This is a genomic window from Vibrio harveyi (assembly GCF_030060435.1).
Classification (GTDB): Bacteria; Pseudomonadota; Gammaproteobacteria; order Enterobacterales; family Vibrionaceae; genus Vibrio; species Vibrio harveyi.
The window spans coordinates 172454-228761 of sequence record NZ_CP125876.1 but is presented as its reverse complement, the minus strand read 5'-3'; the positions used below and the strand labels follow the sequence as shown (position 1 = coordinate 228761).

At 45.4% G+C, this 56308-nt stretch carries 60 protein-coding genes (2 of these 60 cut by a window edge); 34 read left to right on the top strand and 26 right to left on the bottom strand.

Going from position 1 to position 56308, the window contains the following annotated elements; translation table 11 throughout:
- The 5 genes in view from QMY49_RS17520 to QMY49_RS17500 are tightly spaced (at most 54 nt apart) and all read left to right on the top strand, a layout consistent with a single transcriptional unit that may run on beyond the window.
- Positions 1 to 84, top strand: the 3' end of a protein-coding gene (locus QMY49_RS17520; protein ID WP_017188592.1) for an ABC transporter ATP-binding protein. It extends 591 nt beyond the left edge of the window; only the last 84 of its 675 coding nucleotides appear in the window; the start codon falls outside the window, past its left edge; the stop codon is at positions 82 to 84.
- Positions 74 to 556 carry a TlpA family protein disulfide reductase gene (locus QMY49_RS17515; protein ID WP_009696931.1) on the top strand — a complete coding sequence of 161 codons (483 nt, stop codon included), beginning with the start codon at positions 74 to 76 and terminating at the stop codon, positions 554 to 556. Before QMY49_RS17520 ends, QMY49_RS17515 begins: the two co-directional genes overlap by 11 nt.
- Before the next feature lie 20 nt (positions 557 to 576).
- A complete protein-coding gene (locus QMY49_RS17510) occupies positions 577 to 1035 on the top strand; it encodes a copper chaperone PCu(A)C (protein WP_017188593.1) in 459 nt (152 codons plus the stop codon).
- A 9-nt stretch (positions 1036 to 1044) separates the two neighbouring features.
- Entirely contained in the window at positions 1045 to 1788 is a 744-nt protein-coding gene (gene nqrC / locus QMY49_RS17505) for an NADH:ubiquinone reductase (Na(+)-transporting) subunit C (RefSeq protein WP_009696933.1), read from the top strand.
- Positions 1789 to 1842: 54 nt separating this feature from the next.
- Positions 1843 to 2073, top strand: coding sequence for a PapB/FocB family fimbrial expression transcriptional regulator (locus QMY49_RS17500; RefSeq protein ID WP_009699420.1), 231 nt, complete (start codon positions 1843 to 1845; stop codon positions 2071 to 2073).
- A 413-nt stretch (positions 2074 to 2486) separates the two neighbouring features.
- Here the strand turns inward: QMY49_RS17500 and QMY49_RS17495 are convergent, their stop codons facing one another.
- Both QMY49_RS17495 and QMY49_RS17490 read right to left on the bottom strand, forming a co-directional pair.
- Positions 2487 to 3284, bottom strand: a complete 798-nt coding sequence (locus QMY49_RS17495) for an aminoglycoside 6-adenylyltransferase (protein ID WP_101960123.1) — start codon at positions 3282 to 3284, stop codon at positions 2487 to 2489.
- 136 nt (positions 3285 to 3420) lie between these two features.
- Positions 3421 to 4185 (bottom strand): transporter substrate-binding domain-containing protein, encoded by a 765-nt coding sequence (locus QMY49_RS17490; protein WP_005448650.1) that lies wholly within the window; start codon positions 4183 to 4185, stop codon positions 3421 to 3423.
- Positions 4186 to 4368: 183 nt separating this feature from the next.
- Here QMY49_RS17490 and QMY49_RS17485 point away from each other — a divergent pair, with 183 nt between their 5' ends.
- The 5 genes from QMY49_RS17485 to QMY49_RS17465 all read left to right on the top strand — a co-directional run bounded on the left by QMY49_RS17485 (position 4369) and on the right by QMY49_RS17465 (position 8592).
- Positions 4369 to 4584 carry a TIGR02450 family Trp-rich protein gene (locus QMY49_RS17485; protein ID WP_005448652.1) on the top strand — a complete coding sequence of 72 codons (216 nt, stop codon included), beginning with the start codon at positions 4369 to 4371 and terminating at the stop codon, positions 4582 to 4584.
- A 120-nt stretch (positions 4585 to 4704) separates the two neighbouring features.
- The gene (locus QMY49_RS17480; protein WP_005448655.1) at positions 4705 to 5082 is read left to right on the top strand and encodes a PH domain-containing protein; all 378 of its coding nucleotides are present in this window, start codon (positions 4705 to 4707) and stop codon (positions 5080 to 5082) included.
- Between the two features lie 128 nt (positions 5083 to 5210).
- The gene (locus QMY49_RS17475; RefSeq protein ID WP_283315733.1) at positions 5211 to 6278 is read left to right on the top strand and encodes a helix-turn-helix domain-containing protein; all 1068 of its coding nucleotides are present in this window, start codon (positions 5211 to 5213) and stop codon (positions 6276 to 6278) included.
- A 131-nt stretch (positions 6279 to 6409) separates the two neighbouring features.
- The gene (locus tag QMY49_RS17470; protein WP_283315731.1) at positions 6410 to 7849 is read left to right on the top strand and encodes a pyridoxal phosphate-dependent decarboxylase family protein; all 1440 of its coding nucleotides are present in this window, start codon (positions 6410 to 6412) and stop codon (positions 7847 to 7849) included.
- Between the two features lie 152 nt (positions 7850 to 8001).
- Positions 8002 to 8592 carry a hypothetical protein gene (locus tag QMY49_RS17465; protein ID WP_283315729.1) on the top strand — a complete coding sequence of 197 codons (591 nt, stop codon included), beginning with the start codon at positions 8002 to 8004 and terminating at the stop codon, positions 8590 to 8592.
- 60 nt (positions 8593 to 8652) lie between these two features.
- Here the strand turns inward: QMY49_RS17465 and QMY49_RS17460 are convergent, their stop codons facing one another.
- The 9 genes from QMY49_RS17460 to fliD form a co-directional block, all read right to left on the bottom strand.
- Positions 8653 to 8940, bottom strand: coding sequence for a hypothetical protein (locus tag QMY49_RS17460; RefSeq protein WP_005448663.1), 288 nt, complete (start codon positions 8938 to 8940; stop codon positions 8653 to 8655).
- A 90-nt stretch (positions 8941 to 9030) separates the two neighbouring features.
- Positions 9031 to 10023 (bottom strand): flagellar motor protein MotB, encoded by a 993-nt coding sequence (locus QMY49_RS17455; RefSeq protein WP_005448665.1) that lies wholly within the window; start codon positions 10021 to 10023, stop codon positions 9031 to 9033.
- Positions 10023 to 10880, bottom strand: coding sequence for a flagellar motor stator protein MotA (gene motA / locus QMY49_RS17450; RefSeq protein WP_005448668.1), 858 nt, complete (start codon positions 10878 to 10880; stop codon positions 10023 to 10025). Before motA ends, QMY49_RS17455 begins: the two co-directional genes overlap by 1 nt.
- Before the next feature lie 10 nt (positions 10881 to 10890).
- The gene (locus QMY49_RS17445) at positions 10891 to 11619 is read right to left on the bottom strand and encodes a FliA/WhiG family RNA polymerase sigma factor (RefSeq protein ID WP_005448669.1); all 729 of its coding nucleotides are present in this window, start codon (positions 11617 to 11619) and stop codon (positions 10891 to 10893) included.
- A gap of 12 nt (positions 11620 to 11631) precedes the next feature.
- Complete coding sequence (locus tag QMY49_RS17440; protein WP_005448671.1) at positions 11632 to 12141, bottom strand: flagellar basal body-associated FliL family protein; 510 nt, start codon at positions 12139 to 12141, stop codon at positions 11632 to 11634.
- Positions 12142 to 12163: 22 nt separating this feature from the next.
- The gene (locus QMY49_RS17435) at positions 12164 to 13231 is read right to left on the bottom strand and encodes a flagellar hook-length control protein FliK (RefSeq protein WP_283315724.1); all 1068 of its coding nucleotides are present in this window, start codon (positions 13229 to 13231) and stop codon (positions 12164 to 12166) included.
- Complete coding sequence (locus tag QMY49_RS17430; protein WP_005448673.1) at positions 13228 to 13548, bottom strand: hypothetical protein; 321 nt, start codon at positions 13546 to 13548, stop codon at positions 13228 to 13230. Before QMY49_RS17430 ends, QMY49_RS17435 begins: the two co-directional genes overlap by 4 nt.
- Positions 13532 to 13918, bottom strand: coding sequence for a flagellar export chaperone FliS (gene fliS, locus QMY49_RS17425; protein ID WP_005448674.1), 387 nt, complete (start codon positions 13916 to 13918; stop codon positions 13532 to 13534). The genes QMY49_RS17430 and fliS overlap by 17 nt, the downstream gene beginning before the upstream one ends.
- Positions 13919 to 13937: 19 nt before the next feature.
- On the bottom strand, positions 13938 to 15275 hold the full coding sequence (gene fliD, locus QMY49_RS17420) for a flagellar filament capping protein FliD (protein WP_152164078.1): 1338 nt from the start codon (positions 15273 to 15275) through the stop codon (positions 13938 to 13940).
- A 737-nt stretch (positions 15276 to 16012) separates the two neighbouring features.
- On the opposite strand from fliD, the gene QMY49_RS17415 reads away from it, so the two are divergent.
- Positions 16013 to 16300 (top strand): hypothetical protein, encoded by a 288-nt coding sequence (locus QMY49_RS17415; protein ID WP_005448676.1) that lies wholly within the window; start codon positions 16013 to 16015, stop codon positions 16298 to 16300.
- Positions 16301 to 16734: 434 nt separating this feature from the next.
- On the opposite strand, the gene lafA is transcribed toward QMY49_RS17415, so the two are convergent.
- The 9 genes from lafA to QMY49_RS17370 form a co-directional block, all read right to left on the bottom strand.
- Complete coding sequence (lafA, locus tag QMY49_RS17410; protein WP_005448677.1) at positions 16735 to 17586, bottom strand: lateral flagellin LafA; 852 nt, start codon at positions 17584 to 17586, stop codon at positions 16735 to 16737.
- Positions 17587 to 17918: 332 nt separating this feature from the next.
- Positions 17919 to 18689, bottom strand: a complete 771-nt coding sequence (locus QMY49_RS17405; protein WP_029790758.1) for an EAL domain-containing protein — start codon at positions 18687 to 18689, stop codon at positions 17919 to 17921.
- 19 nt (positions 18690 to 18708) lie between these two features.
- The gene (gene flhA, locus QMY49_RS17400) at positions 18709 to 20799 is read right to left on the bottom strand and encodes a flagellar biosynthesis protein FlhA (RefSeq protein ID WP_005448679.1); all 2091 of its coding nucleotides are present in this window, start codon (positions 20797 to 20799) and stop codon (positions 18709 to 18711) included.
- 31 nt (positions 20800 to 20830) lie between these two features.
- The gene (gene flhB / locus QMY49_RS17395; RefSeq protein WP_005448680.1) at positions 20831 to 21958 is read right to left on the bottom strand and encodes a flagellar biosynthesis protein FlhB; all 1128 of its coding nucleotides are present in this window, start codon (positions 21956 to 21958) and stop codon (positions 20831 to 20833) included.
- Complete coding sequence (fliR, locus tag QMY49_RS17390; protein WP_005448682.1) at positions 21955 to 22731, bottom strand: flagellar biosynthetic protein FliR; 777 nt, start codon at positions 22729 to 22731, stop codon at positions 21955 to 21957. The genes flhB and fliR overlap by 4 nt, the downstream gene beginning before the upstream one ends.
- On the bottom strand, positions 22731 to 23000 hold the full coding sequence (gene fliQ / locus QMY49_RS17385; protein ID WP_005448684.1) for a flagellar biosynthesis protein FliQ: 270 nt from the start codon (positions 22998 to 23000) through the stop codon (positions 22731 to 22733). The genes fliR and fliQ overlap by 1 nt, the downstream gene beginning before the upstream one ends.
- Positions 23001 to 23012: 12 nt before the next feature.
- Positions 23013 to 23780: a flagellar type III secretion system pore protein FliP gene (gene fliP, locus QMY49_RS17380; RefSeq protein ID WP_005448685.1), complete on the bottom strand. Its 768-nt coding sequence runs from the start codon at positions 23778 to 23780 to the stop codon at positions 23013 to 23015.
- Between the two features lie 18 nt (positions 23781 to 23798).
- Entirely contained in the window at positions 23799 to 24167 is a 369-nt protein-coding gene (gene fliN, locus QMY49_RS17375) for a flagellar motor switch protein FliN (RefSeq protein WP_005448686.1), read from the bottom strand.
- Positions 24164 to 24982: a FliM/FliN family flagellar motor switch protein gene (locus QMY49_RS17370; protein ID WP_017817315.1), complete on the bottom strand. Its 819-nt coding sequence runs from the start codon at positions 24980 to 24982 to the stop codon at positions 24164 to 24166. The genes fliN and QMY49_RS17370 overlap by 4 nt, the downstream gene beginning before the upstream one ends.
- A gap of 381 nt (positions 24983 to 25363) precedes the next feature.
- Here QMY49_RS17370 and QMY49_RS17365 point away from each other — a divergent pair, with 381 nt between their 5' ends.
- From QMY49_RS17365 to fliJ, 8 genes are read left to right on the top strand one after another with little or no spacing between them, the layout of a single operon-like run.
- Positions 25364 to 26383: a MotY family protein gene (locus QMY49_RS17365; RefSeq protein WP_283315713.1), complete on the top strand. Its 1020-nt coding sequence runs from the start codon at positions 25364 to 25366 to the stop codon at positions 26381 to 26383.
- Positions 26383 to 27714 carry a sigma-54-dependent transcriptional regulator gene (locus tag QMY49_RS17360; RefSeq protein WP_009696357.1) on the top strand — a complete coding sequence of 444 codons (1332 nt, stop codon included), beginning with the start codon at positions 26383 to 26385 and terminating at the stop codon, positions 27712 to 27714. Before QMY49_RS17365 ends, QMY49_RS17360 begins: the two co-directional genes overlap by 1 nt.
- Before the next feature lie 15 nt (positions 27715 to 27729).
- Positions 27730 to 28086 carry a flagellar hook-basal body complex protein FliE gene (fliE, locus tag QMY49_RS17355; protein ID WP_005448690.1) on the top strand — a complete coding sequence of 119 codons (357 nt, stop codon included), beginning with the start codon at positions 27730 to 27732 and terminating at the stop codon, positions 28084 to 28086.
- Between the two features lie 3 nt (positions 28087 to 28089).
- Positions 28090 to 29841 carry a flagellar basal-body MS-ring/collar protein FliF gene (gene fliF / locus QMY49_RS17350; RefSeq protein ID WP_005448691.1) on the top strand — a complete coding sequence of 584 codons (1752 nt, stop codon included), beginning with the start codon at positions 28090 to 28092 and terminating at the stop codon, positions 29839 to 29841.
- Positions 29804 to 30823 carry a flagellar motor switch protein FliG gene (locus QMY49_RS17345; protein ID WP_005448694.1) on the top strand — a complete coding sequence of 340 codons (1020 nt, stop codon included), beginning with the start codon at positions 29804 to 29806 and terminating at the stop codon, positions 30821 to 30823. The genes fliF and QMY49_RS17345 overlap by 38 nt, the downstream gene beginning before the upstream one ends.
- A 4-nt stretch (positions 30824 to 30827) precedes the next feature.
- Positions 30828 to 31583 (top strand): flagellar assembly protein FliH, encoded by a 756-nt coding sequence (gene fliH, locus QMY49_RS17340; RefSeq protein WP_005448696.1) that lies wholly within the window; start codon positions 30828 to 30830, stop codon positions 31581 to 31583.
- A complete protein-coding gene (fliI, locus tag QMY49_RS17335; RefSeq protein WP_283315707.1) occupies positions 31576 to 32928 on the top strand; it encodes a flagellar protein export ATPase FliI in 1353 nt (450 codons plus the stop codon). The genes fliH and fliI overlap by 8 nt, the downstream gene beginning before the upstream one ends.
- A gap of 9 nt (positions 32929 to 32937) precedes the next feature.
- The gene (gene fliJ / locus QMY49_RS17330; RefSeq protein WP_005448699.1) at positions 32938 to 33378 is read left to right on the top strand and encodes a flagellar export protein FliJ; all 441 of its coding nucleotides are present in this window, start codon (positions 32938 to 32940) and stop codon (positions 33376 to 33378) included.
- Here the strand turns inward: fliJ and QMY49_RS17325 are convergent.
- The 3 genes from QMY49_RS17325 to QMY49_RS17315 all read right to left on the bottom strand — a co-directional run bounded on the left by QMY49_RS17325 (position 33373) and on the right by QMY49_RS17315 (position 38162).
- Positions 33373 to 35598 carry a sensor domain-containing phosphodiesterase gene (locus tag QMY49_RS17325; protein ID WP_009699559.1) on the bottom strand — a complete coding sequence of 742 codons (2226 nt, stop codon included), beginning with the start codon at positions 35596 to 35598 and terminating at the stop codon, positions 33373 to 33375. The two genes, fliJ and QMY49_RS17325, sit on opposite strands and share 6 nt — an antisense overlap.
- Before the next feature lie 123 nt (positions 35599 to 35721).
- Positions 35722 to 36750: a S1 family peptidase gene (locus QMY49_RS17320; RefSeq protein WP_050933140.1), complete on the bottom strand. Its 1029-nt coding sequence runs from the start codon at positions 36748 to 36750 to the stop codon at positions 35722 to 35724.
- A gap of 521 nt (positions 36751 to 37271) precedes the next feature.
- Positions 37272 to 38162 carry a LysR substrate-binding domain-containing protein gene (locus QMY49_RS17315; protein WP_050937467.1) on the bottom strand — a complete coding sequence of 297 codons (891 nt, stop codon included), beginning with the start codon at positions 38160 to 38162 and terminating at the stop codon, positions 37272 to 37274.
- 131 nt (positions 38163 to 38293) lie between these two features.
- Here QMY49_RS17315 and QMY49_RS17310 point away from each other — a divergent pair, with 131 nt between their 5' ends.
- The 6 genes from QMY49_RS17310 to QMY49_RS17285 all read left to right on the top strand — a co-directional run bounded on the left by QMY49_RS17310 (position 38294) and on the right by QMY49_RS17285 (position 43221).
- Positions 38294 to 39217 carry a DMT family transporter gene (locus QMY49_RS17310; protein ID WP_017188606.1) on the top strand — a complete coding sequence of 308 codons (924 nt, stop codon included), beginning with the start codon at positions 38294 to 38296 and terminating at the stop codon, positions 39215 to 39217.
- A gap of 108 nt (positions 39218 to 39325) precedes the next feature.
- Positions 39326 to 39766 carry an SRPBCC family protein gene (locus tag QMY49_RS17305; protein WP_005448715.1) on the top strand — a complete coding sequence of 147 codons (441 nt, stop codon included), beginning with the start codon at positions 39326 to 39328 and terminating at the stop codon, positions 39764 to 39766.
- Positions 39767 to 39853: 87 nt separating this feature from the next.
- Positions 39854 to 40606, top strand: coding sequence for a phosphatase (locus QMY49_RS17300; RefSeq protein WP_283316807.1), 753 nt, complete (start codon positions 39854 to 39856; stop codon positions 40604 to 40606).
- Positions 40607 to 40706: 100 nt separating this feature from the next.
- The gene (locus QMY49_RS17295; protein ID WP_009697233.1) at positions 40707 to 41096 is read left to right on the top strand and encodes a cytochrome b562; all 390 of its coding nucleotides are present in this window, start codon (positions 40707 to 40709) and stop codon (positions 41094 to 41096) included.
- Between the two features lie 173 nt (positions 41097 to 41269).
- Positions 41270 to 41629, top strand: coding sequence for a hypothetical protein (locus tag QMY49_RS17290; RefSeq protein ID WP_074051782.1), 360 nt, complete (start codon positions 41270 to 41272; stop codon positions 41627 to 41629).
- Between the two features lie 152 nt (positions 41630 to 41781).
- A complete protein-coding gene (locus tag QMY49_RS17285) occupies positions 41782 to 43221 on the top strand; it encodes a PepSY-associated TM helix domain-containing protein (protein WP_283315694.1) in 1440 nt (479 codons plus the stop codon).
- 48 nt (positions 43222 to 43269) lie between these two features.
- On the opposite strand, the gene gloA2 is transcribed toward QMY49_RS17285, so the two are convergent.
- The 3 genes from gloA2 to QMY49_RS17270 form a co-directional block, all read right to left on the bottom strand.
- On the bottom strand, positions 43270 to 43653 hold the full coding sequence (gloA2, locus tag QMY49_RS17280; protein WP_283315692.1) for an SMU1112c/YaeR family gloxylase I-like metalloprotein: 384 nt from the start codon (positions 43651 to 43653) through the stop codon (positions 43270 to 43272).
- 11 nt (positions 43654 to 43664) lie between these two features.
- Positions 43665 to 44594 carry a LysR family transcriptional regulator gene (locus tag QMY49_RS17275; protein WP_005448730.1) on the bottom strand — a complete coding sequence of 310 codons (930 nt, stop codon included), beginning with the start codon at positions 44592 to 44594 and terminating at the stop codon, positions 43665 to 43667.
- A 77-nt stretch (positions 44595 to 44671) separates the two neighbouring features.
- Positions 44672 to 45145 carry a hypothetical protein gene (locus tag QMY49_RS17270; protein WP_222325346.1) on the bottom strand — a complete coding sequence of 158 codons (474 nt, stop codon included), beginning with the start codon at positions 45143 to 45145 and terminating at the stop codon, positions 44672 to 44674.
- A 287-nt stretch (positions 45146 to 45432) separates the two neighbouring features.
- Between QMY49_RS17270 and QMY49_RS17265 the strand changes: the two genes are divergently transcribed.
- The 9 genes from QMY49_RS17265 to tdh form a co-directional block, all read left to right on the top strand.
- Positions 45433 to 46116, top strand: a complete 684-nt coding sequence (locus QMY49_RS17265) for a spondin domain-containing protein (RefSeq protein WP_005448735.1) — start codon at positions 45433 to 45435, stop codon at positions 46114 to 46116.
- A gap of 9 nt (positions 46117 to 46125) precedes the next feature.
- Entirely contained in the window at positions 46126 to 46821 is a 696-nt protein-coding gene (locus QMY49_RS17260) for a spondin domain-containing protein (protein ID WP_029790774.1), read from the top strand.
- A 146-nt stretch (positions 46822 to 46967) separates the two neighbouring features.
- Positions 46968 to 47699 (top strand): response regulator transcription factor, encoded by a 732-nt coding sequence (locus QMY49_RS17255; RefSeq protein WP_005448739.1) that lies wholly within the window; start codon positions 46968 to 46970, stop codon positions 47697 to 47699.
- A 40-nt stretch (positions 47700 to 47739) separates the two neighbouring features.
- Positions 47740 to 49113, top strand: coding sequence for a sensor histidine kinase (locus QMY49_RS17250; protein ID WP_005448741.1), 1374 nt, complete (start codon positions 47740 to 47742; stop codon positions 49111 to 49113).
- A gap of 547 nt (positions 49114 to 49660) precedes the next feature.
- Entirely contained in the window at positions 49661 to 51061 is a 1401-nt protein-coding gene (locus QMY49_RS17245) for an aminotransferase class V-fold PLP-dependent enzyme (RefSeq protein ID WP_017817305.1), read from the top strand.
- Positions 51062 to 51121: 60 nt separating this feature from the next.
- Positions 51122 to 52054: a transporter substrate-binding domain-containing protein gene (locus QMY49_RS17240; protein ID WP_009697226.1), complete on the top strand. Its 933-nt coding sequence runs from the start codon at positions 51122 to 51124 to the stop codon at positions 52052 to 52054.
- A complete protein-coding gene (locus QMY49_RS17235; protein WP_009697225.1) occupies positions 52051 to 54378 on the top strand; it encodes a putative bifunctional diguanylate cyclase/phosphodiesterase in 2328 nt (775 codons plus the stop codon). Before QMY49_RS17240 ends, QMY49_RS17235 begins: the two co-directional genes overlap by 4 nt.
- 212 nt (positions 54379 to 54590) lie before the next feature.
- A complete protein-coding gene (locus tag QMY49_RS17230) occupies positions 54591 to 55784 on the top strand; it encodes a glycine C-acetyltransferase (RefSeq protein WP_005448754.1) in 1194 nt (397 codons plus the stop codon).
- Between the two features lie 141 nt (positions 55785 to 55925).
- A protein-coding gene (tdh, locus tag QMY49_RS17225) for an L-threonine 3-dehydrogenase (protein ID WP_005448756.1) crosses the window boundary here: on the top strand, positions 55926 to 56308 show its start. It continues 649 nt past the right edge of the window; the window shows 383 of its 1032 coding nt (coding positions 1-383); the start codon lies at positions 55926 to 55928; its stop codon lies beyond the right edge, outside the window.

Here is a 56308-nt window from a genome sequence, read left to right as displayed (position 1 = left end):
CCAAGCTTAGGTCAGTACACGGACCGAATCATCCGCCTCCAACACGGCAAGTACATCGGAGAGGAGGTGTTAGATGTGGCATAAACGCCGCTACGTGATCGCGCTGTTAGCCATGCTTGCGCTATTTGGTTGTAAAGACCAAAAAGCACAAATCGGGCAACCGAGTCCTGATATTGCTGCAATGAATGCGGCGCAACAAACGGTAAGCCTTGAAAGCTATCAAGGTAAGAAAATTGTTCTGGAATTTTGGTCTTCCACCTGCGGAGCGTGCATTGCCATGATGAAGAAATGGCAAGACGTATATGCACGTCGAAGCGATGAAGTCGCAGTGATAGCGATTAACATTGATGACTACGAGGTCGACTTAAATGAATACGCCACCAAGTATGGGTTTTCATTTCCTATGGTGAAAGATCAATTGGGCATCACTAAAGAACGTTTCTCTATTGGGGTGACACCCACAACTTACCTCATTAATCGCGATGGAAAGCTGGTGGACATGCACATCGGCTATTCAGCGAGTATGGATCTGGACAAGGTCATCTCTCAACTTTAATCATTTTAGGAATCAACCAAATGTCACTTACAAAATTTCGCCCGTTTTTGACCGCTCTGATTACTGTCTTTGCCATGATGTCTTCTGCTTGGGCGACTGAAAACTTACAAGAAAAAGTACAAATTGAATCACCAGTCATCTTTCAGTTAGCCAGTGGTGCAAAAGGAACGGGTTCGAAAATGACCATTCACAATAACTCAGATGAAGCTTTAGTCATCAATGGCTTCAAAGTGGATGAATTCGACAAGACCATGCTACACGGGACGAAGTATGAAGCGGGTAAGCGCAAAATGTTTATGGTGAAAAGCATCACTATTCCTGCACATAAAAAACTCGCGCTTACGCCAAATACACACCATTTCATGATGTTTGGCCCAAAGCGTGAATTAGAACTTGGTGAGTACCTGACGATGGCAGTAAACACCAATCAAGGTGACTTCAAAGTGATCGCGCAAGTGGTGCCTCGTAAGCTGAAATAAGGTGGCTCAATGAAAGTACGAATAGGTTTGGCGCTGGTCGCAGCAGCGTTGTTTAGTTTGAGTGGTTGTTCTGAACCCGAGCAAGCAAAGAAAGAGCCACCTAAATTGACGCAGTTGGATCAGCGTCTTACCCTCGCGGAATCGGCAGGGTTAATGGACAAGCGTATGCCGATGAAGAAATTGATGGAGCAATATGTATCGGTTGAAGCCGTCGATCTTGATAGCGGTGAATATCGCGATGCCTCCATGAGTGTAGACGAGTCATTCTCTGCATTTCCCATCGACCCAAGTAATGCAGTAAAGCTTTCTTCTCGTGATGATCTTGCTGGGATTAAAATGCGTGAAAATAGGTTGCCTGTGTATTTGATTAAAGATGATAACGGGCAAGTCTCTCGAATTGTTTTGCCAATCCGTGGTGAAGGTAAGTTTGGTTTGATTTATGGCTACTTAGCCCTCTATAGCGACAACTACCACATTGCGAGTCTGTCGTTTTACAAACATGGGGAGAGCGCAGGATTAGGGGCGGAGATTACCGATAACGCTAACTGGACAAAGCAGTTCAAAGACAAGCCTTTATTCGACCATGGTCATCCATCGATTCGTATCGTACAGGAAGGGCGCAATACACAAGACGCTTACTCTGTCGATGGAATCAGTGGGGCAACCTACACCAGCCAAGGCGTTGAACACGCGATTAATTTTTGGACCGGGGATCTTGGTTTTGGCGAGTTCTTACGCCAATACCGAAATTAAAAAGTTTGACTATTCATAAGGCAATTTAAACTCTGCGCTCAAGGAGAAAAGGTGATGGCACTTAGAAGAGGTCAAGTTTCAGAAGAACAACTGATGTTATTGATTCAGCTTACTAAAATTCGCTCAACAGTATTAATAAAAGCACTTCGAATGCACTTAGTCGAAGGAAAAAGCCAGCGCTTAGCCACTGAAACGGTGGGTATCAATCAGAGCTTTCTCAGCGTTCGTTTACGTAAGCTTCGAGATGTTGAGTCGACGGTTCTCAAGTTAAGGAAGTTTTATTAAGTGCCCACCACTTTTTAGTGACGCCTCTGCATTCAGCGACCATGCTACTTTTATTCACTATAAGGCTTTGAACAACAACGGTGGCGTGAGTATACCCAAGTAACGTCGAGATGCTAGGTTCAGCGAGAATGACTTGGTTTGTAGACGCGGCGGCGATTTAAAGATCTAGTCATTCTAAATCAAGAATCGGCAACAAAGTATACAAGCCAAGGCAGCTCGCCCTTTGGGAGCGTGTCATTGACCCGATTGCTGCGTCAAACAACTTGGAAAGAGCTAGCTATTACACTGCGTTGTTTTCCTTACTCTCGAATCAATGACAGCGCTCTGAATCCTGCATCTTGAAGTCACTTGGGTATAACAGCACAGCGTGAGGGTACAACAAAAAGGGGATATGACTATCCCCTTTACTGTCTCTACTTACCCATTAGCTCTTGGGTAAAATAATCCATACAAAGCTGTTGGGCTTGTGGTTTGATACTGACCTGCTCGTTTTCTCGCAATGCTAAGTAGAGTTCAATGATCTTTTGGAATGCGGGAATAAGGGCGTCGCGTTCTGGCATCGCAACGGTCTGCTTTAACTGTTCACTAAACTCAGGCAAACGGGATTCAATCTTCCTTACACCTGAAGGGGTTAATCCTTGTTGCTGTAAAGCCAGTGGTGATATGGCAACCGAACGAAGGAAAGACAAGAACTCAGCTGCTTCAAAATACTCACCACGCGCAATTTTGGTCGCGCCATAATGGACCCAAATCCAAAAGCGGTCTTCAATCCATTGCGGATCTGGTTGAGGGTAATGGGGCTGCGAAGTGGTGAAGACTTGCGATAATTGACCATCGCGCTCCCAAAGTACTTTTGTATGATCCACGCGTGCTGCTGCATCCTGCAGTGCGACAAATTTGAAATCAACGTGAATGGCATCAGGTGCGTAAATCGCGATGACCAACCTTGGTTCTCCCACGTGCTCACCAGTGAACGCCGCGACTTGTCCTTCTACCTTGTCGATAAGTGCAAAGCGTTCTGTCATCACCGATTCCACATCATCAGGGTTGATGGCGATAACCAAGTCCAAATCACTGTATTTATCCATTGAATCAGAAGCATAAGAGCCACTCGCTCCAATGCCGAGGATGCGTTGGTCGGCAGTAAATACCGCAAGAATCTTTTTTAGAAGCTGCTCATGAGCTTGAGGGAGCGTGCTTGAGAATTTCATATTTTACCTATTAATCATGGTTGATATTAGAGCCATCAGGAGATGGTTAGTGCGGTAAAATTAGCGCAGCACTACAATATGGCGTTAAGTGCTAAAAGAAGCAAGAAAAACCGGCTTGGAAAAGCCGGCTAATAAATTACTTCAGTGAGTTGTGGTGCATAAATTGATCATCAATGCCTTTGAGCTTCATGTCGTCCATGATGAAATTCACCGTATTCAATAAGCGCTGTTCGCCTTTCGGGATAAGGTAACCAAATTGACCTTTGGTGAACGGGTCTTCACAGCGTGCGGCTTCTAAACGCTCATCGGTGACTTGATAGAATAGACCTTCAGGTGTCTCGGTAACCATCACATCCACTTTGCCCGTAGCGACAGCTTTCGGCACATCTAAGTTATTTTCGAAACGAGTAAAGCTGGCATCTTGCAGATTTGCATCGGCGAATTTCTCGTTGGTGCCACCGATGTTAACGCCTACACGAACGGATGCTTGGTTTACTTTATCCAACGTGTTGTATTGCTCGGCTTTGCCTTTTGCGACCAAGAAACACTTGCCAAACGTCATATAACCCTGAGTTTGTTCTGCATTCAATTGACGTTGCATCTTACGTGTAATACCGCCCATCGCGATGTCATATTTGTCTTGGTTAAGGTCTGTCAGCAGGTCTTTCCAAGTAGTACGAACCAGCTTTAGCTCTACGCCTAACTGCTCGGCGATGTGTTTCGCGACATCAATATCGTAACCAGAGTAACTTTTGCCGTCATAGTAAGAAAAGGGTTTGTAATCGCCAGTTGTACCGACACGCAATGTTCCTGATTTTTGAATGTCTTCTAGCTTGTCGGCTTGAGCGACGCCAGAAACTGCAAGTGCTACGGAAGCAAGTAATAATGTTGTTTTTTTCATTGTTGTTGTCTGATTTGTTGTGTTTGAACGAATTTTCAAACTAACAGGAACCGCAGCAAAAACAGATCAAACCAATCGAAAAAAGCGTAATTTTTCAAAAATAATTTCTTGCCTTGAAAGTGATTGCATTTGTCTCTTTATACGTAAGAAGAGCAAAGTTTTTTGTATGAATGGCAGGGCGTTATGAATCGGATTCATCCTAAGAAATTGCTTCGTAGTAAATGGACGGCGGCACAACCCGTAAATAAAGAAAAGCACTTTATCATTTCAGAAATGGAGTTTGATGAAGAGGGCAATGTCGTGAGGTGTGTGATTGAGGCGGTTATGACCAAGCGAGAGCGTGAATTAGATTGGCATGATCTAAAAGATACACAGCAGTGGCGACAAGGATGGAAATAGGCCGTTGGAAACCCAAAAACGAGATGGAGTTAGAAAAGTGATGAATATGAGTAGGTTCGTTGTAGAGACTTTGTTATTAATGGAGTCGTCACCCTACTTATTCAAACACAAGGTAATGCCATGATCGATTTTGACAGTTCCTCGGTATTCAAGCTTAAGCCAATAGAAGTCTCTAAAGTTCGCGACGATTTTCACAAGTTCTTAATTGACGGTGAGACCGTTTTTGCTGGCTTTAAAACCGTCCGTGACCAAGTGGTGTTCACCAACAAGCGTGTTATCGCTGCTAACGTTCAGGGCATCACTGGCTCAAAAGTGGATTACACGTCGCTTCCTTATAGCAAGATAAATGCTTTCTCGATTGAGACATCAGGCACGTTCGATTTAGACTGTGAAATTGAGTTCTTTCTCAGTGAGGTTGGGCGAGTGCGCTTTGAGATAAAAGGCTCGTTCGACCTAATCTCATTCAACAAGATGATAAGCGAGTATGTGCTGGCTTAATGTGCCTCAATGCCGTATCTACAGATAAACAACAAGGAAGCAAATATGCTTCCTTTTTTGTTCTTGTACTTGGGTATATTAAGAACGGGTAGATAAGTTTGCTGTTTGAATCACTGCGTTGTCGCCAAATGACAAGACAAGCGATGGTGTTTTCTTTACCTTTCGGCTTTTTGAATGATTGCAAAGGGAAGAAAATGACGGTTGTATTTGAGGGCGTTCCTCTTGTTCGAACAGAGTGGGTTCACGATCTGGCAGCGCTTTTCGACAACAGTAATATCGATGTGCATCAGCTTATTAAAGTAAGCAAAGCCCCTGAAGACATTCAAATGTCAGACGTTGAGTTTCTGCCCGAAACCATACTTAGAAATCTGCTTTTAGCGTTCGGAGAGTCTTGCCCCACCGACGAATTTATTCACACCATTTGGACCTTGTGTCGCGATTTGTATGTGCCCAAAGTGTTAGCACAGTTAGCCCTTACGCCGACAATGACGGTCGCTGAAGCCATTGAGGTATTCTGTCATTCGATGCACCGATATTCGAACAATACACGTCTTGGCTTGGAGCAATACCACGATCGTATATGGTTTGCGAGGTACAAAGATGGGGAAAACCAACCTTGGTATCAATATGCTGAGATGTTTAGTCTCATTTTTATGGATGAACTGGTTGCTGTACTTGCAAACTATCGGCAGCAAACCGTAAGTGTGAGCGTGAAGAGCACCAAAATGGAACGCTTCTTTGATTGCCGGCAATTAAAGCATGTGCAGTTTTACACCAACCGAGCGGCAACGGGTATCCAGCTTGATGATGCCGTGTTAAACAAAACGATTTGTATGCCGAATAAAGGGCGATTTGATGGGAGTACCGATCTCAGTGAAGTGCCAACCTCGTTTGTTTCCTCGTTTGGTTTTGCGATTCTTCCCTATATTTCTTTTGGGCGATTTTCCATTTTGGAAGCGGCTCAAATTTTGGGTATTCATAAACGAACGTTACAGCGACGCCTGCATGATTGTGAGGTGACGTACAGCCAAGTGATGGAATCATTGCTGTTGGAGCGCAGTTTATCTCTGCTCAAAAACTCCACTCTTTCTATCACGACCATTGCAGCATCCTTGGGCTATGCCGATACCGCCAATTTCACTCGTTTTATTCGTCGGAAAATAGGCATGACGCCTTCTGCTTACCGCAAAACTTGAGGTTTGGGATGTGGCGCAAATGTGCTTTTCAGTTAGGGTCATCAATTCCACCTTGTGGCACAGGATGACAATTTATATTTCTCTCAATCAATAAGATGAAGGGCATCGAAACTAAAGAGAGAGAAACGAAAATGTCCCATCGATTCCATGAGTACCGTTCACCGCTTACCCAATCCTTCGAGCACGCCGTCGAGTACTTAGAGTCATTAAATGAACGACCTGTCGACAAATGTGTGACATCCCAGGAACTGAGAAAAGCGATTGGTGGTGCGCTGCCAACTACGCCAACGGATCCATCTGCGGTGATTGATGAGATGGTTAAGAACGTCGATGCCGGTCTGATTGCAACAGGTGGTCCTCGTTTCTTTGGTTATGCAATTGGTAGTTCTTTCCCTGCATCATTAGCGGCAGATTGGCTAGTAAGCGCGTGGGACCAAAACGTACCATATTACGTTGCTAGCCCTGCGTTGTCAGTGGTTGAAGAGACGGCCGCTGAATGGATGACTCAACTACTCGGTTTGGCGCCTAACTCTGGCATTGGCTTTACTTCTGGCGCGCAAGAGGCAATTTACACCAGCCTTATCACTGCTCGTAATGCACTATTACAACGTGCAGGTTGGGATGTGGCTGTTCAAGGTATGTATGGTGCGCCGTGCATTAATGTGGTTGTAAGTGATCAAATTCACTCAACGATTAAGCGTGCTCTTTCAATGATCGGTATTGGTTTGGAAAATATTGTTAAGGTGCCGACAGACAACAACTTACGCATTATTCCAGACAACTTAATGGAAACGATCACCGCACTTGAAGGACCAACTTTAGTTTGTGCGCAAGCGGGCTGTATCGACTCTGGCGCTTTCGATCCTTTCCACGCGCTTGCTGACGCTGTCGCTGCGCATGGCAATGCATGGCTACACGTTGATGGTGCGATTGGTTTGTGGGCGGCTGCAAGTGCAACACATCGTTACCTTCTTGATGGTATTGAAAGAGTCGATTCCATCGATACAGATGGTCATAAGTGGTTCAACATGCCTTATGACTCGGGCATGGTCATTGTGAAGGATGCAGGTTTGCTGGCTCAAGCGATGGGAGGCAGTAATATGGGGGATTACCTGAACGATGCGATGGATAAACCCGATCGTAATGCCATTAATTTTGGCATTGGTGCTTCGCGTCGTGCACGCGGTGTACCTGTCTACGCTGCGTTTAAATCGCTTGGCAAACAGGGCATTGAAGAGCATGTTGATCGTTGTACTTCGCTTGCACAACATATGGCAGAAAGGCTTTCAACGGTAGATGGCATTACTATTTTGAATGATGTTGTGTCCAACCGTTTCTCCGCACAGTTTGGTGAAGGGGATGAGGTGTATCGTAACGAGCTGACAGCACGCGTGGTCCATCGACTACAGCAAGAAGGGACGCTTTACCCTTCTACTTCGGGTTACAAAGGGCTGAAAACTATGTTGTTCTCAGTGCTAAGTTGTCACACTTCTCTTGAAGATATCGACTTATCCGCAGAGAAGATCGTAAAAGCATATGTGCAAGAGAAGCATCGCATGGATGCTGAGTAACGTCTTCGAGCGCAAAAATTGAATATAAGCCCAGTTTTATACTGGGCTTTTTTATGTCTGCTCAATGTACTTAGGCATGCAATGACAATTAATCCTTTATGGGTTTACTTATTCTTTTTGTATCACTTATCCCATTCAATAAGGATTCAGATATGAAATCAAAACTACTTACTCTTCCCTTTGGACTCACTCTTCTCTTTGGACTAGCTATTCTCAATGGATGCTCGAGCGCTAAGCCCGTCGACAGTCATCTTGTTAGTGCCTCAGGGGTTGATACGGCATTCTTAGTCAGTAAAAAATCCAGCTTGGTCGGACAGATTGAATATTCAAAAGCCGACACAAAAAGTAGTGCTGCTCTTAATCAAACCCAAACCAATATCAAAGTTTTCAAGGATGAAGAAAATACGTTAACTCTCGCTCAGGTGAAGAGCTGCAACAACTGCAATTACCATTTAGAGCGTGGACATAAAGGCGTGTTATTCCCAATCGGAGACGCAAATCAACATACGTATATTGGTAGAAAAAAGCTCGCGAGCTTGTACTCAGAACATCCCATTTATGTGGACAAAATTCGTGATTTTATCCGTGCTAATCCTTCGCAAGTAGAACATGAAGAAGCTTGTATTGACGTGCTTGCGGTCTATTCGAAAACAAGTCGGATTGAGGTTGGAACGATCACTGATTGTGCGACTCCGCTAAAAAGCCACGTGATTAAAAACGTACAAATGGTGCCACTCGGTTGATATTCCGTTGGCGATGTTGCGATTAAGAGGGCGAAAACTCGTGAGACAATAGCCCCGAGTTCATACCAAAAAGAAAAAATACAGGAAGAAGACAAACGCCAACAAGGTTGCAGATAACACTGGATAGATGATGTAGGAGTCATGATTGCTGGTGCGCTGGTAACAGAATGAGACCAGCAAGACGTTGTAAACAACGAGCAGCAAACTGATCATGGTACCGCTATTCAGGCTTAAACTTGATAACTGAGTAAGAAAGAATCCCAGCAATAGATAATCAAAAACGATTAGCCAAAGGAACGCTTTCTTTAGCGAATCATTGTTAGGCTTATTGGCCGCGGGTAATGGCATATCGAACTCAACTAAACAATTACTGCAATCATGATATTGGGGGAAAAAAAAGGTCACGCAGAAGGAATGAAACTGGTGACCTTTTTGGGTTTAGAGGTCTTGAATCTTGGCTTTTTGATTGTCAGATTCAACAGAATAACGAATCACTTCTTGTCTTATCACTGGCTGGTTAAACTCCGCTTTCTGTTTTGCTTTTTCTAGTTCACTGTCTTGCTGGTCTCCGAAGAAGGTTTCTAAAACCTGAGCAGCGGGCGTAGTGAGAATAAACAACTCTATACGGCGGTTTTCGCTTGAATCTGGTTCATCCGGGTTAAGCAGCGCACGATCGGACATCCCCGTGACTTGCATGACTCGCTCATCAGGCATGCCACCCTCAACAAGTGTTTTTCTCGCAACGTCGGCACGAGACGCGGACAATGCCCAGTTTGATTGTCGACCAAAGTGCTTTTTGAAAGGTGTAGAGTCAGTATGACCACTGATGATCAATGGGTTGCTGATGCGTTCAAACACAGGTGCAAGCGCAAGCAGTAAATCTTCAAAGAAAGGGGTCAACTCCGCGCCACCACGACTGAACATGTGCTGCTTGTAATCATCTTGCAGTGCGATACGTAGACCTTGTGGCGTAATGGTTACGTTGACGTTACCTTGCGCGCTGATTTGACCTACCACTTCATCGATGACTTTCGCCAGTAGAGCAAGTTGCTCTTGTGTATCGAAGTTACCAGGGATCAGCGAGTCGATTTCTGGACCATCGCCATCACCTTGGAAGTACGAGCTCACGACATGATTCGAGTTGTGTTTACTTGGCACAGAAGAGTCCTGTGCCAAGTCGATTGGAGAGATACTTTGCGAGGTATCGAAAGGGTTACCGTAACTCTTATCGAAGACACTCGAGCTATGAAGGTGAGCCATAATGGCTTTTCGCTCTTCCTTGTCGACCACCTGCATGACCCAAAGTACAAGAAACAGCGCCATCAAAGCGATCATAAAGTCGGCAAACGCGACCTTCCACGCGCCACCATGAAACTCATCATGGTTGTGTGCTTTGACGCGTTTGAACACCACATGCTCTTGTTTTTGCATTATCCCTCCTGTTCAGATAGCCACTTCTCCATTTGGTTGAAAGTAGGTTTGATGTCTAACTGAATGTGTTTACGACCAGCATCGATAGCGAGCAATGTTGGCTTTTTCGCAACGTAAGCGACCAAAGTGGCGCGCACACATTCGAAAGCCGTCATGTTTCGTTTCACTCGCTGAGCCATGGCGTTACTGAGTGGATCTAAACAACAGTAACAACCAAAAATACCAATGAATGTACCGACGAGGGCAGCAGCAACGTGATAACCGATTAGGGCAATCGAACCGTCAATGGCTTGCATAGTAATGATGATGCCACCAACTGCAGCAAGAATACCGAACCCAGGAAGTGCTTCTGCCGTGCGTTGCATAGAGCGCGATGGCAACAGCATTTCGGTTTGAATTGCTTCGATTTCTTGTTCTAACAGTCCCTCTAATTCATGAGGCGACATTTGTCCCATTGCCATTAAACGTAAATTATCAGTAATGAAAGAAATAAGACGATGGTCGTCACTTACTTTTGGATAAGCGAGGAACATAGAGCTCTGTTCTGGTGATTCAATATGTGAATCGAGAAACTTAAAACCGCGGCTGCGAGCAGTCTCTAGTAGATTGTTAAGCAGCGCCATTAACTCCATGTAGTATTCATATTCTTCGTCAGGACCTGAAATGGTTGCGCGCAATTGCTGACGCATTTCTTTCAAGACTTGCGGAGGGTTACCAATGATCAGTGAGCCAGCAGCGGCACCAATGATGATCATAAATTCAGCGGGCTGCCAGATTGCACCCAGATTACCGCCTGCCCACATGTATCCGCCGAAGACACACAACAGGACAGTAATGGCTCCAAAAAACTTTTGCATCTCGTGACTCCTAAGAGGACATTAATTGGTTAAGTTGTTTAAGCGCTTGTTTGTGCAACTGACAGATGCGAGGTGGTGTCAGGTCAAGCACGAGCGCGATTTCATGTAGGTTGAGTTCGTGTTGGTAAAACAAGGTCAGCAACAGTTGGTCTCGTTTTGGCATTTTGCCAAGAGCACTGTCTAAGCTACGACGTATATGTTCATGTTCCATACCGTCATATTGACCACCAAAGTGGCTGTCATTACCACTTTCCATCAACTGATCGAGACTTTGCATTTCGCCTGCAAGCGCCGCGTTTTGACGGTTGTAGTAATCTTTCTCATCGGTGCCGAGGGCTTTGATGATCTCGGCATCGGTGGGCATTCTGCCAAGAGCACGAGTGAGATCTCGGGTTACGTCGTTCAGCTCATGCGCTTGCTGACGTGTCTTGCGCGATCGCCAATCCAATCGGCGTAGCTCATCGAGAATGGCACCACGAACACGACAAACGGCGAAAGCAGGGAAGTGTGGATCTTCCACATCCCCGTAACGACGACCCGCTTCGACAAGAGCAATTAGACCAATTTGTTGCATATCTTCGATGCTGCAATGAGACGTTGCATGAACACGCAGTTGGTTCACAACACGTTTGACCATGATCTGATGACGCTGCAATAGCGCATTCTCGTCAATCGGGCGAGACGGCGTGTTTACTTCCTCCGTCTCGGTATAACTTTCCTGTAAGTTCATCTCCAACATAGTTGTGCCCCGTTATTGCACAACGTATTTGGTTAGCAGAACATCATCGATATCACGCACGATGTCAGTTTTTGCGAATGCCAGTAGCAAGGTTTCTTTCACCTCACTTTGCAAAGTGTCGATAGCGCCTGTTTGTTGTAGCTCATCGAATGTTTTATCGCTGAATAGCTTAAGCAATGAGTTCTGCACCATAGGCATGTAGTCATCGATGCTTTTGATTCGCTCAGGGCGACGTGTTTCTAAGGCTAGCTCTAACATTACAAAGTGCGTTTGTTTTTTACCTTTGATAGTCAATACCACTCTCTCCAACGGATGGAAGCTTGGTCCTTTACTCGTTGGTTGCTCGACCGCTAGAAAAGCCAGTGGGGAGTCCTCTAAATAATCGTTGAAACTGGACGCCGATGATACTGACTGTGCGCTTTTGTTTAGATACCAAATACCACCAATCACAGTGACTCCGGAAACGAGGGCACTGGTGATGATCATGGCGATAAACAGGGCGATCATTTGTTGTTTGGTCATAACCTTTTTCCTCGGTGATTCATTAGGCTTGAGTGTTTAGCCAATGCTCTGAATAGTTTGTTGTTGTATTAGATTGAAAGGTGTTGGATTCGCGAGCGGCAAAGATAGATGCCTCTTCTTGGTTGCCATCATGCGCGTGTCGCTCTTGACCTTGATCCGAGCCGACATTGACATCGACATGAACGAAGTTTTGCTCTTGAAGTTCCGTTCTTAAGCGTTCTGAAACTTGCATCAATGCTTCGCGTGTTACGGCGCTATTAGCGTTGATTTGCACGCTTAAGCGATCTCCCTCGACACGAACCAATAGATCCAACTTACCGAGTTCTGGCGGATCGAGACGAATCTTGGCTTCTTGCAGGTTCTGCTGTGCTTGCAACGTCACGCGGTCTTGAAGTACCTGCATCATCTGCTCACCCCATTTACCAGAACTGGTATCGACACGAACTGCCGCCCATTCCGACCCCTGAGCTTGGGTTGCTGCGAGCGGCGTCGTAGGATTGGTGTGCGCCGCATGAGCAGTCGGTGACTGCACTTGCGCATTAGCCGTCAAAGGCTGTCCCTGAACTGGCTGGTTAAGGAGTGTTTGCAAATCTGCTGCAGATACTTTGACCTGATTTGTGGCGCTAGCTTTAGCTATGCTTTGATTCTCTGACGTTGGCGTCGCCGCTCCCAGTGTAGAGTGTGGTTGAGTTGCCGTACTGGTTGCTTGCGTTGAGCCATTTATCGCTTTGGTCGTAACTTGACCAGATTCGCCTTGTTTGCCGGCTGCTTTCACCATGCCTTGCATCAGAGCTTGTGCTTGAGCTGCTAAATTGGCTGGTGTCGCTGGAGCTTGAGAACTGAGTATGGCATCCACCGGGGCATCTTCAGAACTTGAACCTTGCTCGGTTGTTTCTGTATCGGCAGGCGCTTTAGGCAACGCTTGTGCATTCAAACGAAAGCCGGGTACAGGAACGTGACCGGATAGCGCTTCTTGCTGAGTTTGAGAAGATGATGCAGAAAAACCTTGCTCGGATCGTGCCTGCATTACTTTCCCATCTTGCGTTGGCTGAGAAGCAACACCGCCAGAAATTGAATTGGTTACCATCATTGTGTTAGCTCCATGGTCATTGCAAGTTGATACGCCATGGCTCGCTCTTGCTGGTTACTCACCGAACTCATTTCTTGCTCTAGCTCGCTGGTGGCTTTTTCCAACGTAGTAAAAGCACTCGCGTGCACTGCTTTCGCTCGTTGGATTTCCGGCGCCAGTTTTGGATCTTTCAAGAATGGCTTGTGGCTAATAAGCAGCTCTCGCAACTGTAAGTCGTAGCGCTTGAGAGCTCGCCAATCAGCCGTTTTAGTGGCGATTTGGATCAGTTTTGACAAGTGGCGAAATCGCTCTGGCGACACTTTATGCTTGCTGTCCAAAATTCATCCAACCTTCTCGAATGTTACCCATGACACGTTCAACGTTGTCTAAACGTGATGTGTCGTTTTGTACGCTGGTGTAGAACAGCTCTACTTGGCAGAAGTCGTAAAGTTGGCGTAAGTTATCAGCAATTTCACCGCCGTTCTCTTCATCTAAAGCACTGCTTAATCCAATGAGGATGTTCATGCATTTGTTAATGCTTGCGCCTTTTTCCGCAAGTCGGTTGGCAGCTAGGTGACCACGTATACGTTCAACTTCATCGAGTAAGCCGTCGATTAACATGACAACGAGTTGATGTGGGTTTGCTGATGCAGCTTGCGCATCAAGATCGACTTGCTGGTACGAGTCGTAGCCGGAATCCATGAGCATGAGTAGTTCTCCTAAAGCCTTAACCAAACAACGACTGGGTTTGGTTCATTTGCGTCATTAACGTGTTCATTTGGGTAAATTGTTTGATGTAGCGTTTGTACGACATCTCGTACTTGCGCTCTAACGTGGTTTGCTTATCTTCGATGCGTCCAAGGTTGGCTTGTAGTGCATCTTTGCGAGATTTGAATGTGCCAGAAGAGAACTTCAGGAAAGGTTCAGCCATGTCATCCAGTGAATCTAGAAGTGCACCATCGCCGTTAAAGATGGATTCTAGTGCGGCACTGTTGCTCTTTTGAGCTTCGTTGAACTTGGTTTGATCGACTTTCATTTTTCCTGAACGGTCTAACGTAATGCCGATTTCACTCAAACGCATGCCGCCGTATTCGCCACGAACTAGGCTCGTAACTTGGCTTTCGATAGAGCGCATGGTTGGATCGCTAGCAAGTACGCCGCGTGCTTGATCTTCGCCGCCTGTTTTGGTGTATTCGTCGATGGTTGAAATCAATGAGTTATATGCTTCAACAAACTTATCAACTTGTTCTTTTGTGCCTTCTGAATCTGTGCCCACTTCAAGTGCAATCGGTGTTTCACCTGACTTTTGCGCTTTTGTTACTGTGAGGTCGACACCATCAATCACGCCTTCAAAAGTATTGCTCGCGTTAGTTAGCTTTAGACCACTGCTTTCTGCACCAAGCCAAATGACAGCGTCTTGAGGTTTACTAATCTCAGTCGTGCTAGTGAAAGCATTTTCAAACCATGCTTCACCAGTACCCGATGCACTCACATTGATTGTGTTTGCGACACCTGTTTTGGTGCTAGATAACATGAAGTGAGTTTGACCATTAGAACGTACAAGTGTGGCGTTAACGCCTGGGTTATCGGCATCGTTGTTGATTGCACTAACCAGCTCGGTCATGGTTGCTTTACCGTCACTGTCGCTATCAACGGTTGATAAGTCCAAGCTCATGCTTTCACCGTTGATGGTGAAATCTAAAGAACCCACAGCAGGGATTTCTGTCGATGCATCCAAGCTCGCAGGCATACCCGTAGAGATCTGGTGTGAGGTTGCAACTTGCTCAACGAAGATCTGATAGTTACCCACCAAAGCTTTAGCATCGGCGTCAGCAGTAAAAAAGCCTTCTTGAGATGTCGTAGCTTTGTTTTTGATAACGCTGTTGGTGCTGCTGTTCATCTCTTTAACGGCGGTGCGGAAGTCTCGCAGAGCGGTTTCTACTTTGCCCAACGCCGTTAATTGAGATTGATACTTGTCTGTTTGTAGCTTGTAGCGTTGCTGAAATGGTTGAACATCTAACGTGGCGAATTGGGTTGCCATGCTTATTGGATCTAACGAACTCATGAGGTCGCTCCCTCTCTCATCTGTGGTTGGCACTGCGAGCTGTCGCAGTGCCACTAATAAATTGTCTATCGCAAGATGCGTGCCTAATGCTTAAGTCTATATAAAACAATGCATTACGATGATTTTGTATAGTTGGGAGGAAGCGGATTTTCCACCTGTTGGTTCCGCTCTTCCCCTGAATACTCTTGGGGTTTCCCAAATAGAAGAGGCGACCAAAAATAGGCAAAGATTTAACGCAATACCCGAGTAACCTGAGAGGCTTGGTTGAGTGAGAATAAGTTGGGTATCGAGAGGAGAAAACGAGGCTATGAGGCTGTACGCATAGTGAGCGGATTTCGGGGTTTACTGCTAAGTGTTTCAGATTTTTCTGACCCTAATAAGAGAACTGTTTTTGCTATCTTATGCCCCTGCAATTTTTGTGGTTGCTATACCCAAGTAACCTCGAGATGCTAGGTTCAGCGAGACTGACTTGGTTTGTAGACGCGGCGGCGATTTAAAGGTTTAGTGGGTCTAAATCAAGAATCGACAACAAAGTATACAAGCCAAGGCAGCTCGCCCTTTGGGAGCGTGTCATTGACCCGATTGCTGCGTCAAACAACTTGGAAAGAGCTGGCTATTACACTGCGTTGCTTTCCTTGCTCTCGAATCAATGACAACGCTCTGAATCCTGCATCTTGAAGTCACTTGGGTATAACGTCCGGCTATTCCTCAATTAGATCCAAAAAAGAACGACAGTAATGAATGATTTTGTTTTTAGACTTATGAAGTGTGCCCGTGCATACGAAGCCTTCATTGGAACCAAACTACGCAGTAAACAGAGTATTAATGCTGAGGAGTTGGCGAGTATTCGTATTGAAGCGGTTTCGCGATTCCCTGAGCTTAAATCTTACCATCCGACTCATGGCGCGGAATCTGCGGAGCTTGAGCTGTTTAATAAGGTGCTGATCAACACCATGCTCAAAGCTGGATTTCGTGTCCCTGCCAATCAAAATAATGGTGCAAGTAGTATCTACATTCGTCGTTAATAAATCTTTTCGTGGCGGTTTTTCATTTATACCCAAGTAACCTCGAGATGCTAGGTTCAGCGAGACTGACTTGGTTTGTAGATGCGGCGGCGATTTAAAGGTTTAGTGGGTCTAAATCAATAATCGACAACAAAGTATACAAGCCAAGGCCCTTACTATTTACAAAGAGTGCCCTTTGGGAGCGTGTTTTTGACTCGCTTTTTTAGTCAAACAATGGCCGCGTCAAACAACTTGGAAAGAGCTTGCTATTACACTGCGTTGTTTTCCTTGCTCTCGAATCAATGACAACGCTCTGAATCCTGCATCTTGAAGTCACTTGGGTATAGGTATAAATCAACCCTATGTGAACGAAAAAAGCCTCCCGGATGAATGGGAGGCTTAGAGCTTTCAGACGAACTAAATGTTGTAACCTTTTAGTTAATAGAAGGGGACTATTAACGTAGTAGCGACATTGCCATACCAGGCAGTTGGTTCGTTTGAGAAAGAACCGTTGTACCAGCTTGCATAAGCATTTGGTTCTTAGTCATGCTTGAAGATTCTGCTGCGAAGTCTGCATCCATGATACGGCCTTTCGCTGCAGTAGTGTTCTCAACCATGTTACCAAGGTTAGTCATAGTGTGTTCTAGACGGTTGATGTTCGCACCGAAGTCTGCACGAGAAGAACCAATCTTTTCAACTAGACCAGCAGCGCCACTGATTTTATCAAGAGCTGCTTTCGCTTTAGCTGCGTCACCAACACCGTCAGTGATTGCTGCGTCAGCTAGGATAGTAGTGATTTCACCAATACCAGTACTTGCGTCTACAGATAGTGTTTCAGCTGAAGATGAACCGATTTGGAATGATACTGCGCCTGCACCGAAGCCGCCGCCTTTAAGAAGGTTTTGACCACCGAACTTAGTGTTGTCAACGATGTTGTTAAGTTCTTTAGTTAGCTCTTGGAATTCTTTATCAAGAGATGCGCGGTCAGTAGCACTGTTTGAACCGTTCAACGACTGTGTTGCTAGGTCGTTCATGCGGTACACGATGTTAGTCATTTCGTCCATCGCGCCTTCCGCAGTTTGCATCATTGAGATGCCGTCTTGTGCGTTACGCATTGCTACGTTCATGCCACGAGTTTGTGCTTCTAGTCGGTTAGCAATTTGCAGACCTGCAGCATCGTCAGCCGCTGAGTTAACACGGAAGCCTGTGCTCAAACGCTCCATTGCAGTGTTTAATAGACCATTTGTGTTGTTCAGCGTGTTTTGCGTAACAAGTGAAGCGTAGTTAGTGTGCATAGATAAAGCCATCGTAAGTCTCCTTGGTTTTCAATATCTTTTCAGGCCTCGGGAATTTCCCTGCTCACTAACAAGAGGCGGTTAATTGGTTTTAATGATTAATTAGAAAGTTAAATATTTTTTCCAAATGGCTCATTTTGATGGTTTTTGGTGATGCCCATTCCAGAAAATCGCTGATTTAGACCCAGTAGACCGTTAAATCGCCATCGCATCTACAAACTAAGTCCTTCATGTTTACAAACTAAATCAACCTCGCTGAACCCATCGTCTCGACACGACCGGGTATAAAAAAGGGCGAACTCTAAATTTAGAATTCGCCCTTATTGTTCTACGGCATTCTTACTTTATTCGTCATCAAACGATTGAAAAGACAGTGACGTAGGAATATCGCTGAAGTATCCGAAATAGTAACTCGCGCCTAATAAACGGTAGCGGTTGAGTTCTACTTGGCTTGCGACACGCCCTGCTACCCATGGAAATTGATTGCGACGTAGGAAACGAGCAATAGGTAAAAACGCATGTTGATCTTCTTTGTTTTCTATCGTCACAGATAACTTAATCATGTCTGGCTCGAAATCCACAATATGCTCAAAGTGAATTTGATTTGTCGCGATCTCGAACCAGAGTGCAAAGGCGTTTTCTTTGAGCTGCTCAACCAAAGTACCAACGCGTTCGTGTAAGCAGAGCGCTTTATCTGCTTGCAGAGATGGCACGACATGTTGAAATCCTGCATTGTGAAACTGAATCATTTGCTCAAGAAAGTGCGCGCCAGGCTGCCAAAGCAGCGCATCGACATGAATTGGCACGACCACGTTGCTGATCAAATCGGGATGAAACGCTTCCAACTGAAATTGAGTTTGGCGAAGCGCGAGATACAAGCTGTAAAGATCTAAGCAAAACAGCATTTGCTCAGAAAGTTCAAATTGATACACGCTCTGCTCACCACGTGACCCAAAACGTAATGTGAGGTGTTGGTATTCCACCTCTCCGGTTTTCGTCTCACGAATTGCCTGACACGCATGCTGAATGTCATTGTGTTTGAGTGCATCAAACACCAATTTATCGTCTTCCGTGACAATGTGTTCCTCAGCAAGGCAACACAAATAGTCGTACATCGCTTTGTTTGAGATGAGATTATCCAAGGTTACCTACCACGTTGATTTGTTTGTTTTCTGGAATTTCATTGTAAGACAGTACTGCCAACCCTTGGGTAAAGGTACGAGCATAACGTGCCAGCAATGGTCGCAGTTGAGGCATCACCAGTAAAATTGGTGGCAGACCTTGCTGCTTAAGTTGTTGACGAATCAAGGGTAAATTCTGTTGGAACTGTCCAAGAATGTTTGGTTCGATCGGGAAACTGTCTAGCATGACCGTGCCTGCTGCTTGTGCTTGTTGCAGTGATGTCATCAACATCTGTTCGAGTTCGTCAGACAAGGCGTAGACGTTCAACTCGTTTTTCTGACCTGCGACTAAGTTGACCAAGGTGCGTTTGAGTGCGCAACGTACGTCTGCAGCAAGCAAAATTGGATCTTTGGTGTTTTCCGATGATTCCAACATGGTATTGGCGATGGTGCGAATGTCTTTTAGTGGCACTTGGTCAAGCAGAAGCTGACGATAAACCTTAAGTTGCTGGGCTGGTGTTAATGCTGCCGCTAACGCTTCAGCCAGTTTTGGCGCTTGTGCTGTAAGGCGTTGAGTCATGGCTTCTACGTCATCGTGCGTAAACAACTCTGCCAAATTGGTCTTCATGATCTTGCTGATGTGGGTGGCGATTACCGTACCATCGTCAACCACCTGATAACCCATATTCAGGGCTTTGGCTTTGTCTTGATGTTCAATCCAAACGGCTGGCAATTGGTAAGCGGGATCGCTTCCTAAAATACCATCAACTTCGCCATAGGTTTCACCAACAGCAATTGCCATTAAGCGTTCTGGTTCGATAAAGCCTTGTTCAATCACTTCACCATTTAGAGCGATGGTGTATTGATTTGGCTTTAAGCTTAAGTTGTCGCGGATACGGACTTCAGGCAGTAAGAAACCCACTTGTTCAGAGAGGTTGCGACGCACACCACGAATACGCTGTGCCAAAGGTGCACCTTGTTCTCTGTTGACCAAATGTACTAAGCGGTAACCTAGGGCAAGAGACAAAGTGTGAACGTGTGGAATATCATCCCAAGTTAGCGTGGTCTCTTCTTCTTGCATTGCATGAGAAAGCGCTTCTACTTGGTCAATTTGTGGGTCTTGAACGGGCTTTTTACTTTGTCGCCATCCAGCAAATGCCAATACTGCAGCAAAGGTGAAAAATGCCAAATGAGGCATACCTGGTACGATACCAATCACCACCATAATGCCAGCAACGGTGAACAAGGTTGCTGGTGTTGCCAGTAGCTGCTTATGCATGGTTTCTGACATGCCATTGTCGCTATCGTTGATACGAGTAACGATAATGGCAGCGGCAGTAGCAAGTAATAGTGATGGGATTTGTGCAACGAGACCGTCACCAATGGTCAGTAGGGCATAAGTCTTGAAGGCTTCGGAAGCAGGTAATCCGTGCTCGAATACACCAATACTGATACCACCAATGATGTTGATGAATAGGATCAGCAAACCTGCGACAGCATCACCACGAACGAACTTAGATGCACCATCCATTGAGCCGTGGAAATCGGCTTCGTTCGCGACTTCCTTACGACGCAGACGTGCAGTCTCTTGGTCGATCAAACCAGCATTGAGGTCGGCATCGATCGCCATTTGTTTACCTGGTAAGGCATCCAAGGTAAAGCGAGCGGATACTTCAGAAATACGCTCACCACCTTTGGTGATCACGACGAAGTTAATGATCATCAAGATGATGAACACCACCATACCAACGACATAGTTACCACCGATAACCACTTCACCGAAGGCTTGGATAACTTTACCTGCCGCATCTCCACCGTTGTGACCTTCAAGCAATACGATACGCGTTGATGCTACGTTCAGTGTTAAGCGTAATAACGTCGCGACCAACAAAATAGTTGGAAAAACTGAAAAGTCGAGTGGTCGCTTTGCTGTAGTGCTGACCAGCAATACCAGAATCGCTAAAACGATGTTGAAGGTAAACAGCGCATCCAACAGTAATGGTGGTAGAGGCAAAATTACCATTGCCAAAACCATCAGCAAGACAATTGGAATTCCCATATAGCCTTTGGTGGAAGTTTGAAGTTGTTTTAACCGGTTAAACATACTCTCGTGTCCTTGGGTAAACGCGGGTTAATCAGTGTTGCAAATGCTTTGGAATTGAAAAGTGAGGCAAAGGTGTTGGTTCTTTTCCTTCCCCTTTACGAAAGGCTTTCAATTGCAAAACGTAAGTTAGAATGTGAGCCACAGCGATATAGAGCTGGCTTGGGATGGCTTGCTCAATTGCGGTGGTGTGATAAATCGAACGAGTAAGAGGTGGCGAGTTGATGATCTCGACCTTGTTCTCGCGGGCAATACGTTGAATGTGCATTGCGGTCTCATCGACGCCTTTTGCGACCACAAATGGCGCATCAGAAAGTGATGGCTCATATTTCAATGCGACGGCGTAGTGAGTCGGGTTAGTGATCACTACGTCTGCAGTTGGCACCATTTTGTCGATTTTACGACGAGCAAACTGTTGTTGAATTTGTCGAATACGTTGTTTGACTTCAGGGCGACCTTCGTTGTTTTTGAACTCTTCTTTGAGCTCTTGTTTGGTCATTCGTAGTTCCTTGAGGTGTTCCCAACGTTGGTAAGGAATGTCAATAACTCCAAACAGTAATAGAGCAAACCCCATCAGCAGTAGACCTTCGAACAAAATCGACATGATCAGAGAAAAACCTTGGCTCAATGGCAAGTTTTGCATACCAAGTAGCGGCTGCAAATGGTTGTCCAAGTAGCCATAGAGGATGCCGAAGATAACCAAAACCTTGAAGGTTGATTTCAACAGCTCAACGACTGAGCGAGTCGAGAAAATGCGCTTAATACCTGAGATAGGGTTGAGCTTGCTTAGCTTTGGCATCACGTTGGCTGGTCGAAACATCCAGCCACCTAGCACCATGCTACTGCCACAGGTCACAATGATGATCACCGTGAAAAGCGGTAACAGCATCTCAATAATGACAGCCAAACTTTGACCTAGGTGCTCAACCAACTGTTTTGGATTTTCTAAGTCTGCTTTAGTTAAGGTCATGTTGTAGCGGAATACGCCCGAGACGCTTTCCCAAATGCCATTCAGTTGAGAATAAAAGAACAGCGCCACCGCTAAAAATATTACAGCAGTCGTGAACTCTTTTGCGCGAGGAATCTGCCCTTCCTGGCGGGCTTTTTTTACCTTCTGGGGGGAGGCTTTCTCGGTTTTGTCTTGTGACGACTGATCGCTCATGAGCCCCCCAACATAAAGTTGTTCAGAAAACGAATCGTGTCATGCACCAATGCGGTGTAGCGGCTTGGCACGCCAGATACTGAAATCAAAACACTGAATAGACCTAATAACATGGTCATCGGGAAGCCGAGTGCATACACGTTAAGTGACGGGGCTGCTCGGTTCATCACACCAAAGCTGATGTTTGCAAGCAGCATGGACACGATAGCCGGTAGCGCTAAAGCAAGTGAAGAGGCAAACATCCACCCAAATATGTTGATAATGCCTTGAAGAGATAGAGCGGTAATACCTGAGCCGACCGGCCAAACGACAAAGCTCTGAATAACAATGTCGATAACCAACAAATGTCCTTCAAGTGCAAGGAACAGCAAAGTAGAAAAAATCAGAAAAATACGTCCAAGAATGGCGACCGAAAGTCCGTTCACTGGGTCATTCATCATCGCCATACCTAAACCCATCTGCAGAGAGATGACTTGACCAAGCATGGTAAAGACATTGAATAGCATATGCAGAATCAACCCAAACATCACGCCCCAGATTGCTTGCTCGAAAGCAAGAAACAGAGACGTCATAGAGAAGAGTTCGACTTCTGGCATGGGTGGCATCAGTGGAGCGGTGATCACCACAATAGAAAGGGCGAGCAAGCTGCGCACCCAAACAGGAATAAGCGCATCTCCGAAAAAAGGCATGGAGATAAACACCGCGCCCACACGGAAAAATGGCCACCAAAGTTGACCAAGAATCATGGACAATTCCGCGAACGAGATCGTCATTAGCCGATCATCCCCGGAATGTTGTGGAATAGGTAATCGAACAGCTCCATGATTTTTCGCAGCATCCAGTGACCTGCGAAAATCACCATAAGGAGTGTGACTAATAGACGCGGTAAGAAACTCAGTGTCTGTTCGTTAATCTGTGTTGCGGCTTGAAATACCGCAATACACAAACCAACAATCAAACCAGGTACAACAAGCACTGCCACCATCAAGATGATAAGCCATACTGCGTCAGAGAATAGAGTGACGGTTAATTCTGGTGTCATGATGTTCTCCCATCACCCAAAGCTGGCAGACAAGGTACCAACCGTCATCGCCCAACCATCAACAAGAACAAAAATGACCAGTTTAAAGGGTAGGGAGATGATCAGAGGTGACAACATCATCATACCCATTGCCATTAAGACACTAGCGACCACCAGATCGATGATCAAAAATGGAATAAACAACATGAAGCCAATTTGGAAAGCCGTTTTGAGTTCACTGATCACAAATGCTGGCAGTACAACAGCGAAAGAAATGTCTTCAACATTTTGATCTATTGGCTCATTCGCAATACGTAACATCTGCTCTAATGAGCTTTGGTGCGTCTGCGCTAACATAAAGCTTCTGACTGGCTTTTCAGCTACAGAAAACGCCTGAACCAAAGTAATTTCACCGTTGTCATAGGGCTTAAACGCATTGTCGTAAATGTCAGTCCAAACGGGACGCATAATTAGAATCGTCAGCGTCAAAGCAATACCCACCAACACTCGGTTTGGTGGGCTTTGTTGCAAACCTAAAGCCTGACGCAAAATTGCTAGTACGACGATAATACGCGTAAAGCTGGTGGCCATGAGGATAAACGCTGGCAAGAAGCTGAGTGCTGTCATGAGCAACAGAATCTGAAGCTTCACACTGTACTCTTGTTGTGTGTCGCCGTCGGAGACCGATAGGATCGTTAAGCCGTTGTCCGCCGCCATGGTTGGCAGTGCAAACAGTAATAAACCGAACACCACCATCGTCAGCAAAGATCGTCGACGCTGACAAACACTCAGAACATTCATTGCGCAATCCATCCGAACTTATCGACCTACACCGCTAAGTGCGGAGTCGTGTACATCAATAAGGCGAAGTCCATATTTATCGTTAACAACGACGACTTCTGCTTGTCCCATTAGCGACCCGTTAACTTTAACATCTAGAGGCTCACCGTTGAGTTTATCAAGCTCAATGACGGTACCTTCACCAGCTTTCATCAAGTCACCTAACGGTATCTCTTTGCTCGCGACTTCAAGTGTTACGGTCACTGGAATGCTCTTGAAGAAACTCAAATCGCGCTCGGCAACAGGTTCAGCTTTAAAAGTTGGCTCAGTTTCAAAATCTTCCAACTGAAAATCATCAAAATTTAATTCATCGGCGTCGAATGCTGTGTTCTCTTGCGCTTCGCTCATCGCTGCGATTCCTTATCTGGGTTAAAAATCAAAACAAGCTGACCGTCTTGCTCGGCAACACGACCAGTGAAAAGGGTTTGGGGACCAATGCTGATAGGCACGGTATTTAGAAGCTCTATTGGCAAAATATCGTTAGGCTGTAGCCCCACAACGTCACTGAGCGCCATGGTTTTTTTGCTTAGCACGACGTTGAGACGAACGGGGGTGGATTCTAAAGAACGACAAAACGGCTGATACAGATCGGCATCGCTGTGCATTTCCAGCTGCTCAATCAGAGTTTGAATCATCGCACTGTCTAGCTTGAGGTGAATGGTGCCCTGATAGTCTTCAAACGCGATGGAAAGTTCGGCGTGTAAGCCAATTCCGCGTGGCGTTTCATACTCACAAAGTTGCCACATTTCTTGAGGAGCGAGCCAATTGGTGATGATTCGGCTAATCCGTTCTTGTAATCGTAAATCACTAGCGGTTAATGAGGTTGAACTGCGCTCTGTCGTTGCGCCGTAAAAACGGTCTGCTAACTTAATCAGAGTTTGCGAATCACCATGAACATACACCATGCCCTCATCTTGATGTTGGTAAGTGGACGTTTGGTCCTTATCCAACAGCGTTGGCGAGAACCGATGCAGCTCGACAGAAACTAAGCTCGCTTCGACTTTGTTTGAGCTGAGCCAATTTTGCAATTCATTTGTGAGGCTGGAACAGGATTCTGAAATCAAAATTTCGAGCTTTTCACGAATGATATGAATAGGTTTGCCTAATAATTCTACATCTAACAAATTGATGTCGGAAATAGGCTCGTTAACTTTGTTTTCCATCTATATTTTACCGTGCGTTAACAATCTAAACTGCTTCAACTTAATGGCGGCCAGTCTATACATAAAATTTAATGATCCTTTAGTGTCAACTTTGATTATTGTGACTTTAGTTCACATGTTGATTTGTAGGTAACTATATGCACTTTTAATGAAATTTAAAAAGAGTTAGGTTGTGGCTTATAAAATAGTTAATAAAAAATATAACAAGCGGAAGCTAAGATGGTGTTAATTCAACTATTTAGGGTTGAAAGATAATAAAATCATCTAACCTCATGCAATACAAACCATTTTTTGTTGGTCAAATTAAGTTTAAGTAAGAATGAACCCTGCTTTCGTGGGCGTTTGTTGACCAATTTTAATATTTCAGAATAGGGTCTTAATATGATTACCTATGCCAAATTTCCTAATTTGATGGCATATTTAATTAACCATTCTATGTCAGGGCTTTGTAAGATATACCTAGGCAGAAATGGCTTAATAATATTTTCAAGCTTATTTTCTATTGCACTATTAACCTTGTCTAATTCTTCAGTTGCTGGAGAAAAGATCACCATACCCATGGATCTTTCTAATTGGACATATAAAGGAAATAAGTTTGAGTGCAACTTGATGCATTCAAATATTCCACAGGGGAAGTTTTATTTCCTAGCGGAACCAAATAGCCAAATTTCGTTTATTGCAGATGTTCGAAATAACAACAATAAATGGAATAGCGCGGTGCTAAGTAGTGAGAATGCCCCATGGTCTAATGAGCTTTATACGAAAGATGGGGTGTTGGCTGAGTATAAAGTGGCGACGAATCGGTTTAAGTTTAGCCATGGTGCAGATGCATTACTGGAGCAAGTTGCTTCAGGTCGTTGGGTGACATTGTCACTTGACGGAAGTAATCCTTCCGCTATTAGCGCTGTAACGTTACCAACTATCCGAATGCAGAGTGCATTGGAGTCCTTCAACCAGTGCCGCGCTCGTTTGCCTAAGCTTTCGTTTTCCCAAGCACGCGATATCAATCTGCCATTTAATTTTGGTCAAAAGCAATTAAGTGTTAAGCAATCAGACACATTGGCCGCCTTATACAGTTATGTGTCTGTCGATGAGCGCGTCACTAAGATTTTGATCGATGGTTACACCGATAATGTAGGCTCTCAGCTTGCAAATTTAAGCGTATCACGTCAACGAGCCCAGCAAGTCGCAGATGCCCTTGTTGCGCTAGGTGCTGAGCGCAGCATGATTGAAATTCGTGCCCATGGTGCTCGCTACCCTATCGCCAGTAATAACACGTCAGCCGGACAAGCCAAAAATCGCCGAGTCACATTAAGACTGGTTCGAGACAATGAACGTGTGATTGCGAAAAATCGCCCAGAAGTAAAACAACCCCAACAAGAGAAGGTAAAGGTTCAATGATGACGAAAACAGATATTTTGTTGGTTGAGCCAAATGAAAACCTTGCTCAACCAGTGTTGGGTGTACTTGAGAATGCAGGATATTCGACAAAACACAGCCGCACTGGTCGTAGCGCACTTTTGCAAGAGCGTGCTTGTATCACTCTGGTGAGTTCTAACTTGCCTGATATGTGTGTGCGTGAGTTTGTGGCATGTCATCAGAAGCAGCGCAATGCTGGTGTCGTGATCGCTATTGTCGATCAAGAACAGGGCATCTTAGCTGCGGAAACAATGAAGTCAGGCGCGACAGACTACCTACTTCGTCCGTTCGAAACCAACCAATTACTGAACTTACTTAAGCGCGTAGAAGCTTTAGGTAAGCCATTGGCAAACATTGTGGCGGAATCATGGCGTAGCAAACAGGTGCTTCAATTAGCTCATCGCGCAGCGTGCACTAATGCAAGCGTCCTTATTACTGGTGAATCGGGTACGGGTAAAGAAGTGCTTGCTCGCTATGTGCATGAGCAATCTCCAAGAGCGGATGGACCTTTTGTTGCGGTCAACTGCGCGGCTATTCCAGAATCCATGTTGGAAGCGGTGTTGTTTGGTCATGTAAAAGGCGCGTTCACCGGAGCAACAAACTCACAAAGCGGCAAATTCGAAGAAGCCAATGGTGGCACCATTTTGTTGGATGAAATCGGTGAGATGTCGCCAGCAGTGCAAGCGAAACTATTACGCGTACTTCAAGAGCGTGAGGTGGAAAGAGTTGGCAGTCACAAAGCAATTCAACTGGATATCCGAGTGATCGCGGCGACCAACAAAGACTTGCGTGAAGAAGTGCAAAAAGCCACGTTCCGTGAAGACCTTTACTATCGTTTGGATGTGCTGCCATTGCATTGGCCGCCGCTGCGTGAGCGCAAAGAAGACATCTTACCGATCAGCCAATTTTTCATCGAAAAATACCAAGATGGCAGTCGTTGTCATCTGTCCCAAGATGCGATTTCGGCACTGAGCCAATATCACTGGCCAGGCAATATTCGTGAACTCGAAAACGTCATTCAACGCGCTTTAGTCATGCGTCACGGTGATTACATTACCGCCCATGACTTGATGTTGCCGATTGAATTGTTAACACCAGTCCAGTCTGTTGAGCCTGTTTCAAGCTTTGGACATGTCGAAGCGAAGAAGCAAGCTGAGTTTCAATTTGTTCTAGATAAATTACGTCAGTTTGGTGGAAACCGAACCAAAACCGCAAACGCATTGGGTGTCTCTACCCGTGCGTTACGTTACAAGCTCGCGGCAATGCGCGAGCACGGTATTGATCTACAGTCGGCGCTTGGCTCGGCTGCCTAAAAGGGGAAAACAAAGATGGCAAGTCAACCAACCAATGCGGTTTCAGCAGAGCAGCTAATGCTGTCAAAAATGGAGGTGATGCGAACACAAGCTCAACCTCCGGAATTTGTGGTAAGTGCAAACCCACTTGATCAGAAAACCTTGAATACTCCAATTTCTTTTTCACAAGCGATGACGAACGTGCTCGATACGGTCAATCAACATCAGTCAGTCGCAAGCCAGAAAATGACGGCTGTAGAAACTGGGGCAAGTGATGATTTGGTCGGGGCAATGATTGCAAGCCAAAAGGCGAGTCTCTCATTCAATGCTTTGATGCAAGTGCGCAACAAAGTCGTGATGTCATTTGAAGATATTATGAAGATGCCGGTGTAATACATGTCAGAACTATCCACTCAAGTCGCCGGTACTTCTGCAATGCATACTGGCACCACTCAGTCATTCTCTTCAAGCAATGGAATGGATGACGTTACAAACAAAATCAAGCAATTGTGGTCAAGCAGCCAACGCAACCTGGTGTTGTCTGCTGTATTGGCTGCTATTGTTGCCGCGCTCATTGTGGTCGCGCTTTGGAGTTCTTCTCAGAGCTTCCGTCCTCTATATAGCCAGCAAGAACGCTTTGATATTGGCGAGATTGTGTCGGTATTAGAAACGGAAGGCATCAGCTACCGTATGCAAGAGCAAAATGGACAAGTGTTGGTTCCTGAAGGTGAGGTTGCACGTATCCGTATGCTTTTGGCTTCAAAGGGGGTAAAAGCGAAGCTGCCAACGGGTCTTGATTCATTAAAAGAAGACAGTTCTCTTGGTACCAGTCAGTTCATGGAAACTGCACGCTACCGTCATGGTTTAGAAGGTGAGTTAGTACGTACTATCATGTCTCTAAACTCAGTCGCAAACGCACGTGTGCACCTTGCTATTCCTCGTCAAACCCTGTTTGTACGTCAAAATACGGAAAACCCGTCGGCTTCGGTCATGCTAGAGCTTAAACCGGGTGAAGACCTTAAGCCTGAGCAAGTTGAAGCGATCATTAACTTGGTGGTTGGCAGTGTGACGGCAATGAAGCCGGAGTTTGTCTCTGTCGTTGACCAATACGGTCGCCTACTGAGTGCAGACGTTGCTTCTGCTGAAGCTGGCAAAGTGAACGCCAAATACCTTGAATATCAAAAAAACGTTGAGAAACAGATCATTCAACGTGCCGCTGACATGCTGACCCCAATCGTGGGACCAAGTAACTTCCGTGTTCAAGTCGCGGCAGATATGGATTTCAGCCAAGTTGAAGAAACGCAAGAAATCCTAGACAACGCTCCAGTGGTCCGTAATGAGCATACGATTCAAAATAACTCAATTGACCAAATCGCTCTTGGTATCCCTGGTTCATTGAGCAACCAACCGCCAGTCACCGGTGAAACGCCAACGAATGACAGCCAGAACTCAAATGCGCGTTCGGAGATCAACCGTCAATACGCAGTGGGTAGCAGTGTTCGTCGTACTCAATACCAACAAGGTCAGATAGACAAATTAAGTGTTTCGGTCTTGCTGAACTCACAAGCGGCGCCGGATGGTGTGGCTTGGAGCGAAGCCGATAAAACGCAAATTTCGACCATGATCATGGACGCAGTTGGTATCTCAAACGCTCGTGGTGATAGCTTGAGCCTTATGAGCTTCAACTTCACTCCAATCGAGATTGACGCGCCGCCGGCAATGCCTTGGTGGCAAGACCCGACGGTACAGCAGCCTTTGCGTTACGTGATTGGTGGAATGTTGGGTTTGGCGATGATCTTCTTTGTTCTTCGTCCGCTTATCATGCATCTCACAGGTGCAGACAAACCTGCTCCTGAGCTGGAGTTTGCTGAGCCGCAAATCGAACCGGATTACGACAACCTACAAACTCGTGAAGAGCGTGAGCGTGAAGAAGTGCTCAATCGCAAACTATCAGAGAAAGGGATTGCCGTTTCGTCTGGATTGGATGTTAACAGTGACATGTTACCGCCAGCAGGCTCTCCACTTGAGATTCAATTGAAACACCTACAGCTTATTGCCAACGAAGAGCCAGAGCGTGTAGCCGAAATTCTGAAACAATGGGTAAACATCAATGAACACAGCGCCGTTGACGTCAAAACAGACGCTTAGTTATGTAGAACAAACCGCCCTTGTGCTACTGGGGATGGGAGAGGACGCGGCTGCGAAAGTGCTGCAAAACTTTACTCGTGATGAAACCCAGCGTGTGACTCGCGCAATGGCGAAGTTGAATGGCATCAAAAGTGATTCTGCTCGTGGTGTCATCCAAAACTTTTTTGAAGATTTCCGAGAGCACAGCGGCATTCGTGGCGCGTCGAAAGAATACTTGTCCAATACGCTACGTAAAGCGTTAGGTAACGATTTGGCAAAGGGGTTGCTCAACAACCTGTATGGCGATGAAATTCGCAATAACATGCAGCGTTTACAGTGGGTAGAGGCGGAAACGTTGGCACGATTTATCGTCAACGAGCACCCACAGATGCAGGCTATTTTCTTAGCTTATCTACCGGCGGACAGTTCTTCAGCCGTATTGAAGCACCTGCCGCAGGATTACCATGATGAGATCTTGTTCCGTATTGCTCAGTTGCAAGATATCGATCACCAAGTTGCGAACGATTTGCACGAGCTTGTAGAACGTTGCATTGACAAGGTTTCTGCTAGCCAAACCACGCCTTTGTCTGGTGTGAAGCAAGCGGCAGACATCATTAACCGATTTGAAGGTGACCGCGCGTCCTTGATGGAAATGCTCAAACTGCACGACGAGGATGTTGTGAATGAAATCGAAGAGAACATGTTCGACTTCATGGTGTTGGGTCGTCAGCGCGAAGAAACCATGGATGCACTGGTTCAACAGATCCCATTGGAATTGTGGGCTGTGGCATTGAAAGGCTCCGAGATTACTATGCAGCAGGCAATCAAACGTTCTATGCCTCAACGTATGGTTAAAGCGTTAGAAGACGATATGGAACTGCGCGGCGCTGTGGTATTGAGCCGAGTGCAGCGTGCACGTCAGGACATTATGCAGCTAGTTCGTGAGCTCGATGAGTCGGGCGAAATTCAACTGCTACTTTACGAAGAGCCAACGGTGGAGTAACGCAATGGCAGACAAAGCACCAAATACCATGCGTTTACCCCCAAGTGGTTACCGTTTACATCGCTTTCCACCTTTGGCGCAGCCAGTAAATATTGAAGATGACTTCGCGCTGGAAAATCAAGGTTGGCAAGATACTCAAGCTGATATTCAGCAACAGCTTGAGGCTGGCTTTCAACAGGGTTTACAGCAAGGTCATGATGAAGGTCTACGTCAAGGTATTGAGCAGGGTAAACAACAAGGCTTGCTTGATGGACAAAAAGAAGGCTTTCAAAAAGGGTTTATTTCTGGAGAGCAATCTGGAAAGCAAGGTTTTATGGAAGCGGCGAAACCAGTGAATGAGTTGTTCCACGCTCTGTCTCGTTGGCAGAACGAAAAGGAACAGCAACAACGTCACATGATTTGCGAGTTAGTACAAAAGGTGGCGCAGCAGGTTATTCGTGCTGAGCTGACCTTAATGCCACAGCAAATCTTAGCCTTGGTTGATGAAACGCTATCGGCAATGCCGGGCAAAGCGGAGAGTGTGATTGTGCATTTGAATCCGCAGGATTTAGAGCGTATTAATCAGATCAATGCAGATTTGCCATCAGCTTGGAAGTTGGTTGCAAATGCCGAGTTGCCTGTGGGCGGTTGTCAGCTTGTCACCGAAGATGCCGAAGCTGATGCGAGCTGCGATTCACGCTTGGAAGCTTGTATGGACAACGTAAAGCAGCACTTGCTTGATGAAGTGTCGATTCCGCAGGTTGAAACCGAAGATGAATAGCACCTTAAGCCATGAAGTATTAAGTGAGCGTTTGAGCGATGCATTAGCGTCGCTCGATTCAATTCCCGTTGCGAGAGTGACAGGGCGATTGATCAAAGTAAATGGTTTGATGCTTCAAGCCGTTGGCTGTCGTTTCAAACTGGAACAACGTTGCCTAGTTGAAACCGCAGAAGGGGATATGATCGAAGCGCAAGTGGTTGGCTTTGATCATACCGTCGCCTACTTAATGCCTATTCGCCGTTTAGGTGGCTTATTTGCTGGTGCCAAAGTCATTCCACTGGATGGAGACAGCACGGTACAGCTTAGTTCGCAATGGTTAGGGCGGGTGGTCAACGGATTAGGTGAACCGTTCGATGACGGTGCGCCACTTAAAGGGGGAGATCGTGTTTCACTTGAACCTAAACCGATCAACCCACTTAAACGTCGCCCGGTCGATACGCCTCTTAATGTTGGCGTTCGTGCTATCAATGGTTTATTGACCGTGGGTAAAGGGCAGCGCATTGGCTTGATGGCTGGCAGTGGTGTCGGTAAAAGTGTCTTGATGGGAATGATCACGCAGAACACAGAGGCAGATGTGATTGTCGTGGGTTTGATTGGCGAACGTGGTCGAGAAGTCCGCGAGTTTATTGAACGAAACCTAACACCAGAAGCCCGTCAGAAAGCGGTGATTATCGCCGCACCCGCGGATGAATCACCACTGATGCGATTGCGCGCTACATTACTTTGTCACCGAGTTGCTGAGTACTTTCGTGATCAAGGTAAAGACGTATTGCTGCTGATGGATTCTTTGACGCGTTATGCGATGGCGCAGCGAGAAATTGCCTTGTCTTTAGGTGAGCCGCCAGCATCACGAGGTTATCCGCCTTCGGTATTCAGCGTTTTGCCTCAGCTTTTAGAACGAGCGGGTAACAGCGAAAACCCGCATGGCAGTCTGACCGCAATCTATACCGTGCTTGCCGAAGGTGATGACCAACAAGATCCTGTGGTTGATTCTGCTCGTGCAATTTTGGATGGGCACGTTGTGTTGTCTCGTCAATTGGCTGAGCAAGGGCATTACCCAGCGATTGATATCAATGCTTCTATCAGCCGTTGTATGAACGCTTGTACTCACGAGGCGCACAGCACGATTGCTAATAACTTTCGTCAGCTTTACTCCAACTATCTGCAAGTTAAAGAGTTATTACCACTGGGTGGCTATCAACCAGGGCAAGATCCTGAGTTGGATCAGTCGGTTTCTATGTATCCGCAATTGCGTGCTTATCTACAGCAGTCTGCAAATGAAGCCGTAGACTACCCAACCAGTTTGACGGCGTTGGCGCAGATGTTCCAGAGTGAGGTGCAATAAGGTTACAGCATGGAGTCCAAACTAAAAGCTGTTGGTAAGCTGCAGCAAATGGAAGAAAAGCAGCGTGATAGAGTGGGGCAGCAGCTCGATGTGATGCGGCAGCGTCACTCTCATCTTGCGATGCAGCTAGAGCAGCTTTCTGAACTCAAAAACCATGCGGGTCAATCCGCCCTTGCAACACCTGTGCTTAATAGCGCGACGCTGATGAACTTAAATCGCGTTGATCACATGCTACAAAAAATGCTTCACCACCACGAACACGAACAAGCCGTGATGCAAGCAGAATGCGCTTCGGTACAAAAACACCTTGAGTACAAACATGCCCGAGTGCAGGGGCTAGAGAAAGTGTTGGAACGTTGGCGCAGTAAACAAAATTATGAGAAAGCCAAGAAAGAGCAGAAATTGATTGAAGACATCATCAATTCCCGCTTAAAACGCAAACCGCTATAAAGTTGCGAACTCTGGCGCTGGTAACTGTTCTTTCTTGTCTTGGTGGTCAAAGAGGTTCGCTAGGTAACGACTCAGCGGCATAGGCTTTGCGACGCCATAACCTTGTGCAAAGTTGATCCCCAAACTGCGTAATATCTCGCTATGTTCTGCGGTTTCTACGAACTCTGCGACGGTTTCTAAGTGCATTTCTTTCGCAACCGTCGCAATGGAACTGACGATCAATCGGTCGGTTTCACTCTTAGTGATTTCACGTACAAATGCCCCTTCAATCTTCAGAATATCTAATGGCAGGCGGCGCAAATACGCAAAGCTAGCGTAACCAGTACCGAAATCATCAATTGCGACTTTACAGCCGAGTTTGCGTAACAAGCTTAAGGTTTCAATCGCTTGTTGTTCATTGATGAGTGCTGAAGATTCGGTAATCTCAAAGCAAATCTTTTCCAACGGTACATTAAAGCTTTTGGCACTCTCTATAATGCGAGAGGCTAGGTTTTCTGCACTTAGGGTTTTCGCGGTAAGATTGATCGCGCAATGCCCAATGTCATCCCAGTTTTTTACCTTGTCCCCAAGCATTCGAAACGTGTTGATGATCACCCAGTGATCAAGTTTTATCTCTAATCCGAATTGGTTGATCAGAGGAAAAAATGCCGCAGGTGAGAGCACTTTTCCGTTTTGTTCTTTTAGGCGTAACAACACTTCAAAACTGTGCTTAGTTTCTTCGACACCTGAGAGCTTCATATATGGTTGGCAGAACAGTTCAAACTGCTCGCGCTTAAACACCTGTTGGATATGGTTGAGTTTATCGACGCGGTCCATTTCGAACGATTGTGCGTTAATCCAATGAATACTGCGATCGCTTTGAGGTGGTTGATCACACAAAATCGACACCACCTTTTCAATGTCTTGCCCGTGATGAACGACGGTACAAAATATCGTTGGCGAAACAAGAGCAACAGAGGTGCCACGCCAATAGAATTGAAAGCTCTCTAGATACTCCACGACTTCTTGCAACTCTTCCTCTGCGAGGTCTGAGTAATGAGTAAAACTCAACAACCCTGTAGAGAAAGGTGGGCGGTAGCAGCGATTGATACTGTCGTTGCGAGAATAAAGAAACTCACTCAGTTGCATGATTAATTGCGATTTACCCTCATGACCGAGGTCTGTGAGCATAGAAAGCGTTGGCGTCAGATCAAGATAGAGCAACAGGGAATGGCGTTGACGACTGATGTCTTCTTTTAACTGGGCGATGTTGGACAAGCCTGAATACGGGTCAATCCGCTCTGAACGAATCTGTCTTTGTGTCATCTCGAACAGCTTCACTGAATAGCCACCGAGTAAATACGCCAAGGTAGTGAGCACGGTAATGATGATCAGCAAACCATAGAACTGTTTGTCACCAATTAAGCCTGCGTTGTAGTGGCTGATACTGTCATTAATGATCAATAAAATGAACGGCGCGCCAACAAACAGTGGGCGAATGAGTCCGTGCTTAGCTAAACCAATCACGACAAGAAGTACGGCAAAGAAGCTCAGCGAGTTGAGCATGAAAGAAGATGAAGAAAGTACCGCAGTAATAAAAATGGCAATACAGCTTACTAGCCATGTTATGTAGCCGCGACAGCGGGAGTTTGAAACTCTTAAACGCTTGTCTAAGGCAAGATACGATTGTGTGTCGGTATCGGTGAGTAAGCTCACCATGACGTACAAAATAGGTGTCACCAACAACTGAGTTAAGTAATTCCCTAGTGTGGCATAGAACAAAAAGTCCGGACTTAGAAATTGGCCATCAACAAAGGTGTTGACCAACATCATCTTGATCGTATTAGCGAACGGAAATAAGCACCCAATGACGACAAAGAATAAAGTGATCCTTTGCTCTGCGGGTTGATAGAGGGCACGGTTGTTGAGGTAATGAAACAAGCTAGAAAATGCGAAAGGCAACAATGGAACAGTGAAAGCGTAAAGCAACGCATGTTCGAGTGTTCTTCCGGTCCAAAAATAATAAGCGAATAACCCGAGTATTACTGCAGGCAATGCGCGCCATTGATAACGAAGAAAACTCACTATCATGACGGAGCTGACGGCAGAAATTAGCTGAAAGGAATCTTGCTCAATAACAAACATCTGCGACAGCGCAAAACCAGCAAACACGGACAATATGACGCCAAGAGTCAAAAACAGCATCGCTGAAATACGGCGACTCGATGCAGCATTATTCATGGACTTGATCTGAAAGTAGTTGGGTAGCCGATAATAACAGGATTATCGGCTTAAGATGTACTGGAAAATGATAAGTTTTAGAGTTTTTATTCTAAAAATTGTAAGTAAGGTTTAAGGCACGTGCTACAAGGGCTGACGGCGTCTGACCCAAGCGAATAAACTGCCAAGAGTGACCAGCCCGAAACCAAGTGAACCGCCACTGCTTTCACCACTGTTATTATTGCCAAAATCATTGCTGGTGGTGTCTTCCGGATCGAACCCTGAATCCCCTTCGCTATGGTAATCCTCGCTTGCAGCCAGAGCGGCGTTGTAGACCGTTTTTACTCCGGAACTGGTTTGCGCCTCGACCCAAGAAGTGTAATTGAGTACTTCTGTAAATACGCTAGGAATAGCGGGAGACTCGCAAACCGAAGATCCGTAGCTCACTATGCCGATCTGTTGATAATCCCCGTTGGTGTCTTGATAGGTCAAAGGACCACCAGAGTCTCCTGCACATATCCCAGTGTAAGTTCGGTTAGGGAAGCCATTAGCGCACAAGCTTTCTTGAGAGTTAAAGCCTGAAACAAGTGAGGCACACTGTAAATCTGTTAAGGGTTGGATTTCTGCCCAGCGTAGATAGTTAGGGCCTGATGTGTCGTTCGTTGAGGTTTGTCCAAGCCCAAAGATTTGATATACCGTCTGCTCACTGTAGTCGCCAAAGTCCTGTGGTAGTGTGATGGATTGGACGTTGTCGGTAATTGGACGCGTGAGCTCCAAGACAGCAATATCGTTAATCCAAAGGTCATCTGGATCGTAGTTTGGATGAATGGTGATAGCTCGCACGTCTTTAAATTCTTCCACAAACACATCGTTCATGGTTGGGTTTTTTACCAACACGCGAAGATCGTTGATTGTCCATCCGCCAGTGAAGACACTCGGTTCGACACAGTGTGCTGCGGTCATGATGTACCTGTCATTAACGATGGTACCACCGCAAATGTTGGCAAACTGACTGGAACCCGTACGGTGTAAAATGACGCGTGCAAAGAAAGGGAGTTGGTTGGCTGTAGCTTGTTGTCCGCCAATAATAAAAGGTTTCACGTCAGGTGAACTGACTTCACCCATCGTTTCGGCTGAGCTAGAAAGTGGGGCAATGAGAACAACGCCACTCATAAAGAAATGATACAACCTCATAAAGCCATCCTTGGATTTCAAAAGCACTCTTTTTACTTTATACCAATTCCGGCATTAATCTATTCACTCGTGATGCAAATAAATCCACGTTATACCCAAGTAACCTCGAGATGCTAGATTCAGCAAGAATGACTTGGTTTGTAGACGCGGCGGCGATTTAAAGATCTAGTCATTCTAAATCAAGAATCGGCAACAAAGTATACAAGCCAAGGCCCTTACTATTTGCGAAGAGTGCCCTTTGGGAGCGTGTCTTCGACTCGTTTTTTTAGTCAAACAAAAGGCTGCGTCAAACAACTTGGAAAGAGCTAGCTATTACACTGCGTTGTTTTCCTTACTCTCGAATCAATGATAACGCTCTGAATCCTGCACCGTGAAGTCACTTGGGTATAAAGTCGATTATCTCAGTTTAATACTCAATCGATTGCACCTTTGTGCTGCGAAATTTTAGGTTCAATACAATTCGTGTGATCGCTGCTCTAGCACACGGGCATGTTGGCGTATCAGCTAAACTCTTGTCTTAGCCAAGACCTCAGTAAATGAAAGGCTTCCTGTTTGAGTTTGTGTGGTGGGCAAACAAAGTAAAACTGCTGGTATGGGTTGACCACAGGCTCGCCCAATTCCACCAATTGCCCGTATTTGATGTCATCTTTGACAAATAGACGATGGGTTACCAATAACCCCAAACGTCTTGTCGTTGCTTGCACCGCTTGAATGGACATATTGAAGGTCATTGGCTTTTTATTGGTAGGTCGCAGTAATCCTGTCTCTTCTTCCCAAACTTGCCAGTCATGCTTTCGGCGATCGTTAGTGACTTCAATGATGGGGTAAGTTGATAGCAGTTGCTGAATGTCTCGGTTATCAGGCTGCTCTAATAATTCGGGACTGCACACCAACACTAACTCATCCTCACTCAGTTTTTCACAATAGTAATCTTGCCACTCTTGAGGACTGCCATGCACGACCGCAGCGTCAATCCCCTCTTGCTCTAAGCTAAACAATCCCACCAAATTAGACAGACGAACATCCAACTGAGGGGCGAAATCTTGCAAGCTCGACATGCGAGGGATCCACCAATGCAAAGCAAGTGAGTTAACCATATTGAGCGTAATACGCTTGGAGTTTTGATCGTGAATCAAAGCTTCAGTGGCATCGACGATTTGCTCCAACGCAGGCGCCACTTTGCGATAATACTTTTTACCATCATTGTTGAGTCTGACTTGGCGACCAATGCGATCAAACAAAGGTTTATTGACCTGACCTTCTAACGATTTGATGGCTTGGCTCACCGCAGAGTGGCTCACAGAGAGTAGGTGGGCGGCTTCTGTCATGCTGCCTGTCTCCGCTACAGCGACAAATGCGTAGATGGATTTTAGTGGGACTAATTTGCGCATACTGCTTCGGCTCTCTCTATGAACTGGATTTAATTTAACTTGTAAGTTTTACTTACATTAGCGTTTAAAAATACTCGCTATTTATCACTAACGCCTTTTCCTAAAATACTCCGTGAATTAAGGAGTATCCAATGAAAGAAGAAAATAAACCCGTCATCTTTATGTTGATGTCGACATTAAGCTTATCTGTTACAGGGCTGTTAGCAAAGCAGCTCAGTGATGATTTATCCGTGACCATGTTCAGTTTTTTACGCTTCTTTACTCCAGCTCTCATTTTATTGGTCATGCTGCGCTTCAAGAATCTGACTTTACCTACTGCAGGTACTATTAAACCAATTGTTCTGCGTGCTCTTTTCATTGCAATGTGTCAGTTGTGTTTCATTGCTTCTTTGCAAACGCTCACCTTGGTTGAAGGGGTTGTACTGTTCGCAACTGGACCGCTGTTTATGCCCATCGTCGAGAAGCTGTTTATGCGTGGTCAGATTCGAATGTCGACTATCGTAGCGCTCGTTATGGCGTTTTCAGGTGTGATTTTATTGGCAGGTGCGGATGGCGAGTTTACATGGCGTATCGATTTGCTCTTGGGGTTAGCTGGTGGGCTGTTTAACTCGGGTTCTCAATTGACGCTCTACAAAGCAAGTAAGAGTGGTCTATCACCACTAGAAATCAATTTTTGGACCTTTGGCACTGCGGCACTGCTTATCTTGCCACTCGTGTTCGTGAATGATACGAGTATGTTGGTTAATTCCCTATCGATAAGCACTTTTGAAACGCCCAATACTGCACTCGTATTTTTGATGTCGTTACTCATTATTAATACGCAAGTATTCCGTTCCAAAGCGTACCAGCTTGCAAGCAGTGGTTCGCAGCTTGCACCGCTGATATTCACCAATCTGTTGTTTACCGCAGTATGGCAATGGACCTTCTTTGACGACCAAATGAGTCATAGCCAAGTTGCAGGAGTGAGTTTGATTGTGTTAGCGACGGTATTGAATACCTGTTGGGTTAGGTTCTCGGCACGCCGCGTACATGTACTGCGAGCTAAAACACCTTAAGGGGAGGTTTAGCCTAGCAAGCTGTGACAAATGAAGTGTAAACGTCAGTGGTTGTTTGATTTTTAATCAGAATGAGCTAGCGTCAAGAAAGGTGCAGGGAGAGAAAACATGCTGACTTTAAACTATCACGTCGAGATTGCCGCGACACCTCAGCGCGTATGGAGCGTGCTGACCGATGTCGAACTATACAAACGATGGGCACAAGCCTTTTCGCCTCAGTCTCAATTTGATGGCGCATGGGAAGAAGGTTGTGACATGACCTTTTTTGACCCAGACATGGGCGGAACGAGAGCGATAATTGACACGGTACAGCCGCTACAAAAACTGGAGTTTCATCATGTTGCCATTTTTAACCCAGATAATCGGCAGCAATTGGATGGAGACTTAGCGTCAAAGTGGATCGGATCGCGAGAGATCTATCAGATCGATACTTTGGAGGATCGCTTATTGCTGAGTATAACCATTCACACTCACAGTGATTTTGTGTCGATGTTCAACCACGGCTGGGAGAAGGCTCTGCCTTTGATCAAAACTATCAGCGAAGAATAGGGTGAGGTTGCAAGCTAAGATTGGGCTGACGACAGGTGACTTGTGGGTATACAATAGCCGCCAATTTGCGCACCAAGAGAGTTGATGATGGAATTTAAGGTTGATACCCACACGCATACGTACGCCAGTGGTCACGCATACAGTACGTTGATTGAAAACGCGAAATCGGCAAAAGAGAACGGACTTGATATGTTCTGTACGACCGATCACGCTGAATCAATGCCGGGTGCGCCTCATTACTGGTTTTTCTCTAACCAGAAAATTCTGCCTCGTTTTCTTGAGGGGGTTGCGATCATTCGTGGCGTTGAATCTAACATCATGAACACCCAAGGTGATATCGACATTCCCGACAGCGTTGATCGAAATTTGGATTGGGTGATTGCCAGTTTTCATGAGCCAGTATTCCGCCCTGCAGATAGTGCCACGCACACGGAAGCGTTGTTGAATATCATCAAAAATGGTCGTGTTGATGCGTTGGGTCACTTAGGTAACCCGAACTTTGACTTTGATTTTGAAGCTGTGCTGAAGTGCGCTAAAGAGCACAATGTAGCGATTGAAATTAACAACACCACTCTGAAGGGCAATAGCCGCGTCGGTAGTGTAGACCGCTGCCATGAGATTGCACAAATCGGCAAAGAATTGGGTGTATTTTTCACTACCGGCAGCGATGCACACTTCTGCCATGATGTGGGTAATCTGAGCTTAGTCGGCGAGTTAATGGACAGAGTGGGTATCGACAGTAGCAAAGTTATTACTCACTCATCACAACAATTCTTAGCCTTCTTAGAGTTGCGCGGTCGTAAGCCAATCGTAGAGTATGACGAGATTCGCAACGCATAAACTTGATTACACTTTTGGTTATGCAAGTGTTAAGGGATTGCTTTACACTGCTCGCATTAAAAAGCCGACTCAGAATTCGGCATTCAATGGAGAAGTGAAGATGTTACGTCCTTTAATACTGGGGTGTGTGATTGCGTTAGGCTCAACTTATGCAATGGCAGAAGCCGTCGATTTAAAACAAAACATGAAGCAGATGAAGATGGAATTCAAACAGGCGGCGGAAGCGTCTGATGTTGAAACCATGAAATCTGCGATTGATAGCTTGCAAGCGATCGTCGAACAATCTAAGCGTGGTAATTACCCACCAGAGAAGTTTGATATCTACCTAGAAGGCTTTAACAAGTTGACGGTAACGCTAGATAAGATTGAAGCTGATCTCGATGCGGGCAAGCTACAAGAAGCGAAAGATCAATTACGTGAAATCGATAGTCTACGCGAAGAGTACCACGATAAGCGTAACCCAAGTATTTGGAGTAAGCTGTTTAGCTAACCGTTTATCTAACTTGAAAAGATGACCATCAGCCTGCCACTTCGGCGGGCTTTTTTGTGCCTGTCAATCACAGTATTCAAGAAAACCTGTGAGGTAGCAGCCACTTATGAATCCTCTTTTTGAGCTAGCACTCAGAATTGGTTACGCTATGTGAAATTTGTTAAGTCACCGTTATGCGTAGATTAATTCCTTTTTACCGCTCCATGTTATTTGCTAGTGCTCTAAGTTGGGTACTAGTAACACTGATGCCTGTTATCAATGCTCATGGTAACAGCATGGGGGTGTGGGCGACGCTATGTACACTGAACGGTTTTGAGTTAGTGCAGATAGAAGAGGGTGACAACTCCGTCAGCCACAAAGGTAAGCCTTGTCCGTTCAGCCACTTCTCGACTTTTCATCACGATACACTTCCAACGACACCGATACTCTCAAGATTGAGCTTGGTCGTTTCTGACAGCTACACTTATTTGGCTCTAAGTGTGCGATTTGAAACGCCAGTTCCTCGTGCTCCCCCAATTTCCTTTTTCTCATAACAAAAACAATTACAAGTAAATAAAGCCAACAACACTGCCATTCGAGCAGTGGTACTCCCGAATCTAAGTCAAATGACGTCACATACCGATGAGTATGTTCAGGATGCGTTTGACTGAATTTGGGTGTTCACAATGAAAAAAGGAAAATACACATGTTGAGAAACTCGGCAAAGCCTCAACTCAAGGAAGCTTCACGCGAAAAGTCCATCTATTTTATGACGTGGCGATGGCACTTCTACGCAGGTTTATTCGTTATTCCATTTATGTTGATGCTCTCCCTTACGGGGTTAGTGATGCTGTTTGATGATGAAATCGAACTGGCTCGATATGAGGCAACGTTGCACGTTATACCGCAAGAGCAAACCGTTCCTGTCTCTAGACAGTTAGACGCGGTAAAGCAGGCGTATCCCGATTTTAATATCACCCAATTTGTGCCTGCAAAAACATCTGATATCGCCAACCGATTCTCGATTCAAAATCAAGAAGGCAGCTCATTGATTGTTGCTGTGAACCCATACTCCGGAGAAGTACAAGGGACGATTAACCGTGGTGATAGCATCTATGAACTGATGAATAACATCCATGGCACTTTGCTTATTGGTGACCTGGGTGATCGGTTAATAGAAATCGCCACCAGTTTAGGCATTTTACTGTTGGTGTCTGGTTTGTACCTGTGGTTACCAAGAGACAACGCAAGCCGTGCTGGCTTTTTGAAAATTCGTTTTGGCAGTGGAACTCGTATTTTGATGCGAGATCTGCATGCGAATTTAGGCGGTGTGCTATCAATTGTTCTGTTGTTCTTTTTGATTTCAGGTCTGTCTTGGGCTGGGATATGGGGCGCGAAAATGGTGCAAGCTTGGAATACCTTCCCAACCTATTACACATGGGGTGAGAAACCTGAGTCGACACTGACACACAAAGACCTGAATCATGGTGCATCAGAAGAGATGCCATGGAACTTAGAGCTTGCTGCTGTGCCACAGTCGAAAGATAAACCAGCTCATGATCACGCCAACATGAAGGAAGAATCGGCTTATGCAGGCAGTCATGATGCACTATCTATTGATGATATCGTCCACAAGGCAGAAATGATGGGTTTTACTGGCTATAAGCTATTTTTGCCACGCTCTGAGACAGGTGTTTACACCGTGGCTGCTAACTCAATGGGCGGTGATATTTCCGATCCAAGACAAGATCGCACCAGTCACTTTGACCAATATTCCGGTCGCTTGTTGGTGGACGTCACATGGCAAGATTACAGTTTGTTTGCCAAGTTCATGGCGGCAGGCGTGTCATTGCACCAAGGTGATGTGAGTGTATTGAACAAAGTGCTCAACGTGGTGTTCTGTCTGGCGTTCATTTTAATCTCAATCACAGGGGTTGTGATGTGGTGGATTCGTCGACCAAGTCGCAGTGCTGCATTAGGGGCGCCACCTAAATTTCAACAAGACGGCATTTGGAAGCTTGGTTTAGTAACGTTGGTAGTATTGTGTTTGGCGTTTCCGATGGGCGGTTTGGCAATTGTTACCGTTCTCGCACTGGATTGGCTGTTGTTCAACCGCGTCGAGAAGCTGAAAACGGCGTTGAACTAGCAAGAGACGAGTAAAATAGTAAAAGAGCCAGCGAATTGCTGGCTCTTTTTATTTCTGATAAATCTCCAGCGGCAAGCCATCTGGATCTTGGAAGAAGGTAAATGCTTTGCCTGTGAACTCGTCAATGCGAATCGGCTCGACTTCAGTGTCATTCGATTCGAGGTAGACTTTTACTTGCTCAACATCATCAACCAAAAACGCGAGATGTCTCAACCCTTGTGCTTCGGGAAAGCTTGGTCTATTCGGTGCGCCCGGAAAGCTAAACAGCTCAACTTGGCTTCCATCAGGCAGAGCAAGGTCGAGCTTGTAAGAGTCTCTAGCTTCACGATAATTTTCGGCAATGACTTTTAGCCCCAAGACTTGGGTGTAAAAGTGTTTTGATGTTGGGTAATCGCTGCAAATGATGGCGACGTGGTGAATGGCATTAAACATGGTTAGTCTCTTCAAACATGGTTAGCCTCTCCGGAGACTAAGTGCTCCTTAACGAAGTCAATAAACACGCGCAGGCGAGCAGGCATGTATTTGGTTTGTGCATACTGCATCGCGATAGCGCCGTGGTAGTTACTTTTGATCATCCAATCAGACAGAACCTCTACCACTTCTCCTCGTTCTAACGCGTCTTTAATCACGAAGTCGTGGAAGATTCCAATTCCCAAGCCAGACTTAACCCCGTTCAAGCGCATTTGAGAGTGGTTAACGGCGTAGCGTCCACTCACGGCAATAGAGTGGAAAGCTTCTTCTTTAAAGAAAGACCAGATGTTGTCTTTGTCGTTCTCAGCAAGATAAATACAATCGTGCTGCTCAAGTTCAGTCGGATGCTCTGGCATACCGTGTTTGGCAAGGTAATCTGGAGAGGCACACAAAACAAGATTGGTCTTGCTGATCTCTTTGAGTACCAGATTCTCATCGGGTTTGTCGGTGAGCTTAAATGCTACGTCGATACCTTGGCGAAAAAGATCAATCTCACCATCAGCAGCACGTAGCTTGAGCTGAATGTTTGGGTAGCGATCTAGGAATGGCAACACAAATGGTTGAAGCACCGAGTTAAGAAACGCTTCGGGTGCAGCCACTGTGAGTGCACCCGTGGGCTCGGCATGATCTTCCGCCGATAATTCAACCGCTTGCTGCGCCGCATTCACCATGGCGATGCTTTGGTCGTAAACCTTTTGCCCGGCTTGAGTGATGATCAACTTGCGAGTCGTTCGCTCGAACAGTTTCACTGAGAGGGCTTGTTCTAACCGTGTGATCAACTTACTTAAAGCTGATGGCGTCACGCCAAGTTGTTTGGCTGCAGCGGTAAAACTGCCCTCGTTTACCACTAAGATAAACGAAGCAAGATCAGGGAGTAGGGCAATGAGTTTTGGGTTAACCATATTTGTTCAGTTCTGCGCAGCGGAATAACGGTATTGTCTGGTACGGTTTTGTTCGGTTCAAGTGTCACCTTCTCGCTTTAGCGATATTTTGCTAAAAAGACATTCAGGGCAGGCAAGCCAGATTCACCGATATGGTAGTGCTGCCAACAGTGATAAATCGCCGTTTCATGGTCCGCAATCAACTCGATAGCTTCTCGCTCAGCGATTGAATACTGCTGTGAAGCTTTCACTTCTTCATGCCACTCTCGATACTTGACCTCATAAGGTTCTACCCACTTCAGAAGAGTTGTCACCAACTCCAGCCATGGCAACTCTATCCACTTGGTTGCGTCTGCCAAGCCTTTATCAAGCATCTCTTGGTGTCGGTTTTCGATATCCATGCCATTTGCCAATAATACAGGCTTGAGCTTTTCTGCGGTGAGCTCTTCTATTTCAATCAAGGTTTGCCACAGCGTTTGTTGTTCACCATGGGCGTAATGGTTCAAGTAGTGATTGAAAAAAGCGATGCCGTAGATTTCGCCATAGTAAGCAGCCAGTACGTTATGAATCATGCTGAGAATCGTGATTTAAACAGGGAATACCGCATTGTAGGAGGGGAGTACACGAAGTGTAAATAGCTGAATAAGAGTAAAAAATCGCTGCTGAAAAAATCGAACAGAACTTGTGAGAGTTTTATGAGAATTCGATGAAGTTGCTGATAGATTTGTTCGTCATTCTTAGAGGCAAGAACGCAAAACGTTCGAAACGTAATGCTTAACCTACTCAAGTTACAAACAAAGAAGTAAAGCCGTAAACATGGACTTGAGTAGTTCAACCCTCATTAAAGGATGGAATCACAATGAAAAAACGTACCCAACTCGGACTCGTCATGACTTCAGTCGCTATGGCACTAGGCTCTGCATCAGTGAATGCAGCAGAACTGGAAATCACCGTGACTAACGCGACAAAAGGCATTTACTTTACGCCACTGATTGTCGCAGCGCATGGCTCTGATCTTAAGATGTTCAGAACCGGTGAAGCCGCAACTCCAGAGTTAGAAGCAATGGCGGAAGGTGGTGACATCTCGGGTCTTGCTAGTGTCATTGGTAATGCTGGTGGTGTTGTGGTTGAGAACCCGGCTGGTGGTATTTTGAATCCGGGTGTCGCGACTACCTTTACCATGAACAGTGGTGATCATGGATACTTGTCTCTTAGTGCGATGCTTCTGCCAACCAATGATGGTTTCGTGGGGCTAGATAGCTGGAAAATCCCAACGGAAGCTGGCACATACCGAGCAACGCTAAGAAGTTATGATGCAGGCACAGAAGCCAATGATGAACTTAAAGGTAGCATGCCAAATCCACCTTTCATTACCTTTGGTACAGGCGGCACCGGTGTTGAAGCGGCAGTGACTAATGACAAAGTTCACGTGCATCCGGGTAACCTTGGTGATAGCGATCCAACTGGCGGCATCAGTGACCTAGACAGCAGCAGCCATCGTTGGCTGAACCCAGTTGCAACCATCACAATTGTTGTGAAGTAAGGGGGATGTATGAAATACAGAATCTTACTCGTAGCAGCTTCAGTCGGCTTACTCGCCGGTTGTCCAAGCGATGATGATAACGATGTGGTGAAGTCATACCGTTACACGATTAACGTTGCAAACTTGACCGCGAATCAACCGATGTCGCCACTTGCGATTTTGGCTCACAACGACAAATACAAACTGTTTGAAATTGGCAAAAGCGCTTCTGTTGAGCTTGAGCATCTTGCAGAAGGGGGCAGCAATGCCGAGCTGTTAGCGCTAAAGGATTCCAATGACTATGTCTACCAAACGTTGTCAGGTAATGGTTTAGTGCTTCCTGGTTCAAGTGATTCCGTAACCTTTACAGTTGACCCACACAAAGCGGGCTACGTTTCAGTCGCTTCCATGTTTGTGAACACCAATGATGCGTTTGTTGGGGAAACGGGTCTATCGCTTAAATCATTGGCGGTGGGAGAAAGCTACGAAATGAGCATGAACGTTTGGGATTCCGGCACGGAATTGAACGATGAACTTGCAGCCACCATTCCGGGACCTGCAGGCGGTGGTGAAGGCTTTAATGCTACTCGTAACGACACAAATGACGTAGTGGCGTTTCACGCGGGAGTGGTAAGTAAAGATGATGGTTTAGCCAATTCTGCGCTTTCTGCGAACCATCGCTTCCTGAATCCTGGTGCGAAACTCACTATCACCCGAGTCGAGTAATACAGGCTCCGATGGCGTCTCCTTTCCAAAGCGCTTGTAGCCGAGCGCTTTAACCCTCATGGCGTCATCGGAACCTTTTTTGAAAGAAATTCCGATTTGTTCCGGTCATGTGCAAAGTGAGGATTCTCAGACGCAGGGAAAGGACCATGGAACAGCAGGCAATCAATTTAGTCGCGAACATTTTGCTGGTAGAAGACGATGATGATTTGGCAGAACTGGTTCAAATGCATCTCAAGTTTCAAGGACACCAAGTGTTGCGGGTAACGAATGTCGCCGAAGCCAAAGCGCAATACCAACAACAACCTTTTGATTTACTCATTCTTGACCGAGGCTTGCCAGATGGTGACGGCTTAGATATCTGCCATTATTTACGTCAGCAACAAGATTGGAGCCCTGTGCTCATGCTGACTGCCAGAGATGGTGAGATGGATAAAGTGGATGGTTTGGAGGCGGGTGTGGATGACTACATTACCAAGCCGTTTAGCGTATTAGAATTTCAAGCTCGAGTACGCAATGTATTGCGACGGGTAAGTCAAACCGTTGAAGTACAAGTTGAAAGAAGTGAACTTGAAGATAGCATGGATTTTGGTCCATTAAGAATTATTCCAGAATTGCATCAGGTATCCCTAAATGACAAGGATGTCACTCTTACCGCGACAGAGTTTACCTTGCTGCAATTCCTCGCGACACGCCCAGGTAGAGTCTACAGTAAAGATGAATTACTCGACCATGTGTGGAATACCAGCCATTCCGGTTATCATCATACGGTGTGTAGCACCATCAATCGCCTACGTAGCAAGTTGTCTTTGTCTGACTCTGATCATCATTTTATCCAGACGGTATGGGGCGTGGGGTACAAGTTTCAACCACGACAGTAGCTTTACCACCCAAGTAATGACTGATTAAGGAGGCGCTAGGATGAGCTTCAAATCTCGCTTAGTGGTGTTCACGAGCCTATGGTTTTGTTTAGCAGCAGCCGTTATTGCATTAACGTACAATTGGCAAAAAGAGACCATTGAATTACGCACTAAACAGAGTCTGCACAAAGAGCTGGCAAGCCACATGCGTGATGATAATCCGTTGATGATAGGTACGGATTACAACCCGAAAGCGCTCAAATCCATTTTTCATACCCTTATGTTGATTGGTCCGGATTTCGAAATTTACTTTCTTGATAGCCAAGGCAACATCACTACCCATGCAGCACCAGAAGGTGCAGAGATCATGGGTAAGGTAGATCTTAACCCAATTAAACGATTCTTGAATGACGAGCCATTCCCCATCTTAGGCGAAGATCCTCGTAATCGTGGCGAGCACAAAGTGTTTTCCGTAGCAGCGATTGAGGAACTCGGCTCAACCGTGGGTTATCTCTATGTAGTCATTGGCAGTACCAGACATGATGCGATTGCCAACGCCCAAGTAGACACACCTTATATCGCGCTCGCTGGGTTAGTTTTAGTGTCTATTTTAGGCTTTGCATTAGGTGCTTATGTGTTAGTGAAACGCAGTTTATTGAACCCGATTGAACGTGTGACCAATCAGCTTCAACAACAAGCAGAACATGATTTCCGCCTGCAACCCGATTTTACGCGCCAAGTTCCGGAATTAGTACCGATAGCAAATTCCTATCAGATGATGGCGAAGCATATCCAGCAACAGTTTTTGCAGTTGGAGTATCAATCGTCTCATCGTCGTCAAAGCTTATTGCAGCTTAGTCATGATTTAAAAACACCGTTATCGAGCGTTCTTGGCTATTTGGAAACGTGGCGTTTGCAGCATCCGGAATCCGACCCTTTGATTGACGTCGCTTTCAGAAACTGTGAGAAGCTGTCTACGCAATTGCACTCTTTGTTGGACGTAGCTCGAAAAGAAGCGCCCATGCCGAATTACGAGTATCGACCAGTGGATCTTGGAGCCTTGATGGCAGAATGCGCCGAGACGATGCAAAGTCAGTTTGCTCGAAAAGAAGTGCTGCTAAAAATAGACGTCGATAACGAAATTCAAACCGTGGGTGATAAAGGTCTTTTAGAGCGGTTGGTGCTTAACTTGCTTGAAAATGCGCTGCGCCACAGTCCAATGCGTTCTGAAGTACATTGTCATGCTCATTTGAGTGATGATAAATCAAGAATTCATTTTGCCTTTATTAACCATATTGAAGAAGAAGCACAGGGAGGCTCGCTAGGTATTGGGACCAAGATTGTACAGTCGATACTCATGTTGCATCACAGTTATCTAGAGACCAGCAGCACACCATCTCAATATCAACAAAAGTTCACATTACGAGCCGTTTAATCTATCTATACCCAAGCCATTCTCGCTGAATGAAGTGTCTCGAGATTACTTGGGTATAGCTACCGCCACCTTCCTCTTGCTTACTTTCCCTTTCTGTTCATCGAACAAATCTACTGTTTAAATAGAATTTTTCGCTTAATAATTCGTCATGATTGTTATTTCAACAAACGAATGATAGCGCTGATGAATTAAATTTATTCTGTTACATATTTAACGTGCTAGAGCTTAATATTAACCTTGCTATCTAATTTGTTTCGTAAATATTACAACTCACGCTTTTTTATGATTTTTACATTATAAAATTAATTTCTATTTATATTAGAGTTAGGTGTTTTAGTGAATATTGTAATATGCGTTTAGTTGTTTATTTTTATCGTAAAGAACTGTTGCTTATATCATCAAATGAAATGAAAAAATGGAACTAAAGTCACTTAATTGCCGCCGAAAAATCTAAACAGGGAATCTATTTGGTAATAATGTTTAAGTAACAGTTAGTTACGGATTCATAATTAATAATATGGCTAAACTTCCGACAAGGATCGAAAAGATGAGCGACAAGGAATCTATTAAGACTAATCGCAGCCGCCGCAATTTTTTAAAAGGTGCAACTGGTGCAGTTGTGGCTGGCGTCAGTGCTTCGGCGTTTTCTGGTGCTGTTCAAGCAAAGGAACAGAATATCGATTGGAGCAGACTAGGTAAAAGAAATGAAAGACGCCTCTGGCGTAAAGTTCGAAAGCAGTTCGTTTTGGATAAGCGAACGACTTATATGAACATCGGTACTACGGGCTCAATGCCAAGACATGTTCTTGAAGGGTATGAGGACAACAACAAACTGGTTGCGAAATACCCGTGGGACATGAAGAATAAATTTGGTTCATGGCCTTATGTGTCTGAAATGGTGACGCAAGTTGCACCGGGCTTTGGTGCAAATGCGGATGAAATCATCTTGAGTCGTAACACTACTGATGGTCTATGCTCTATCATCAACGGTCTTCACTTCGAGCCGGGCGATGTGATCTTAACCACTCATCACGAACACGTTGCGGCGACGTCCCCTATGAACGTTGCCAAGCATCGATTTGGTGTGGATGTCGTAGAGATTCAACTTCCTGTCTTCACTGGTACAGAAGATGTGACAGAAGAAGACTATATTCAAGCGTTCAGCGATGCGATTCAAACACATCAAAATGTTCGGTTAATCGTGTTCTCTCATATCACCTACAAAACTGGCACAACACTTCCAGCGAAAGCCATTTGTTCTTTGGCTAAGCAACATCGAATCCCGACCTTAGTTGACGGTGCGCACACTGTGGGTATGTTCGATCTTGATTTCCATGACATGGACTGTGATTTCTATGCAGGTTCTGGTCATAAATGGCAGTGTGGTCCGGGCGCTACGGGTATCTTATATGTACGTGACAACGGTAAACGCTTAAATGAGTACTGGAGCGATCGTGAAAACCCATTGTGGTTGATTAACTCTTCTTTATCTCATGCAGATTACCTAGGTAAGCAGTTACAAATGCAGTACATTGGTAATGACAACTACCCAGCAAAACAAGCACTTGCTGACAGCTGTAAGATGTGGGATGAAATTGGTCGCGACCGAATTCAAGAACGCATCTTGGAGTTAAGTGAGTTATGTAAGGTGCTGCTTAGCGAAGCGTTACCTGAAGCGCAAATGTACTCGCCAAACGTTGAGGGCTTAACTAGCGGTCTGACTACGTTTAACCCGTTTTTTGATGTAACAGATGAAGAACGACTAACGCAGTTCCGTGATCGTCTTCGTGAAGATTATGGTTACATCATCCGTACAACAAGCTTCAAGTTGTACAAGGATGATTCGTACGAAACACATGCGTTGCGCATTTCGACTCATTTATTCCATGATGAGAGAGATGTAGAAGGTCTGGTTGAAGCCATTGCGGATCTTTATTACTCGTTCTAATGTTGTTTATCGTCAAAGCGCCCATGTTTGGGCGCTTTGTTAAAGAGAGGGATATTCACCATGTCAGTGAAATTAATCAAACGAACCATGACGGCAATGGCTGTTGGTATGACGTCACTACTCTCTGCTTCAGTGTTTGCTGGTGATTTACAAGACATCAAAGACAGCGGCGTTTTGCGTCATATCGGTGTGCCATACGCGAACTTTGTTTCTTACATCGACCAAGGTGAAGTGCAGACTTTGACAGGGCTGGATGTGGATATTATTAAAGGGTTTGCTCAGTCTCTTGGCGTCCGATATGAATACGTACCAGCGCAATGGAACAATGTGGTAGGCAAACTGACAGGTCAACAAGTTGAGTACAAAGACGCTCAGCTTCAGGTTGGCAAAACGATGCCTATTGAAGGCGATCTGATTGCTAACGGAGTCACTATTCTTGATTGGCGAACTCATGTCGTCGATTTTTCTGATGATTACTTCCCATCTGCGGTTTGGTTAGTCGCACGCACAGATTCCACCCTTACTCCAATCAAACCGACAGGTTCCATTGAGAACGATATCTCGATGGTGAAATCGCTTATCAAAGGTCGTGAAGTTCTGGCGATGGAGCACTCGTGTCTAGACCCGAACCTTTACAATCTGTATGACACGGGAGCAAAAGTTATTTTGCCTGATGGGCAGCGTCGATTGAATGAGATGGTGCCAGCGATAATGAAGAATGATGCAGAAAGTACACTGCTTGATGTAGCAGATACACTGATTGCATTGGAAAAGTGGCCAGGAGAAATCAAAGTAATTGGTCCTGTGTCCGAAAATCAAAAAATGGCGGTTGCCTTCCGTAAGGACTCCCCTGAATTAAAAGCCGCATTTAATCAATATTTGAAGTCAATTAAAAAAGATGGGACGTACCAGAAGTTGGTCGAGAAATACTACCCGTCAATTTACTATTTTTATAATGACTACTTCTTAGAAGATAGTAAGAACGATATATGAGAAAGTCTGTAAAAAAGATATCAAGCCAGAAGATCATCACCGTCAGTGCTATTTTGGTGTCGCTCTATTTAGCGATGATTATTACTGTGACGAGTTTAGGTCAAAACAAATTAAAAGATTCTCAGCATCGTGAACTTGACCTAAAGGTAAAAAGCTACGCGGGTACTCTCGATAATTTATTCACGATAGCCAGCGAAGATGTCGACCACTTATCAACTGATAAAACGGTGCAGACCTTCTTTGCGAATCTTGCTTCAGGCATGTCGATGGAATATGGCTTAGGCGCTAGTTTGATCAACTTGAAGCGTAAGCTGCAAGAGAAAGCCGACGCGAAAACCGTCAACAACCAGATCATCTACACCAAGCTGACGTTAGTTGGTCTTGATGGTTCAACCATCGTCACTACGGGCGTTAAAACAGATCATCGCATCGATACGTCTCGATTGCTTAACGACCACGCTCATCCTGAGGAAGTCAGAGCAATACAAAATGATGGTAAGGTCCTCATTCAAGTCGTTAAGCAAGTGATGTTTTCTGGCAAGCCTGTTGGCTTTTTGATTGCTGACATCAACAAAGAAGTGGTGATTTCCCAACTGACGAATCAAGAACATGAAGGCAGCTATAGCCGGATGGTGTTAAAGATCAACGATGTGGAAATGGAAGTTTGGGATTCTATTAGTCGTAAGCTGGAACAAGAAAACATCACGGATCCAGAAGCCCTTGCCAAAGAGCTAAAGCAAAAAATCTATTTTGAAGTACCCATTGAACATCATCACTTTAAGTTGATGGCGTGGTTTGAATCACTCAGTGAGCGAGATATTTATACTTCACGCATGTTCATTAATGGTTTAAGTGTACTTGCCATCATGATTGTGGTTGGGTTGCTTTATGCATTCACGCTAAACAACACTCGTGTAGAGCTGAAAATAAAATTGGAAGAGGAGAAAAAGCGTAAAGACTTTCTTTCTCAACAGAACCAGCGCCTGACCAGTGAAATCGAGCGCCGTAAATCGTCAGAGATGGAGTTAGCTTATCAAGCGAAACATGACTCCTTGACCGGATTACCAAACCGAGTTTATGGCTCCGAGCGTCTCGACTTAGAGCTTTCACGTGCAGAACGCATCGGTTCGAATGTGTTGGTGATGTTCATCGACCTTGATCATTTCAAGCAGATTAATGATTCCATGGGACATTTCGTTGGTGATGAAGTATTAAAACTCGCAGCGGAAAGATTGCACAACGCAGTTCGAAAAACAGACTTATTGGCTCGGATTGGCGGTGATGAGTTTTTGTTAGTGATTCCAGACTTGCACAATGCGGACAGCGCAAAACGATTTGCGACAACGGTTCTATCTGTGTTTAACGAGCCGTTTGTATGGCAAAACCACGAGTTTTTCCTCTCGGCGAGTGTCGGAATGTCAGTTTTCCCGGAAGATGGTGATAACGCCGAGCAGTTGTTGGCGTGCGCGGATATGGCCATGTATCGAGTTAAGCAGGATGGACGTAACGCTTTCTGTTTTTACGATCACAACATGAACCAAGATTTGCAGCGCTTCTTAGAGTTGGAAACTCGCTTGCGTAACGCCATTTCGCAAGACTTATTAGAGCTTTACTACCAACCTATTATTGATTTAGAAAGCGGAGCGATTGTCGGCGCTGAAGCTCTAATGCGTTGGAATGACGACAAGTTTGGGTTTGTGAACCCAGAAGAGTTTATTTCGATTGCAGAAAAGAACGGCTTGATTCATCAACTTGGTGATTTCGCTATTCGTCAAGCATGTCACCAAGCAGCGAAGTGGCAGAAAGATTCACCTTTGTTTGTATCAGTAAATTTTTCTAGTGTGCAGTTTAGATACTGTGATCGCCTCTTTGAGCAAATCAAGCTTCACCTTGAGGAGTCGGGGCTGCCGCCAGAATTGTTTGATGTTGAAGTTACTGAAAGTCTTTTATTCAACCACAGCAATGAACTGATGGGCATGTTAGATAACTTACGTGCGATGGGGGCGAAGCTAACGATTGATGACTTTGGTACCGGTTACTCAGCATTGAGTTACTTGCAGAAGTTCCCATTTGACCGACTCAAAATTGATCGTAGTTTCTTACAGAACATGTTTGAGAATGAATCGGATCGTGAGCTTGTGAACGTTATTATTGCAATGGCGAAAGCGCTTAACCTTAAGATCGTCGCAGAAGGCATTGAAGAGCAGCGTCACGTTGATTACTTGAAAAACCTAAACTGTGAGTTCGGACAAGGTTTCCACTATAGCCGACCATTGCCAGCGAAGGAGTTTGAAGCGCTTTTAACAACGCCAACTTGGCTATAACTCCTTTCAATACAACCTCATAGAAAAGCATTAGTTGGATTCGTGCCTAGAATTCATTAATGCTTTTCCACCTTGAGGGATAATCGTTTTTCCTTCCTTGAATTACACTACACTTAATTGAGAAGTAATTGCCTGTGACCCCCGTCACATAAAGGCTCAACCTAATTCTAATCGAGTGAAAACTCGACAAAATAAACAGGAAGGAATTGCGAATGTCTTCTGCATTTTACCAACAGATTGAACAGCAAATTGAAGAAGTGAAGGCGGAAGGTCTTTACAAAGCAGAGCGTATCATTACGTCTCAACAGCAAGCGGCTGTTAAAATCTCTACTGGTGAAGAAGTACTAAACTTCTGTGCAAACAACTACCTTGGTCTTGCTAACCACCCAGCGCTTATCGAAGCGGGCAAAGCAGGCATGGACGAGCACGGTTTTGGTATGGCTTCAGTACGTTTCATCTGTGGTACTCAAGACATCCACAAAGAGCTTGAGCAGAAGCTTTCTAAGTTCCTAGGTAAAGAAGACACGATTCTTTACACATCATGTTTCGATGCAAACGCGGGTCTATTTGAAACTATCCTGGGTAAAGAAGATGCGATCATCTCTGACGCTCTAAACCACGCGTCAATCATTGACGGTGTTCGTCTATGTAAAGCGATGCGTTTCCGCTACTCAAACAACAACATGGAAGAACTAGAGCAACAATTGATCGCTGCAAAAGAAGCGGGTGCTCGCCACATTCTTATCGTAACGGACGGTGTGTTCTCAATGGACGGCGTAGTGGCTAACCTTCCAGCTATCTGTGACCTAGCAGATAAGTACGGCGCATTAACTATGGTTGATGATTCTCACGCTGTTGGCTTTATGGGTAAAACAGGTGCAGGTACGCACGAACACCATAACGTAGTGGACCGTATCGATATCATCACCGGTACGCTAGGTAAAGCAATGGGCGGCGCTTCAGGCGGTTACACATCTGGTAAAGCTGAAGTGATTGACTGGTTACGTCAGCGCTCTCGCCCATACCTATTCTCTAACTCTGTTGCACCAGCAATCGTAAACGCTTCTATCCGCGTTCTGGATCTACTAGAAGAGAGCGGTGACCTACGTGAGCGTCTATGGGAAAACGCAGCACACTTCCGTGCTCGTATGGAAGACGCAGGCTTCACTATGGGTGGTGCTGACCACGCGATCATTCCAATTATGTTAGGTGACGCAAAAGTAGCAGCAGAATTTGCTGAGCGCGCACTAGAGAAAGGCATCTATGTAATTGGCTTCTCATTCCCTGTAGTACCAAAAGGTCAAGCGCGTATCCGTACTCAAATGTCTGCAGCACACTCTCGTGAGCAGCTAGACCGAGCAATCGATGCGTTTATCCAAGTTGGTAAAGATATGGGCATCATCTAAGTCTGAGAGACTAAAAGGTTACAAAGGCTTTCCCAACTCTTTTGAGTCGGCTCATGGGTAAAGCCTTTACCTCTTCTTTAATGACGGTAGATGAAAGAATTTTTTGCCACGCATAGAGCGGGGCAATATTGGGTGAATATTATGAAAATCAAAGCACTATCAAAGCTAAAGCCTGAAGAAGGCATCTGGATGACTGAGGTTGAAAAACCGGAAGTTGGCCACAACGACATTCTGATCAAAATTAAGAAAACCGCTATCTGTGGCACTGACGTACACATTTACAACTGGGACGAATGGTCGCAAAAGACAATTCCAGTTCCTATGGTTGTAGGTCACGAGTACGTGGGTGAAGTGGTTGCGATTGGTCAGGAAGTTCGTGGCTTTGAAATCGGCGACCGCGTTTCTGGTGAAGGTCATATCACCTGTGGTCATTGTCGTAACTGTCGCGGTGGTCGTACTCACCTGTGTCGCAACACGATCGGTGTTGGTGTAAACCGTGAAGGCGCATTCGCAGAATATTTAGT

Bases quoted from the DNA above. Each gene is read 5' to 3' on its own strand.
- QMY49_RS17515 (WP_009696931.1), top strand. From the start codon at position 74: ATGTGGCATAAACGCCGCTACGTGATCGCGCTGTTAGCCATGCTTGCG.
- QMY49_RS17510 (WP_017188593.1), top strand. From the start codon at position 577: ATGTCACTTACAAAATTTCGCCCGTTTTTGACCGCTCTGATTACTGTC.
- nqrC (WP_009696933.1), top strand. From the start codon at position 1,045: ATGAAAGTACGAATAGGTTTGGCGCTGGTCGCAGCAGCGTTGTTTAGT.
- QMY49_RS17500 (WP_009699420.1), top strand. From the start codon at position 1,843: ATGGCACTTAGAAGAGGTCAAGTTTCAGAAGAACAACTGATGTTATTG.
- QMY49_RS17495 (WP_101960123.1), bottom strand. From the start codon at position 3,284: ATGAAATTCTCAAGCACGCTCCCTCAAGCTCATGAGCAGCTTCTAAAA.
- QMY49_RS17490 (WP_005448650.1), bottom strand. From the start codon at position 4,185: ATGAAAAAAACAACATTATTACTTGCTTCCGTAGCACTTGCAGTTTCT.
- QMY49_RS17485 (WP_005448652.1), top strand. From the start codon at position 4,369: ATGAATCGGATTCATCCTAAGAAATTGCTTCGTAGTAAATGGACGGCG.
- QMY49_RS17480 (WP_005448655.1), top strand. From the start codon at position 4,705: ATGATCGATTTTGACAGTTCCTCGGTATTCAAGCTTAAGCCAATAGAA.
- QMY49_RS17475 (WP_283315733.1), top strand. From the start codon at position 5,211: ATGACAAGACAAGCGATGGTGTTTTCTTTACCTTTCGGCTTTTTGAAT.
- QMY49_RS17470 (WP_283315731.1), top strand. From the start codon at position 6,410: ATGTCCCATCGATTCCATGAGTACCGTTCACCGCTTACCCAATCCTTC.
- QMY49_RS17465 (WP_283315729.1), top strand. From the start codon at position 8,002: ATGAAATCAAAACTACTTACTCTTCCCTTTGGACTCACTCTTCTCTTT.
- QMY49_RS17460 (WP_005448663.1), bottom strand. From the start codon at position 8,940: ATGCCATTACCCGCGGCCAATAAGCCTAACAATGATTCGCTAAAGAAA.
- QMY49_RS17455 (WP_005448665.1), bottom strand. From the start codon at position 10,023: ATGCAAAAACAAGAGCATGTGGTGTTCAAACGCGTCAAAGCACACAAC.
- motA (WP_005448668.1), bottom strand. From the start codon at position 10,880: ATGCAAAAGTTTTTTGGAGCCATTACTGTCCTGTTGTGTGTCTTCGGC.
- QMY49_RS17445 (WP_005448669.1), bottom strand. From the start codon at position 11,619: ATGTTGGAGATGAACTTACAGGAAAGTTATACCGAGACGGAGGAAGTA.
- QMY49_RS17440 (WP_005448671.1), bottom strand. From the start codon at position 12,141: ATGACCAAACAACAAATGATCGCCCTGTTTATCGCCATGATCATCACC.
- QMY49_RS17435 (WP_283315724.1), bottom strand. From the start codon at position 13,231: ATGATGGTAACCAATTCAATTTCTGGCGGTGTTGCTTCTCAGCCAACG.
- fliS (WP_005448674.1), bottom strand. From the start codon at position 13,918: ATGCTCATGGATTCCGGCTACGACTCGTACCAGCAAGTCGATCTTGAT.
- fliD (WP_152164078.1), bottom strand. From the start codon at position 15,275: ATGAGTTCGTTAGATCCAATAAGCATGGCAACCCAATTCGCCACGTTA.
- QMY49_RS17415 (WP_005448676.1), top strand. From the start codon at position 16,013: ATGAATGATTTTGTTTTTAGACTTATGAAGTGTGCCCGTGCATACGAA.
- lafA (WP_005448677.1), bottom strand. From the start codon at position 17,586: ATGGCTTTATCTATGCACACTAACTACGCTTCACTTGTTACGCAAAAC.
- QMY49_RS17405 (WP_029790758.1), bottom strand. From the start codon at position 18,689: ATGTACGACTATTTGTGTTGCCTTGCTGAGGAACACATTGTCACGGAA.
- flhA (WP_005448679.1), bottom strand. From the start codon at position 20,799: ATGTTTAACCGGTTAAAACAACTTCAAACTTCCACCAAAGGCTATATG.
- flhB (WP_005448680.1), bottom strand. From the start codon at position 21,958: ATGAGCGATCAGTCGTCACAAGACAAAACCGAGAAAGCCTCCCCCCAG.
- fliR (WP_005448682.1), bottom strand. From the start codon at position 22,731: ATGACGATCTCGTTCGCGGAATTGTCCATGATTCTTGGTCAACTTTGG.
- fliQ (WP_005448684.1), bottom strand. From the start codon at position 23,000: ATGACACCAGAATTAACCGTCACTCTATTCTCTGACGCAGTATGGCTT.
- fliP (WP_005448685.1), bottom strand. From the start codon at position 23,780: ATGAATGTTCTGAGTGTTTGTCAGCGTCGACGATCTTTGCTGACGATG.
- fliN (WP_005448686.1), bottom strand. From the start codon at position 24,167: ATGAGCGAAGCGCAAGAGAACACAGCATTCGACGCCGATGAATTAAAT.
- QMY49_RS17370 (WP_017817315.1), bottom strand. From the start codon at position 24,982: ATGGAAAACAAAGTTAACGAGCCTATTTCCGACATCAATTTGTTAGAT.
- QMY49_RS17365 (WP_283315713.1), top strand. From the start codon at position 25,364: ATGATTACCTATGCCAAATTTCCTAATTTGATGGCATATTTAATTAAC.
- QMY49_RS17360 (WP_009696357.1), top strand. From the start codon at position 26,383: ATGACGAAAACAGATATTTTGTTGGTTGAGCCAAATGAAAACCTTGCT.
- fliE (WP_005448690.1), top strand. From the start codon at position 27,730: ATGGCAAGTCAACCAACCAATGCGGTTTCAGCAGAGCAGCTAATGCTG.
- fliF (WP_005448691.1), top strand. From the start codon at position 28,090: ATGTCAGAACTATCCACTCAAGTCGCCGGTACTTCTGCAATGCATACT.
- QMY49_RS17345 (WP_005448694.1), top strand. From the start codon at position 29,804: ATGAACACAGCGCCGTTGACGTCAAAACAGACGCTTAGTTATGTAGAA.
- fliH (WP_005448696.1), top strand. From the start codon at position 30,828: ATGGCAGACAAAGCACCAAATACCATGCGTTTACCCCCAAGTGGTTAC.
- fliI (WP_283315707.1), top strand. From the start codon at position 31,576: ATGAATAGCACCTTAAGCCATGAAGTATTAAGTGAGCGTTTGAGCGAT.
- fliJ (WP_005448699.1), top strand. From the start codon at position 32,938: ATGGAGTCCAAACTAAAAGCTGTTGGTAAGCTGCAGCAAATGGAAGAA.
- QMY49_RS17325 (WP_009699559.1), bottom strand. From the start codon at position 35,598: ATGAATAATGCTGCATCGAGTCGCCGTATTTCAGCGATGCTGTTTTTG.
- QMY49_RS17320 (WP_050933140.1), bottom strand. From the start codon at position 36,750: ATGAGTGGCGTTGTTCTCATTGCCCCACTTTCTAGCTCAGCCGAAACG.
- QMY49_RS17315 (WP_050937467.1), bottom strand. From the start codon at position 38,162: ATGCGCAAATTAGTCCCACTAAAATCCATCTACGCATTTGTCGCTGTA.
- QMY49_RS17310 (WP_017188606.1), top strand. From the start codon at position 38,294: ATGAAAGAAGAAAATAAACCCGTCATCTTTATGTTGATGTCGACATTA.
- QMY49_RS17305 (WP_005448715.1), top strand. From the start codon at position 39,326: ATGCTGACTTTAAACTATCACGTCGAGATTGCCGCGACACCTCAGCGC.
- QMY49_RS17300 (WP_283316807.1), top strand. From the start codon at position 39,854: ATGGAATTTAAGGTTGATACCCACACGCATACGTACGCCAGTGGTCAC.
- QMY49_RS17295 (WP_009697233.1), top strand. From the start codon at position 40,707: ATGTTACGTCCTTTAATACTGGGGTGTGTGATTGCGTTAGGCTCAACT.
- QMY49_RS17290 (WP_074051782.1), top strand. From the start codon at position 41,270: ATGCGTAGATTAATTCCTTTTTACCGCTCCATGTTATTTGCTAGTGCT.
- QMY49_RS17285 (WP_283315694.1), top strand. From the start codon at position 41,782: ATGTTGAGAAACTCGGCAAAGCCTCAACTCAAGGAAGCTTCACGCGAA.
- gloA2 (WP_283315692.1), bottom strand. From the start codon at position 43,653: ATGTTTAATGCCATTCACCACGTCGCCATCATTTGCAGCGATTACCCA.
- QMY49_RS17275 (WP_005448730.1), bottom strand. From the start codon at position 44,594: ATGGTTAACCCAAAACTCATTGCCCTACTCCCTGATCTTGCTTCGTTT.
- QMY49_RS17270 (WP_222325346.1), bottom strand. From the start codon at position 45,145: ATGATTCATAACGTACTGGCTGCTTACTATGGCGAAATCTACGGCATC.
- QMY49_RS17265 (WP_005448735.1), top strand. From the start codon at position 45,433: ATGAAAAAACGTACCCAACTCGGACTCGTCATGACTTCAGTCGCTATG.
- QMY49_RS17260 (WP_029790774.1), top strand. From the start codon at position 46,126: ATGAAATACAGAATCTTACTCGTAGCAGCTTCAGTCGGCTTACTCGCC.
- QMY49_RS17255 (WP_005448739.1), top strand. From the start codon at position 46,968: ATGGAACAGCAGGCAATCAATTTAGTCGCGAACATTTTGCTGGTAGAA.
- QMY49_RS17250 (WP_005448741.1), top strand. From the start codon at position 47,740: ATGAGCTTCAAATCTCGCTTAGTGGTGTTCACGAGCCTATGGTTTTGT.
- QMY49_RS17245 (WP_017817305.1), top strand. From the start codon at position 49,661: ATGAGCGACAAGGAATCTATTAAGACTAATCGCAGCCGCCGCAATTTT.
- QMY49_RS17240 (WP_009697226.1), top strand. From the start codon at position 51,122: ATGTCAGTGAAATTAATCAAACGAACCATGACGGCAATGGCTGTTGGT.
- QMY49_RS17235 (WP_009697225.1), top strand. From the start codon at position 52,051: ATGAGAAAGTCTGTAAAAAAGATATCAAGCCAGAAGATCATCACCGTC.
- QMY49_RS17230 (WP_005448754.1), top strand. From the start codon at position 54,591: ATGTCTTCTGCATTTTACCAACAGATTGAACAGCAAATTGAAGAAGTG.